This is a genomic window from uncultured Tateyamaria sp., assembly GCF_947503705.1.
Lineage (GTDB): Bacteria > Pseudomonadota > Alphaproteobacteria > Rhodobacterales > Rhodobacteraceae > Tateyamaria.
This window is the reverse complement of the sequence record NZ_CANNES010000003.1, coordinates 57,241-111,970: the sequence shown is the minus strand read 5'-3', so window position 1 is coordinate 111,970 and position 54,730 is coordinate 57,241. Positions and strand designations below refer to the sequence as shown.

Annotated in this window: 62 protein-coding genes and 1 other RNA gene (1 of these 63 cut by a window edge); 21 read left to right on the top strand and 42 right to left on the bottom strand. The window is 60.9% G+C overall.

The window, feature by feature from the left end; all coding sequences use genetic code 11:
• From Q1A44_RS09150 to Q1A44_RS09110, 9 genes are all read right to left on the bottom strand, one after another.
• On the bottom strand, positions 1-631 hold the start of the coding sequence (locus Q1A44_RS09150) for an acetyl/propionyl/methylcrotonyl-CoA carboxylase subunit alpha (protein WP_299623299.1). The gene continues 1,415 nt to the left of window position 1, outside the view; the window shows 631 of its 2,046 coding nt (coding positions 1-631); its start codon is at positions 629-631; its stop codon lies off the left edge, out of view.
• Positions 632-735: 104 nt separating this feature from the next.
• Entirely contained in the window at positions 736-942 is a 207-nt protein-coding gene (locus Q1A44_RS09145) for a hypothetical protein (protein ID WP_299623296.1), read from the bottom strand.
• 358 nt (positions 943-1,300) lie between these two features.
• Positions 1,301-1,657 carry a hypothetical protein gene (locus tag Q1A44_RS09140; RefSeq protein ID WP_299623293.1) on the bottom strand — a complete coding sequence of 119 codons (357 nt, stop codon included), beginning with the start codon at positions 1,655-1,657 and terminating at the stop codon, positions 1,301-1,303.
• Between the two features lie 60 nt (positions 1,658-1,717).
• Positions 1,718-1,861 carry a hypothetical protein gene (locus Q1A44_RS09135; protein WP_299623289.1) on the bottom strand — a complete coding sequence of 48 codons (144 nt, stop codon included), beginning with the start codon at positions 1,859-1,861 and terminating at the stop codon, positions 1,718-1,720.
• Positions 1,862-2,051: 190 nt separating this feature from the next.
• Complete coding sequence (locus Q1A44_RS09130) at positions 2,052-2,543, bottom strand: DUF6497 family protein (protein ID WP_299623287.1); 492 nt, start codon at positions 2,541-2,543, stop codon at positions 2,052-2,054.
• Positions 2,540-2,935, bottom strand: a complete 396-nt coding sequence (locus Q1A44_RS09125) for a cupin domain-containing protein (RefSeq protein WP_299623283.1) — start codon at positions 2,933-2,935, stop codon at positions 2,540-2,542. Before Q1A44_RS09125 ends, Q1A44_RS09130 begins: the two co-directional genes overlap by 4 nt.
• Positions 2,932-3,270, bottom strand: coding sequence for a hypothetical protein (locus tag Q1A44_RS09120; protein ID WP_299623280.1), 339 nt, complete (start codon positions 3,268-3,270; stop codon positions 2,932-2,934). The genes Q1A44_RS09125 and Q1A44_RS09120 overlap by 4 nt, the downstream gene beginning before the upstream one ends.
• Positions 3,267-3,659, bottom strand: a complete 393-nt coding sequence (locus Q1A44_RS09115; RefSeq protein ID WP_299623276.1) for a RidA family protein — start codon at positions 3,657-3,659, stop codon at positions 3,267-3,269. Before Q1A44_RS09115 ends, Q1A44_RS09120 begins: the two co-directional genes overlap by 4 nt.
• 583 nt (positions 3,660-4,242) lie before the next feature.
• A complete protein-coding gene (locus Q1A44_RS09110; RefSeq protein ID WP_299623273.1) occupies positions 4,243-5,775 on the bottom strand; it encodes an acyl-CoA carboxylase subunit beta in 1,533 nt (510 codons plus the stop codon).
• A gap of 178 nt (positions 5,776-5,953) precedes the next feature.
• Between Q1A44_RS09110 and Q1A44_RS09105 the strand changes: the two genes are divergently transcribed.
• Together Q1A44_RS09105 and Q1A44_RS09100 are read left to right on the top strand one after the other, a co-directional pair.
• The gene (locus Q1A44_RS09105; protein WP_299623269.1) at positions 5,954-7,171 is read left to right on the top strand and encodes a multidrug effflux MFS transporter; all 1,218 of its coding nucleotides are present in this window, start codon (positions 5,954-5,956) and stop codon (positions 7,169-7,171) included.
• 65 nt (positions 7,172-7,236) lie between these two features.
• Entirely contained in the window at positions 7,237-8,637 is a 1,401-nt protein-coding gene (locus Q1A44_RS09100) for a short-chain fatty acyl-CoA regulator family protein (protein WP_299623265.1), read from the top strand.
• A gap of 68 nt (positions 8,638-8,705) precedes the next feature.
• On the opposite strand, the gene Q1A44_RS09095 is transcribed toward Q1A44_RS09100, so the two are convergent.
• From Q1A44_RS09095 to Q1A44_RS09070, 6 genes are all read right to left on the bottom strand, one after another.
• Complete coding sequence (locus Q1A44_RS09095) at positions 8,706-9,356, bottom strand: thermonuclease family protein (RefSeq protein ID WP_299623261.1); 651 nt, start codon at positions 9,354-9,356, stop codon at positions 8,706-8,708.
• Between the two features lie 54 nt (positions 9,357-9,410).
• Complete coding sequence (betA, locus tag Q1A44_RS09090) at positions 9,411-11,060, bottom strand: choline dehydrogenase (RefSeq protein WP_299623258.1); 1,650 nt, start codon at positions 11,058-11,060, stop codon at positions 9,411-9,413.
• 152 nt (positions 11,061-11,212) lie between these two features.
• Entirely contained in the window at positions 11,213-12,670 is a 1,458-nt protein-coding gene (gene betB / locus Q1A44_RS09085; RefSeq protein ID WP_299623255.1) for a betaine-aldehyde dehydrogenase, read from the bottom strand.
• A gap of 40 nt (positions 12,671-12,710) precedes the next feature.
• Positions 12,711-14,219 (bottom strand): choline-sulfatase, encoded by a 1,509-nt coding sequence (gene betC, locus Q1A44_RS09080; RefSeq protein WP_299623252.1) that lies wholly within the window; start codon positions 14,217-14,219, stop codon positions 12,711-12,713.
• Positions 14,216-14,791 carry a transcriptional regulator BetI gene (gene betI / locus Q1A44_RS09075; protein WP_299623249.1) on the bottom strand — a complete coding sequence of 192 codons (576 nt, stop codon included), beginning with the start codon at positions 14,789-14,791 and terminating at the stop codon, positions 14,216-14,218. Before betI ends, betC begins: the two co-directional genes overlap by 4 nt.
• Before the next feature lie 81 nt (positions 14,792-14,872).
• Complete coding sequence (locus Q1A44_RS09070) at positions 14,873-15,775, bottom strand: DMT family transporter (RefSeq protein ID WP_299623245.1); 903 nt, start codon at positions 15,773-15,775, stop codon at positions 14,873-14,875.
• Positions 15,776-16,103: 328 nt separating this feature from the next.
• Between Q1A44_RS09070 and Q1A44_RS09065 the strand changes: the two genes are divergently transcribed.
• Positions 16,104-16,340, top strand: coding sequence for a hypothetical protein (locus Q1A44_RS09065; protein ID WP_299623242.1), 237 nt, complete (start codon positions 16,104-16,106; stop codon positions 16,338-16,340).
• Positions 16,341-16,411: 71 nt separating this feature from the next.
• Here Q1A44_RS09065 and Q1A44_RS09060 read toward each other — a convergent pair whose 3' ends face one another.
• Positions 16,412-17,158, bottom strand: coding sequence for a YebC/PmpR family DNA-binding transcriptional regulator (locus Q1A44_RS09060; RefSeq protein WP_299623238.1), 747 nt, complete (start codon positions 17,156-17,158; stop codon positions 16,412-16,414).
• A gap of 182 nt (positions 17,159-17,340) precedes the next feature.
• Here Q1A44_RS09060 and Q1A44_RS09055 point away from each other — a divergent pair, with 182 nt between their 5' ends.
• The 4 genes from Q1A44_RS09055 (at position 17,341) to Q1A44_RS09040 (ending at position 22,559) form a co-directional block, all read left to right on the top strand.
• Positions 17,341-18,288: a glutathione S-transferase C-terminal domain-containing protein gene (locus tag Q1A44_RS09055; protein WP_299623235.1), complete on the top strand. Its 948-nt coding sequence runs from the start codon at positions 17,341-17,343 to the stop codon at positions 18,286-18,288.
• Between the two features lie 127 nt (positions 18,289-18,415).
• On the top strand, positions 18,416-20,188 hold the full coding sequence (locus Q1A44_RS09050) for an SLC13 family permease (RefSeq protein ID WP_299623232.1): 1,773 nt from the start codon (positions 18,416-18,418) through the stop codon (positions 20,186-20,188).
• Positions 20,189-20,334: 146 nt separating this feature from the next.
• Positions 20,335-21,993 (top strand): FAD-binding dehydrogenase, encoded by a 1,659-nt coding sequence (locus Q1A44_RS09045; RefSeq protein WP_299623228.1) that lies wholly within the window; start codon positions 20,335-20,337, stop codon positions 21,991-21,993.
• Positions 21,994-22,055: 62 nt separating this feature from the next.
• Complete coding sequence (locus tag Q1A44_RS09040) at positions 22,056-22,559, top strand: hypothetical protein (RefSeq protein WP_299623225.1); 504 nt, start codon at positions 22,056-22,058, stop codon at positions 22,557-22,559.
• A 16-nt stretch (positions 22,560-22,575) separates the two neighbouring features.
• Here the strand turns inward: Q1A44_RS09040 and Q1A44_RS09035 are convergent, their stop codons facing one another.
• From Q1A44_RS09035 to mgtE, 5 genes are all read right to left on the bottom strand, one after another.
• Entirely contained in the window at positions 22,576-24,378 is a 1,803-nt protein-coding gene (locus Q1A44_RS09035) for an SLC13 family permease (RefSeq protein ID WP_299624223.1), read from the bottom strand.
• Positions 24,378-25,304, bottom strand: a complete 927-nt coding sequence (locus tag Q1A44_RS09030; protein WP_299623222.1) for a DMT family transporter — start codon at positions 25,302-25,304, stop codon at positions 24,378-24,380. The genes Q1A44_RS09035 and Q1A44_RS09030 overlap by 1 nt, the downstream gene beginning before the upstream one ends.
• Positions 25,301-26,110, bottom strand: coding sequence for a TIGR00282 family metallophosphoesterase (locus Q1A44_RS09025; protein WP_299623219.1), 810 nt, complete (start codon positions 26,108-26,110; stop codon positions 25,301-25,303). Before Q1A44_RS09025 ends, Q1A44_RS09030 begins: the two co-directional genes overlap by 4 nt.
• A gap of 83 nt (positions 26,111-26,193) precedes the next feature.
• A complete protein-coding gene (locus Q1A44_RS09020) occupies positions 26,194-26,772 on the bottom strand; it encodes a 5-formyltetrahydrofolate cyclo-ligase (protein WP_299623216.1) in 579 nt (192 codons plus the stop codon).
• A gap of 70 nt (positions 26,773-26,842) precedes the next feature.
• Complete coding sequence (gene mgtE / locus Q1A44_RS09015; RefSeq protein WP_299623212.1) at positions 26,843-28,237, bottom strand: magnesium transporter; 1,395 nt, start codon at positions 28,235-28,237, stop codon at positions 26,843-26,845.
• 128 nt (positions 28,238-28,365) lie between these two features.
• Here mgtE and guaD point away from each other — a divergent pair, with 128 nt between their 5' ends.
• Entirely contained in the window at positions 28,366-29,661 is a 1,296-nt protein-coding gene (gene guaD, locus Q1A44_RS09010; RefSeq protein ID WP_299623209.1) for a guanine deaminase, read from the top strand.
• 43 nt (positions 29,662-29,704) lie between these two features.
• Here the strand turns inward: guaD and Q1A44_RS09005 are convergent, their stop codons facing one another.
• From Q1A44_RS09005 to Q1A44_RS08985, 5 genes are all read right to left on the bottom strand, one after another.
• Positions 29,705-30,127 (bottom strand): CAP domain-containing protein, encoded by a 423-nt coding sequence (locus Q1A44_RS09005; protein WP_299623206.1) that lies wholly within the window; start codon positions 30,125-30,127, stop codon positions 29,705-29,707.
• On the bottom strand, positions 30,128-31,468 hold the full coding sequence (locus tag Q1A44_RS09000; RefSeq protein WP_299623203.1) for an 8-oxoguanine deaminase: 1,341 nt from the start codon (positions 31,466-31,468) through the stop codon (positions 30,128-30,130).
• The gene (hisN, locus tag Q1A44_RS08995) at positions 31,465-32,259 is read right to left on the bottom strand and encodes a histidinol-phosphatase (protein ID WP_299623199.1); all 795 of its coding nucleotides are present in this window, start codon (positions 32,257-32,259) and stop codon (positions 31,465-31,467) included. The genes Q1A44_RS09000 and hisN overlap by 4 nt, the downstream gene beginning before the upstream one ends.
• A gap of 53 nt (positions 32,260-32,312) precedes the next feature.
• A complete protein-coding gene (locus tag Q1A44_RS08990) occupies positions 32,313-32,690 on the bottom strand; it encodes a helix-turn-helix transcriptional regulator (RefSeq protein ID WP_299623196.1) in 378 nt (125 codons plus the stop codon).
• A gap of 465 nt (positions 32,691-33,155) precedes the next feature.
• The gene (locus Q1A44_RS08985) at positions 33,156-34,031 is read right to left on the bottom strand and encodes a LysR family transcriptional regulator (RefSeq protein ID WP_299623192.1); all 876 of its coding nucleotides are present in this window, start codon (positions 34,029-34,031) and stop codon (positions 33,156-33,158) included.
• Between the two features lie 124 nt (positions 34,032-34,155).
• Between Q1A44_RS08985 and Q1A44_RS08980 the strand changes: the two genes are divergently transcribed.
• From Q1A44_RS08980 to Q1A44_RS08970, 3 genes are all read left to right on the top strand, one after another.
• Positions 34,156-34,371, top strand: coding sequence for a DUF1127 domain-containing protein (locus Q1A44_RS08980; protein WP_299623188.1), 216 nt, complete (start codon positions 34,156-34,158; stop codon positions 34,369-34,371).
• Between the two features lie 199 nt (positions 34,372-34,570).
• Positions 34,571-35,350 carry a Bax inhibitor-1/YccA family protein gene (locus tag Q1A44_RS08975; RefSeq protein WP_299623185.1) on the top strand — a complete coding sequence of 260 codons (780 nt, stop codon included), beginning with the start codon at positions 34,571-34,573 and terminating at the stop codon, positions 35,348-35,350.
• 78 nt (positions 35,351-35,428) lie between these two features.
• Positions 35,429-35,887, top strand: coding sequence for a cupin domain-containing protein (locus tag Q1A44_RS08970; RefSeq protein ID WP_299623182.1), 459 nt, complete (start codon positions 35,429-35,431; stop codon positions 35,885-35,887).
• A 52-nt stretch (positions 35,888-35,939) separates the two neighbouring features.
• Here the strand turns inward: Q1A44_RS08970 and Q1A44_RS08965 are convergent, their stop codons facing one another.
• The 6 genes from Q1A44_RS08965 to Q1A44_RS08940 all read right to left on the bottom strand — a co-directional run bounded on the left by Q1A44_RS08965 (position 35,940) and on the right by Q1A44_RS08940 (position 38,226).
• Positions 35,940-36,419 carry a GNAT family N-acetyltransferase gene (locus tag Q1A44_RS08965; RefSeq protein ID WP_299623177.1) on the bottom strand — a complete coding sequence of 160 codons (480 nt, stop codon included), beginning with the start codon at positions 36,417-36,419 and terminating at the stop codon, positions 35,940-35,942.
• A complete protein-coding gene (locus Q1A44_RS08960) occupies positions 36,410-36,934 on the bottom strand; it encodes an AAA family ATPase (protein WP_299623174.1) in 525 nt (174 codons plus the stop codon). Before Q1A44_RS08960 ends, Q1A44_RS08965 begins: the two co-directional genes overlap by 10 nt.
• Positions 36,931-37,227: a hypothetical protein gene (locus Q1A44_RS08955; RefSeq protein ID WP_299623170.1), complete on the bottom strand. Its 297-nt coding sequence runs from the start codon at positions 37,225-37,227 to the stop codon at positions 36,931-36,933. The genes Q1A44_RS08960 and Q1A44_RS08955 overlap by 4 nt, the downstream gene beginning before the upstream one ends.
• A gap of 73 nt (positions 37,228-37,300) precedes the next feature.
• On the bottom strand, positions 37,301-37,468 hold the full coding sequence (gene rpmG / locus Q1A44_RS08950; RefSeq protein WP_114512614.1) for a 50S ribosomal protein L33: 168 nt from the start codon (positions 37,466-37,468) through the stop codon (positions 37,301-37,303).
• Positions 37,469-37,619: 151 nt separating this feature from the next.
• Positions 37,620-38,018, bottom strand: a complete 399-nt coding sequence (locus tag Q1A44_RS08945; protein ID WP_299623161.1) for an MAPEG family protein — start codon at positions 38,016-38,018, stop codon at positions 37,620-37,622.
• Positions 38,019-38,028: 10 nt separating this feature from the next.
• Entirely contained in the window at positions 38,029-38,226 is a 198-nt protein-coding gene (locus Q1A44_RS08940) for a tautomerase family protein (protein ID WP_299623158.1), read from the bottom strand.
• A 92-nt stretch (positions 38,227-38,318) separates the two neighbouring features.
• On the opposite strand from Q1A44_RS08940, the gene Q1A44_RS08935 reads away from it, so the two are divergent.
• Positions 38,319-38,882: a TetR/AcrR family transcriptional regulator gene (locus Q1A44_RS08935; RefSeq protein ID WP_299623154.1), complete on the top strand. Its 564-nt coding sequence runs from the start codon at positions 38,319-38,321 to the stop codon at positions 38,880-38,882.
• Here the strand turns inward: Q1A44_RS08935 and rnpB are convergent.
• The 5 genes from rnpB to gatC form a co-directional block, all read right to left on the bottom strand.
• Positions 38,883-39,268: RNase P RNA component class A (gene rnpB / locus Q1A44_RS08930), an RNA gene on the bottom strand.
• Positions 39,269-39,427: 159 nt separating this feature from the next.
• Positions 39,428-40,153: an N-acetylmuramoyl-L-alanine amidase gene (locus Q1A44_RS08925; RefSeq protein WP_299623151.1), complete on the bottom strand. Its 726-nt coding sequence runs from the start codon at positions 40,151-40,153 to the stop codon at positions 39,428-39,430.
• Positions 40,104-40,922 (bottom strand): hypothetical protein, encoded by an 819-nt coding sequence (locus Q1A44_RS08920; RefSeq protein ID WP_299623148.1) that lies wholly within the window; start codon positions 40,920-40,922, stop codon positions 40,104-40,106. The genes Q1A44_RS08925 and Q1A44_RS08920 overlap by 50 nt, the downstream gene beginning before the upstream one ends.
• Before the next feature lie 38 nt (positions 40,923-40,960).
• On the bottom strand, positions 40,961-42,445 hold the full coding sequence (gatA, locus tag Q1A44_RS08915) for an Asp-tRNA(Asn)/Glu-tRNA(Gln) amidotransferase subunit GatA (RefSeq protein WP_299623145.1): 1,485 nt from the start codon (positions 42,443-42,445) through the stop codon (positions 40,961-40,963).
• The gene (gatC, locus tag Q1A44_RS08910) at positions 42,445-42,732 is read right to left on the bottom strand and encodes an Asp-tRNA(Asn)/Glu-tRNA(Gln) amidotransferase subunit GatC (RefSeq protein WP_299623140.1); all 288 of its coding nucleotides are present in this window, start codon (positions 42,730-42,732) and stop codon (positions 42,445-42,447) included. The genes gatA and gatC overlap by 1 nt, the downstream gene beginning before the upstream one ends.
• Positions 42,733-42,856: 124 nt before the next feature.
• Between gatC and Q1A44_RS08905 the strand changes: the two genes are divergently transcribed.
• Complete coding sequence (locus tag Q1A44_RS08905; RefSeq protein ID WP_299623137.1) at positions 42,857-43,270, top strand: VOC family protein; 414 nt, start codon at positions 42,857-42,859, stop codon at positions 43,268-43,270.
• On the opposite strand, the gene Q1A44_RS08900 is transcribed toward Q1A44_RS08905, so the two are convergent.
• Positions 43,249-43,923, bottom strand: a complete 675-nt coding sequence (locus Q1A44_RS08900) for a ceramidase domain-containing protein (protein ID WP_299623134.1) — start codon at positions 43,921-43,923, stop codon at positions 43,249-43,251. The two genes, Q1A44_RS08905 and Q1A44_RS08900, sit on opposite strands and share 22 nt — an antisense overlap.
• Before the next feature lie 269 nt (positions 43,924-44,192).
• Here Q1A44_RS08900 and Q1A44_RS08895 point away from each other — a divergent pair, with 269 nt between their 5' ends.
• Both Q1A44_RS08895 and Q1A44_RS08890 read left to right on the top strand, forming a co-directional pair.
• Positions 44,193-44,885: a metal-dependent hydrolase gene (locus Q1A44_RS08895; protein WP_299623130.1), complete on the top strand. Its 693-nt coding sequence runs from the start codon at positions 44,193-44,195 to the stop codon at positions 44,883-44,885.
• A 31-nt stretch (positions 44,886-44,916) separates the two neighbouring features.
• Positions 44,917-45,900 carry an adenylate/guanylate cyclase domain-containing protein gene (locus tag Q1A44_RS08890; RefSeq protein ID WP_299623127.1) on the top strand — a complete coding sequence of 328 codons (984 nt, stop codon included), beginning with the start codon at positions 44,917-44,919 and terminating at the stop codon, positions 45,898-45,900.
• Between the two features lie 84 nt (positions 45,901-45,984).
• On the opposite strand, the gene Q1A44_RS08885 is transcribed toward Q1A44_RS08890, so the two are convergent.
• Genes Q1A44_RS08885 through Q1A44_RS08875 form a run of 3 tightly spaced genes read right to left on the bottom strand, consistent with a single transcriptional unit; the run spans position 45,985 to position 47,471 of the window.
• Positions 45,985-46,392, bottom strand: coding sequence for a hypothetical protein (locus Q1A44_RS08885; protein WP_299623123.1), 408 nt, complete (start codon positions 46,390-46,392; stop codon positions 45,985-45,987).
• On the bottom strand, positions 46,389-47,006 hold the full coding sequence (locus Q1A44_RS08880; RefSeq protein WP_299623118.1) for a DUF5671 domain-containing protein: 618 nt from the start codon (positions 47,004-47,006) through the stop codon (positions 46,389-46,391). Before Q1A44_RS08880 ends, Q1A44_RS08885 begins: the two co-directional genes overlap by 4 nt.
• A 12-nt stretch (positions 47,007-47,018) precedes the next feature.
• Positions 47,019-47,471, bottom strand: coding sequence for a nucleoside deaminase (locus Q1A44_RS08875; RefSeq protein ID WP_299624193.1), 453 nt, complete (start codon positions 47,469-47,471; stop codon positions 47,019-47,021).
• 64 nt (positions 47,472-47,535) lie between these two features.
• Here Q1A44_RS08875 and Q1A44_RS08870 point away from each other — a divergent pair, with 64 nt between their 5' ends.
• Positions 47,536-48,429: a pseudouridine synthase gene (locus Q1A44_RS08870; RefSeq protein WP_299623115.1), complete on the top strand. Its 894-nt coding sequence runs from the start codon at positions 47,536-47,538 to the stop codon at positions 48,427-48,429.
• A gap of 87 nt (positions 48,430-48,516) precedes the next feature.
• Here Q1A44_RS08870 and Q1A44_RS08865 read toward each other — a convergent pair whose 3' ends face one another.
• Positions 48,517-49,785 (bottom strand): Hint domain-containing protein, encoded by a 1,269-nt coding sequence (locus Q1A44_RS08865; protein ID WP_299623112.1) that lies wholly within the window; start codon positions 49,783-49,785, stop codon positions 48,517-48,519.
• A 505-nt stretch (positions 49,786-50,290) separates the two neighbouring features.
• Here Q1A44_RS08865 and Q1A44_RS08860 point away from each other — a divergent pair.
• The 5 genes from Q1A44_RS08860 (at position 50,291) to Q1A44_RS08840 (ending at position 54,719) form a co-directional block, all read left to right on the top strand.
• Positions 50,291-50,440, top strand: coding sequence for a hypothetical protein (locus Q1A44_RS08860; protein ID WP_299623109.1), 150 nt, complete (start codon positions 50,291-50,293; stop codon positions 50,438-50,440).
• Between the two features lie 3 nt (positions 50,441-50,443).
• Positions 50,444-51,346 (top strand): 5-bromo-4-chloroindolyl phosphate hydrolysis family protein, encoded by a 903-nt coding sequence (locus Q1A44_RS08855; protein ID WP_299623105.1) that lies wholly within the window; start codon positions 50,444-50,446, stop codon positions 51,344-51,346.
• Between the two features lie 19 nt (positions 51,347-51,365).
• Positions 51,366-52,562, top strand: a complete 1,197-nt coding sequence (locus tag Q1A44_RS08850) for a toxic anion resistance protein (protein WP_299623102.1) — start codon at positions 51,366-51,368, stop codon at positions 52,560-52,562.
• A gap of 10 nt (positions 52,563-52,572) precedes the next feature.
• A complete protein-coding gene (locus tag Q1A44_RS08845; protein WP_299623099.1) occupies positions 52,573-53,538 on the top strand; it encodes a DUF2927 domain-containing protein in 966 nt (321 codons plus the stop codon).
• Positions 53,539-53,609: 71 nt separating this feature from the next.
• Positions 53,610-54,719 carry an SPFH domain-containing protein gene (locus Q1A44_RS08840; RefSeq protein WP_299623095.1) on the top strand — a complete coding sequence of 370 codons (1,110 nt, stop codon included), beginning with the start codon at positions 53,610-53,612 and terminating at the stop codon, positions 54,717-54,719.
• Positions 54,720-54,730: the final 11 nt, after the last annotated feature.

The following is a 54,730-nucleotide window of genomic DNA, read 5'->3' as shown; positions in this document are numbered from 1 at the left end:
TTTCAATGTGGCGGGGCTGGGTCACGAATTTTTCGATGAAAATTCGGTCATCCCCAAAGCTGTTGGCCGCCTCGTTCTTTGAGCTTTGAAACCCCTCGCGGGCCTCGTCATCCGTCCAGGCGATCCGCATGCCCTTGCCGCCACCGCCGGCAGAGGCCTTGAGCATCACCGGATAGCCAATCTCATTCGAGATTTTGACGGCTTCGTCCGCGTCCTCGATCAGGCCCATATAGCCGGGCACGGTGCTCACGCCCGCCTCTTGAGCGATCTTCTTCGAGGTGATCTTGTCACCCATCTTTTCAATCGCCCCCACGGGTGGGCCGACAAAGGCGACGCCCTGCGCCTCAAGAGCCTCGGCGAATTTGCTGTTTTCACTCAGAAAACCATAACCGGGATGCACGGCCTGCGCGCCAGAGGCCTTGATCGCGTCCATCACCTTGTCAATGACGATATAAGACTGGTTGGCAGGGGGTGGGCCGATATGGATCGCCTCATCCGCCATCTGCACATGCAACGCCTTGGCATCCGCATCGGAATAGATCGCGACAGTGGAAATCCCCATCTTGCGCGCAGTCTTGATAACCCGGCAGGCGATTTCGCCCCGGTTGGCGATTAGCAGTTTTTCAAACATGGGGCCTCTCTTTGAGTGTCGTCAGAACGCAAAAACTCCGCCCGGCCACCTGCCGAACGGAGTCTATCAAGTGTGGATGGAAGCGCGTCAGACGCGCTTGTGTGTCAGCATTTGCCGGGGTTGAGCTCGCAGTAGAGCAGATTGCCAGCCGCGCCGACGGCCGCACCTGTGACGACGCTACCGCTTGTGACGGCTGCGGCACCGGCACCAACCGCGCCGCCAATGACAGCTTGTTCGCCCACTGTGTCCCCACAAGCCGCAAGGCCTGCCAGAGCGATGGTGGCCGCAAGGGTTGTTGATTTGATGCGCATGGGACTGCTCCTTGTTTTGATCCGTGGTCTGCGTCGCTAACGCTTGCCACGTCCAAGGGTTCCTGCAAATCGCAATCGAACGACATGCGATTTCGCGCAATAATCCGCCAAGCCATTGTTTTTGTACGAAAAGAGACGGGCAGCAGGGCACCGACAGGTGTCTGCTGCCCGCCAGGGGAAGGGGTACGGAAATGGTACTCAGCACCGGCAGGACTTGGGGAAGCCGATGCTGTGTCATCACGTTGGCACGCGCAGGTCAGCCACGCAAAGCCCCGTTTCAAAGCGCCCGAGAAATGAGCCGGGTTTCGCCACATCCGGGAACTCTCTGGCAAAAACGTGCCGATGGCGGGGGCAGCCGTCATGTCCAGTCCTCCTCGAACGCGTCAGGAAAGCTGGCGCGGGCCAAAGGCTCGTTTATGACCAGAAGGGCCTCGTAATCAGCCGGGTCAAAGGGGTCGGTGGCCGCAATAACCTCGCGACCAAAAAGCCACGACAAACGGCCGGCATCCAGGTTGCCGCGCTCAAACGGTTCATCCCCGAACTGCGCCCAAAGCGCCGCGAAAAAGGCGGCATCGGCGCGTTTGTCCGCCGGGCGACGGTCGGAAAAGCGCTCGCGCCGCGTGATCGCGGTGACCCCCTTGGGGTTCGGACGTCGGATGGTGAATTGGAAATCTGTTCCGGCCAATCGGCCCGGAAATCCGCGGTGTTTTAGCATGGGCTGGCCTCCGCGAAGAGGCGGTGTGTCAGGGCGGGCTCTGGCGCCCGCCCTGTGGTATTACTTGAACTTGCCGGTGTGGACGGGCTCAACGCTGATGGGCTCGGGATCGACAACCACAAATTCTTCTTGATTGTTGCGGCCGCATGCGGCGACCAGAACCATGAGGCTAACGAGGCCCAACACTTTGATGCTCTTCGACATCTGTCTCTCCTGTAGTCAACTTTGAGGCGCGCGCGGCGGCCCGCCCGATGCGAGGTAACGGAGCCTTGGGAGCTCCTTGCGCCATCCATACGGGATTTTCGGGCGAAAAGATATGGGTCCGCAAAGGCTTGCGCGGTTTGTGGCCGCAAAGCCGCATATGGTTCCCGAGAGGCTGTTTGCCTTAACACCATCAGAATTCATCCCAGATACAGGCGTTATCCACAATTCGGAACGCTTCGATAAACTGTGTGGCCTCGGGATCGGGCGAACCAAAGGCGACAGGGCGATCCATCAGGGTGATGACAATCACATCCGCAGACAGGGCAAATTCCGCCATATAGGGGCGCGCCACGCTGTCACACAGATGCACGAAATCGCCTTCGGCTTGTGCATAGGTTATTGCAGCCGCGTCCCGTGCGATCTGCGGTGCCACAAAGCGGAAACGGAGCCAAGCCTCGTTGCCAACACTGTCTTGCAGAACCTCGGTCAAGGTCAGGGGTTGCCCGGACGGCACCGTCTGGGCTGTTGCCATCAGGGGAGCCGTTAGGATCGCGGTAATAAAAGCGCAGCCCCGGAACCCGCGCCATTGCTGGCGTCCGGCTCCTCCCTCCGGGGCTGCGGCGCGCGCGGAAAACCGGCGCACTGTCTGCAGTTGCAAGCGGTTAACATGATTGGTCATCATGGTGCAACGGTTTCGGTTGTTTCAAATACGGCAGGCGACGTGATTTCAAGCAGTTCCATGTCATCGGAATGGCGCACTTCGCGATGTTTGATCCCCGGTGGCTGCAACACGCAGGACCCAGACCGCAGCGTATGTTCACCCTGCCCTTCATATTCGAAAGCGACCCAACCTTGGGTGACATAGACCATCTGGAACTCCAGATCGTGGGTGTGCCAGGTGCCGGGGCTTTCCATTCCCGGCACGGCTCGGATCACGTGCGCACCATAAGTACCCTTCGTGGCCTCGGCGATGCCGAGCTGGCGGTATTCGAAAAACGGGCGCAGCCCAGCCCCCTCAAATTTCCCATCATCGGCATGGGCGATTGTGAAAGACTGGTTTTTCCAAAGGCTCATGGCGTGATCCTTGCATGGCGCAGCCACCGGGCACGGTTGCCTGGGTGTTCAAGGACTGCATTGGCCTTGGCCTGGATTGCGGCCGCGATCTTGCCCGAGGCGCGTCCACCAGCCGTTACGGTCCAGCCCCCGGGCGTCTGATCCAGTTGCACCACTGGCGAGAACCCTCGGACGTCTTGCAGCGCCCGCCAAAGATCTTGGCGGATTTGATGGGCCAGACGGCGTGGATTGCCCTGAGGAAGCTCAGTCTGCACGGCAAAATCAAAGCGCGGCGGCAGGCGGCGCGACAGGGTCAGGCTGCCCTCGCTTTGGATGATATGCCAACCGTTGCTCATGTCGGGCGCTTTGCGATGCAGTCGATTTCAACCAGCGCGCCGACCGCGAGGGCGGTCACGCCGATGGTGGTGCGGGCGGGGCGGCGATCTTCGGGAAAGTAGGTCTGATAGGTCTCATTAAAGGCCGCATAGTCCCGCTCGAACTCCGTCAAATACGCACGGCATTGCAAGACATGGCTCAGGTCGAGGCCAAGGCCGTTCAGGATAAGCTCCAGATTGTCCATAACGCGGCGCGTCTGCGCCGCGACGCCCTCGGGAAGCGGCGCATCGGGGGCTTCCGGATCGGTCGGCATCTGCCCGGTCAGGATCACCCAGCCGTCCGTTTCCACGGCATGGGAGAATGGCGCGACAGGGCGAGGGCCGTTTGAGAGGAGGTGGAAGTCAGGCATTTGCAACAGTCTTTCTTTGCCGGTGCATCCACATGCCGATGGAACCGGTCCACATGGATGCTGGTCTGGCTCAATCCTTATCCGAAGTGTCTCACGCCACGACATCTTGCGCTGCTATAGGCCGCTTGGACGTCTACTTTGGACTGCTCCACAGGCACGAATGTGCCGGTGTTGGCGACACGCGGCCAAATCATTACCACGACAACTTGGTGAAAACTCGCGCCCACAAGTTCTGTCTGCAATGTCGGTAAGAACGCATTGCACACTGCCGTGATCCGCCTGTTTATGACACGCCTGGAGCTGTCGTGGGCACCAAACATCAGGACTCGGATCTGTCCCGCGACGTTATCGCGTGTCGAAGAACTCGCGCCGTCATCACGGGTACGCGTAGTACTGATCTCGTTTGTCCCGACATCCAGCAAACACCCTGATACCCCGTCCCCAAGGTCAAATGGTTGTTTGCCGCGACATTCCCGCTCTTGTTGGGCAACCGCAGGCAACGCACAGATCATAAATAGAATAACGGCTAAAACTCTCACGATACTCTCCCAGATGACGGTCTTTTCAGGGCGCTGAACGGACATCACAACGGAATATTGTCATGCTTTTTCCATGGCATCTTCGCCGATTTTTTCCGCAGCGATGCAAAGGCCCGACTGACCCGTTTACGCGTGGATCGCGGCTGGATCACCTCGTCGATGAACCCGCGTTCAGCAGCCACAAAGGGGTTCGCGAACCGGTCCTCGTAATCCGCCGTGTGCTGTGCGATTTTTTCGGCATCACCAAGGTCGGCGCGGTGGATGATTTCGGTCGCACCTTTGGCACCCATCACCGCAATCTCGGCCGTGGGCCAGGCATAATTGAAATCGGCGCGCAGATGCTTGGAGGCCATCACAACATAGGCACCGCCATAGGCTTTGCGGGTGATCACCGTCACTTTGGGCACCGTCGCCTCGGCATAGGCAAAGAGCAGCTTGGCCCCGTGCTTGATCACGCCGCCATATTCCTGCGTGGTGCCGGGCAGAAACCCGGGCACGTCGATCAGTGTCAGGATCGGGATGTCAAAACAGTCGCAGAAGCGGACAAAACGGGCGGCCTTGCGCGCGCTGTCGATGTCCAGAACGCCCGCCAGGACCATGGGCTGGTTCGCCACGACACCCACGGTCTGTCCCTCTAGACGGATGAACCCTGTGATGATGTTCTTGGCAAACTCTTCCTGCAGTTCGTAGAAATCGCCCTCATCCGCCAGCTTGGTAATCAGCTCTTTCATGTCGTAAGGGCTGTTGGGGTTGTCGGGGATCAGGGTGTCGAGGCTGGTTTCCACGCGGTTCGGCTCGTCAAAGAATGGACGAACAGGCGGATTTTCGCGATTGTTCGCGGGTAGGAAGTCAACGAGGCGGCGGACCTCAGCCAGCGCCTCAACATCGTTTTCAAACGCGGCGTCGGCCACGGAGGATTTGCGGGTATGGGTCGTGGCCCCGCCCAACTCTTCAGCGGTGACCTGTTCGTTGGTCACTGTCTTGACCACGTCGGGGCCGGTCACGAACATGTAAGAGCTGTCTTTGACCATAAAGATGAAGTCGGTCATCGCTGGGCTGTAGACGGCACCACCCGCACAGGGGCCCATGATAACGCTGATCTGTGGCACGACGCCCGAGGCAATCACGTTGCGCTGGAACACCTCGCCATAGCCCGCCAAGCTGTCGACACCTTCCTGAATACGCGCGCCACCGGAGTCGTTGATACCAATAACCGGCGCGCCGTTCTCGACCGCCATATCCATGATCTTGCAGATCTTGGAGGCGTGTGTGGCCGACACCGACCCGCCAAGCACGGTAAAGTCCTGGCTGAACACATAGACCATACGCCCATTGATGGTGCCCCATCCTGTAACCACACCGTCGCCTGCGGGTTTTTGCTCCTCCATCCCGAAATCAGTGCAGCGGTGGGTGACAAACATATCGAATTCTTCGAACGAGTCCTCGTCCAGCAGCAGTTCGATACGCTCGCGCGCGGTCAGCTTGCCGCGACCATGCTGTGCGTCGATCCGTTTTTGCCCGCCGCCCAGACGTGCGCCGGCGCGTCGCGCCTCAAGTTCGGTCAAGATATCTTTCATGGTCGCCCCGCTGATGGTTTGGGCCAGCATATAGACGGAATGCGCTTGCGGGAATGGCCATTGAGCATATTTGCAAACCCTATGCAGATACGCTTTTGCAAACTGCAAATATGCAAAGCACGACCCCCTGTGCATGCATGCACTGGACAGCGCACAACCTGAGGCATACGCCATGTGCATGAGCGCTGACATCAAGGTCCGGTTTCTGGACCGCACAACACCACCACATATCATTACGCTGATCCTGCTCGCAGGTATCTCGGCGATGGTCATGAACATGTTCCTGCCCAGCTTGCCGAACATGACCGAGTATTTCGACACGCAATATCAGCTGATGCAGCTATCTGTGGCGCTTTATCTTGCGGTTTCAGCCATCATGCAGACCGTGATTGGGCCGGTCTCTGACAATCTTGGGCGACGCAAGGTTTTGATGTGGGGCATCGGCCTCTTCATGCTGGCCACTTTGGGTTGCATCTTTGCGCCTACTGCTGAGATATTCCTGTTCTTCCGGATGTGCCAGGCGATCATCGCCGTGGCCATGGTGCTGAGCCGGGCCATCATTCGGGATCTCTATGACCAGGAACAGTCGGCCTCCATGATTGGCTACGTGACCATGGGGATGGCGGTTGTGCCCATGATCTCGCCCGGATTGGGCGGTCTGTTGGACGAGGCACTGGGTTGGAAATCGGTCTTTTGGTTCTTTTTCCTCTGTGGCGGCTTGCTGCTGTGGCTCGTTTACTCGGACGTGGGCGAAACGGCGCGTCCGTCATCCAAATCGCTGATTGGGCAGTTCCGCGAATACCCCGAGTTGCTACGCTCACCGCGTTTTTGGGGGTACTCGCTCGCAGCAGCGTTCTGCTCAGGCTCGTTCTTTGCCTATCTCGGTGGCGCGCCCTTTGTCGGCACCGAAGTGTTTGGCATGTCGCCCGCTGTGCTTGGCTTCTACTTTGGTGCACCTGCGGTGGGATATTTTGTCGGCAACTTCCTCAGCGGGCGGTACGCCACTCGGTTTGGCGTGAACCGTATGGTCTTGTGGGGATCGCTGGCAAACGGGATTGGCACGTTCTCGTCCTTGATGATCTTCGTCGCGGGGCTTGGCACGCCACTCAGCTTTTTCGGGATGATGACATTTGTGGGACTGGGCAACGGCATGGTGATCCCCAACGCGACCGCGGGCATGTTGTCGGTGCGCCCGCATCTGGCGGGCACTGCATCCGGCCTCGGCGGGGCGATCATGATCGGCGGCGGCGCGGCACTTTCGGCCTTGGCCGGGTTCCTCTTGACCCCTGAGACGGGGGCCTTCCCCTTGCTCTTGATCATGTGCGTTACAGGGATTTGTGCCCTCTTGGCCATTGCGGCCGTCTATCGGCGTGAACGGCGCCTGCGGCTCGCCTGAGGGTTGCGCGCCCGGCTTTGCAAACCTACCCTGCCCGAACTGCAAACTTGCAAAATAGGATTCGGATGGCGGCACCTAAACTCTATGCCGGGGCGAAACTGCGCGAGGTCCGCACACGCATTGGCCTGACCCAAAAGGACTTTGCCGCAAAGCTGGGCGTGTCCCTGCCCTATCTCAACCAGATGGAAAACAACAATCGGCCGGTGAGTACCTCGGTGGTGTTGAGCCTGGCACAGGAATTCGGGCTGGACGTGACCGAATTGAGTTCCGGCGATGGCGAGCGTCTGGTGTCGGACATGCGCGAAGCGCTTGCCGATCCCGTGTTTTCGGGGGATATGCCCCCCATGGCCGACCTTCGATTGGCCGCCTCGAACGCGCCGGCATTGGCGCATGCCTTTCTGGAATTGCACCGCAGCTACCGCCAGACCCACGAACGCCTGGCCTCTCTTGATGAGGCTCTGGGTCGCGAGGACGCGCGCGCGCGGCCCAGCCCCTGGGAAGAGGTGCGGGACTTCTTTCATTACTGCGACAACTACATCGACGCAGTAGATCGCGCCGCCGAACACTTTGCCACCGCCGAGGGGCGTCATGGCAACATTCGTGTTGGAGCGGTATCGGCGCTGTCAAACGCAGGCGTGAAGGTTGCTTTTGACGACATCGACACGCTGCGCCGCTATGATAGCGCAGCGAAAGTCCTCCATATTTCCACCCGCGCCGCTCATGAAAGCCAGACCTTTCAGATGCTTTTGCAAGTGGCCCTGATCCGCCAGAACGCTCTGCTCGAAGCAACGCTCGACCTCGCCCGATTTCAAACAAACGAGGCCCGCGCCATCGCCAAGATCGGTCTTGCCAACTATTTCGCAGGCGCGACCCTCATGCCCTATGGCCCGTTCCTGCAAGCAGCCCAAGATACACGGCACGATCTGGAAAGGCTCGCCACCAGCTTTGGCGCATCCATCGAACAGGTGTGCCACAGGCTGTCGACATTGCAACGTCCCGGGGCGAAAGGCATCCCGTTCTTCTTTGTCCGGGTTGATCAGGCAGGCACAATCACCAAGCGGCACTCGGCCACGCGGCTGCAATTTGCGCGGTTCGGCGGGGCCTGTCCGCTCTGGAATGTGCATCGGGCCTTTGAACAACCCGGACAATTCTTACGTCAGCTGGCCGAAACGCCGGACGGTGTTCGATATGTCAGTCTGGCGCGGGACGTATCCAAGGCGGCAGGCCGCTTTGGCGCGCCCACGCGTCGCTATGCGATCGCATTGGGTTGCGAGGTAAAGCACGCGCCAAATCTGGTTTATGCCGACGGGATGGACGTGGGTCGAGCCGAAGCCTTTGAGCCCATCGGGATATCTTGCCGGATTTGCGAGCGGAAGACCTGCCACCAACGCTCTGTCCCGCCGCTGGAGCGTCAATTGTCGGTTGATCCAGACACCCGCGATGTACTGCCCTATGCGGTGAATTGAGGCGGGACCGATCAAGATGTGCCTGACGCGTCCAATCACCCTCTAAGGCGCAGGTGTCCTGCGCCATGCTACCGTCTGGCCGCGCGCCACCCTGCGTTTTGCGCCTCTGCGGTTGAACAAAACCAACGCTCCCCCCGCCTCTCGTTGATCCCCGTGCGGTCATAGAACTCCTGACCGGGCACGTGAAAAATCCGACCGTTGTTCGAGATATTGCCCTTGATCACGCAATCTGGATCAACCGGTACGCGGCCCTTGACCCGCATCGCCCGAAACGCGGCGGGCGATTGTACCCGGAGCCCATGCAGGCCCTGCCCATTCACGAAGGCGGCCTTTTCGGTCAGATCATAATCCATGCCATAGCGCCGAAACGCAAAGGCCCAGCCCTGAGCTACGATCGCCTCACCCATATCTGCACCAGACACTTCGCAGGTCGCGACGATGCGGTCATACCGGTCGACGTCACGCGCTGTGCAGGTGGCATGCGCGCCCTCAAACCGCTCGCGGATCTGCGCGGCCACCCATGCGCCGCAACCAAAGGCGATCCCGAGCTCGGTTTCGCAGGTCTGGTCCATTTCGGGCGCGTCGATGGCGTGCAAACGTATCCGTAAGTCCCCGACATCGATGGTATCCCCATCAATCACGCGGACGTGGCCAGATATCTGGGCTGTGGCAAAACCGGGCCACAGGACCAGAACGAAAACGCAACAAACTCTTAACATTTCCTTAATGTGGGGAAGCGTCGTTAAGATTTCAAACGATTTCGCGCGCCATGATTAACGTTGCGCAGTTTCCCAGTCAGGATGAATCCAAGGCTGATCATTGCTGCGCGCCAGAGGATCGCGACCCAGAATATGATCGCTCATCTTTTCGCCCATCATGATCGAAGGGGCGTTCAGGTTGCCATTGGTAATCCGCGGAAACACCGAACTGTCCACAACGCGCAAGGCGTCCACACCGATCACACGGCCCTGCGGGTCCACAACCGCCTGAGGGTCATCGGCCCGCCCCATGCGGCAGGTGCCGCAGGGGTGGTAAGCGCTCTCGGCATGTTCGCGGATCACATCATCCAATTCCGCATCGGATTGCGCCGCAGCGCCCGGCTGGATCTCGTGTTTCACAAAAGGCTCAAACGCCTCTTGGGCAAAGATTTCGCGGGTCAGCCGAATGCAGCGTCGGAAGTCTTCCCAATCCTGCTCAGTGCTCATGTAATTGAAGCGGATCAACGGATCATCCTTGGGATCGCCCGACCGCAGGGTCACCGACCCGCGCGACGGCGAACGCATTGGCCCGGTATGGGCCTGAAACCCGTGCCCCTCAGCCGAGGCCTTGCCGTCATAGCGCACGGCAATGGGCAGGAAATGGTATTGTATGTCAGGATACGGCACGCCTGCCTGACTGCGGATAAAACCGCAGCTTTCGAACTGGTTCGAGGCCCCAAGCCCCTTGCCGGTAAAGAGCCACTGCGCCCCGATCACCGCCTTGGACAGCAGGTTCCAGTGCTTGTAGAGCGTAATGGGCTGTTTGGAAGCCATTTGGATATACATCTCAAGGTGGTCTTGCAGGTTTGCACCCACGCCGGGCCGGTCTGCCACAACGTCGATCCCGTGCTGGGCCAGATGGTCCGCCGGGCCAATGCCGGACAGCATCAGGATTTTGGGCGAGTTGATCGAAGAGGCCGCCAGGATGACCTCGCGCCGCGCGCGCACGGTCTTTCCCCCGGCCAGAGCCACACCAACGGCACGACCCTCCTTAATAATAACGCGCTCGACAAGCCCACGGATCAGGCCGCAATTCTCGCGCTTCAAAGCGGGTTTCAGATAGGCGTTGGCCGCCGACCACCGCACGCCCTTGTGCACGGTCTGCTCGAACGGGCCAAACCCTTCCTGCTTTTGTCCGTTGTAGTCATCGGTGACTTCATAACCCGCTTGCCGACCCGCCTCGACAAAGGCGGAGAACAGGGGATTGTCGCGCGGCCCACGAGTCACATGCAGCGGGCCGTTGGTGCCGCGCCAGGCCGGGTCGCCCCCGTGCCCGCCATCATCCCAGCTTTCCATCCGCTTGTAATAGGGCAATACATCCGCATAGGACCATCCATCGGCCCCTGCCTCGGCCCAATGGTCGAAATCCATGGCGTGGCCGCGCACATATACCATCCCGTTGATGGAGGATGATCCGCCAATGACCTTACCGCGGGGACAGGCCAGACGCCGATTGCCCAGATGGGGCTCAGGCTCGGATGTGTAGCCCCAATCATATTGCTTCATGTTCATGGGATAGCTCAGGGCCGCGGGCATCTGGATGAAGGGGCCTGCATCTGTGCCCCCATGCTCAATCACCAACACCGATTCCCCCGCCTCGGCCAAGCGGTAGGCCACGGCGCAGCCCGCGCTGCCTGCGCCGACAATCACAAAATCTGCTTCCATATCTCACCTGTCACGGATGCCGCGCGGCGCGGGGTGTTGCGCCGCAGCCATCCTCAGTCGAAAATCAAAACCGCTGCTGCGCGGGTCACAACGCCCTTTTTGGAGCGTGGGGTGGGTGGGCGGGAACGCTTCAAAAAGGGCGTTCCGACCTCTCAGAATGGGGCCTCGACATCGCCCATGCGCACATAAACCGACTTCAATTGACTATAATGATGGATCGCCGCCTTGGAGTTTTCGCGGCCCACACCCGACTGTTTGGACCCGCCAAAGGGCGCCTCGACCGGGGCATCGTTATAGGTGTTGATATAACAGGTGCCCGCTTCAAACCCGGCGGCCACACGATGGGCGCGGCTCAGATCGCGGGTGAACACACCCGCAGCCAAGCCAAATTCCGTGTCATTGGCACGCGCCATCACATCTGCCTCGTCCTCGAAATCCAGCACGGCCATGACGGGGCCAAAAATCTCTTCGCGCGCTATGGTCATGTCGTCGGTCACATCGGCAAAAACGGTGGGCTCAAGGTAGTAGCCGTCCCGATCCAGACGTTTGCCGCCATAGACAAGCCGTGCCCCTTCGGCCACGCCCTTGGCGATATAGCTTTGCACGATCTCCATCTGCCGGGCACTGACCATGGGCCCAAAGCTGGTCTCGGGATCTTGGGGGTCTCCAATTACGGCGGTGGCCAGACGTTCGGACAGCCGGGTCAGAAACGCCTCTTTGATGTCGGTATGGACAAAAACGCGGGTGCCGTTGGAACAGACCTGACCCGAGGAGTAGAAGTTGCCCAGAATCGCGCCCGAAACTGCGTTTTCAATCTCCGCATCCTCGAACACAATCATGGGAGATTTGCCCCCCAGTTCCATGGTCACGTGCTTGATGCCCGCCGCAGCGGCGGCATAGACTTTGCGCCCGGTGGGCACCGATCCGGTCAACGACACCTTGTCCACGTCTGGGTGGCTGACCAACGCAGCCCCCACGTCGCCCAGGCCCTGAATGACGTTGTAAACGCCTGCAGGTGCGCCCGCCTCATGCAGGATTTCCGCCACCTTCAACGCGCAAAGCGGCGTTGTTTCGGACGGCTTGAACACCATCGTGTTGCCGCAGGCCAGCGCAGGCGCGCCCTTCCAGGACGCGATCTGGGTGGGGTAATTCCAGGCCCCGATGCCGACGCACACGCCCAGCGCCTCGCGGCGGGTATAGATCCAGTCTTCGCCAAGTTGGATATGCTCACCCGTCAGGGTTGCGGCCATACCGCCGAAATACTCCAGCGCATCCGCCCCGCTTGTGGCATCCACAACGCTGGTTTCCTGGTAAGGTTTGCCGGTGTCGTAGGTTTCCAGCACGGACAGCTCATGATTGCGTTCGCGCATGATGTCGGCCGCGCGGCGCAGGATACGACCCCGTTCGGTACCGGTCATCGCCGCCCATGCCGCTTGCGCGCCCCGGGCGGAGGCCAGCGCCTGTTCGATGATTGCAGGCGTGGCGGAATGTACTTTGCCGATCACCGCGCCCGTGGCGGGGTAGATCACGTCGATGGGTGTTCCATCCGTATCTTCGACATATCGGCCACCGATGAAATGGCTGGCCGTGGGTTGGGTTGGATAGGTCATGATCGCCTCCGGCGGGAGTATTTTTGGAACAATGAAAGGGTTATTCGCCTCGGGGGAAGCGTTGGTTTTCCTCAAGCACGTTGAGGTCCATGTGGTTGCGCATGTAGCGTTCGGACGCTTTTTGCAGGGGCTGATAGTCCCAGGGATAGTATCCCCCCTCGCGCAGCGCCTCGTAGACGACCCAGCGCCTTGCCTGACTGATCCGGACATCCGCGTCGAACTGATCAAGATTCCACCGCGCCTCGGATTTTGCCCGTAACTGGTCAAGGGTGCCCTGATGTGCAGGTACGTCCGCAAGGTTCGTCAGCTCGTGTGGATCAGCGTCGAGGTCGAAAAGCTGATCGGGGTCCAACGCACAACGATTGTATTTCCACTTGCCGTACCGCAGCGATACCATCGGCGCGTAGGACGCCTCTGCCGCGTATTCCATGGCAACGGGTTCGGTGCGTTCCACGCCCTGCCCTTGCGGCACAACGCTTTGGCCAGTCGTCCACGGGGCGATCTCTGAAATGTCGACGCCTGCGAGGTCACAAAGCGTTGGGCAAATGTCGATATTGCTGACCGGATCGGTGACCAAGCCCGGTTCCATCTGGGGCGCGCTGATCATCATCGGTACGCGCGCTGACCCTTCAAAAAAGGACATCTTGAACCACAACCCACGCTCGCCCAGCATATCGCCGTGGTCCGAGACAAAGAGGATGATCGCCTCTTGGCGCGTCGCCTCAAGCGCCTGCATGACCTCACCGATCTTGTCGTCGATGTAGGAGATATTGGCGAAATAGGCACGGCGCGAGCGGCGGATATCCTCATCCAAAATCGTGAAGTTATCGCGGTCATTCGCATCGAGAATGCGTTGCGAATGGGCGTCCTGTTCTTCGTACGGGATTGGCTCCACCTGTGGCATCAGATGATCGCAACCCTCGTAAAGGTCCCAGTACTTCTTGCGCGCCACATAGGGATCATGCGGATGCGTGAAACTGACTGTCAGACACCAGGGCCGTGTGTCGTGACCCCGCCCAAGATCATAGACCTTGCGCGTGGCGTGATAGGCCACCTCGTCATCATATTCGAGTTGGTTGGTGATCTCGGCCACACCCGACCCGGTGACAGACCCCATGTTGTGATACCACCAGTCGATCCTCTCACCCGGTTTACGGTAATCGGGCGTCCAGCCGAAGTCAGGGGGATAGACGTCGGTGGTCAGCCGTTCTTCAAACCCGTGCAGCTGATCGGGGCCGACAAAGTGCATCTTTCCCGCGAGGCAGGTTTGATAGCCGGCCCGGCGCAGGTGGTGGGCGTAAGTGGGGATCGAAGAGGCAAATTCAGCCGCATTGTCATAGACGCCCGTGGCACTTGGCAACTGCCCCGACATGAAGGCCGCCCGCCCCGGCGCGCAAAGCGGCGAGGCAGTGTAGGCATTGGAAAACCGGGTGGAGCGTGCGGCCAGCTTTTTCAGGTTGGGCGCGTGCAACCAGTCGGCAGGCCCGTCGGGAAAGAGGGTACCGTTTAGCTGATCCACCATGAATATCAGGATATTGGGCCGGATCATGCGCGTGCTCCAATCAGCGTATCAAGGGTGCGCAGTGCAGTTTTTTCCGCCGTACCTGCATCAATGTCCACGGCCAGGGCTGCGCGCAGATAGAGCCCGTCAATCAGGGCCGCTAACAGTTCCGCATCCGCCCGGGGCGTGGCACTCAGTGGTCGCAGGGCATGGGTCAGGTTTGCATGCAAACGCCGCTGGTAGAGCCGCAAGAGGCGGTGGGTTTCAGCCTGTGTCGTGGCCTGGGCATAGAGCGTCATCCAGGCGCTGACGGTGGCCGGATCAAAGCAGGAGGGCGCAAAGCTGGCCGCGATCAGCGCTTCGGCCCTCTTACGGGGCGTGCGGGCAGCGCGCAGGCCGATGACCACCTCGGCCCCGAACTGGCGCAGAATCTGGCGCATGGCAGCCAGGAAAATCTGATCCTTGCCGCCAAAATAGTGGTGCGCAAGAGCCGTGGACATACCCGCTCTCTTGGCGATCTGCCCGACGGTCACATCCAATGATCCTGCGGCACCGATTTCGGCAATCGTCGCCTCGACCAATGCAGCGCGGCGTATCGGTTCCATTCCCAGCTTTGGCACGGGAGCCCTCCGTTTCAAGACGTCGGGCAACCTGATTGTTTTTTATTGATCAGTCAATCAAGAAAAATTGGAGGCGGTGCATCACATCTTTGTCGCGGGGGTCGGCGGCGTGATTGGTGCGCGTTTCAGCACCGCCTCGCGCCAGGTGATGAAGGTGACAGAGGCCAGAATCAGCCCCCCACCCAAGATCACCCAGATGTCCACAGGCTCGGCAAATACCAAAGCGCCCAAAAGCACCGCCCAAACCAACTGCAAGAACGTGATCGGTTGGGTCACGGTCACAGGGGCGGCGGCAAAGGCCATCGTCATCGTGTAGTGCCCCGCCGTGGCAAAGCAGGCAACGGCAAACAAAAGCCCCAGATCGCCCCAGCTTGGCGTCACCCAATCGGCCAGCGCAAAAGGCGCCAAGCCAATGGTCACAAAGATCGACAGCATCGCCACGACGACTGCTGGTTTGGCCTCGTCCGCCATGATCTTGGCCAGCAAATAAGAGCCCGCAAAGGTCACCGCGCAGAACAGCATCGCGATGTGGCCGGTTTCAACCTCGCGAAAACCGGGCCGCAAGATCACAGCGGTCCCGATCAGCGCCACGGCAATTGCCGCAATCCGACGCATGGCCAGTTTTTCGCCCAGAAAGAGGGCCGCACCGACACTGACATAGACGGGCGCGAGGTAGTTCATCGCAGTGACTTCGGCGATCGGGATGCGCGTCATTGCGTAGAACCACAAGATCACTCCGCCCGAATGAAACACACCCCGCAAGGTAAAGAGCTTCCATTGCCGCGCTGTCAGATGCGCCTCCCGCACTGCGGGCAACATGGGGAGCAGGAACACCAGACCCAGCAAATAGCGCAGAAAGGCCGCCTCAGCCGGGGGCACGCGTGGCCCCATATATTTGACCAGGGCGGTCACGGCCACAAAACACAGGCCCGTGACCAACATCCAGAAGATGCCCACGAGGGGTTTGGAGGGGGAAGCCGTCATAGGCACATCAAGGCCCATGTGGCGTTCAGGTGCAAGCGGGATCGCGCCGAAATCCGGGATCCGGGGGAATGGCAATTAAGGCGGGCAAGGATTAGGGCGGACAATTGTGGCCAACCTGCTCAGAGCTATACGTTTTTTGCACATCAGCCTTGCACAGATGCAGGGCGCAATCCGGTTGAGCCGTACATAGGTTTTTGACATACCGGCGCTCCGGCTGCTGCCAGGTATTGGCAACTGTTCAAATTATCACGGTGATCTGAACCGAGATGATTGGCGTATCAGTTATCAATACCCATATGCTGGTCAAGAAGAACAAGGATGCACTCCGATGCGCGACGAGACACACAGCGTTGATTTGACCCAACAGGACCTCGACCTGATTGAAACAGCCCTGCAGACGCAGGAAAAGATTTTGTCGGTACAAAGCCGAGCAGGTGGCAGTGCCGCGCGCACGCGTCTGAACAACCTCAAGGGGTTGATGCGGCGTCTGCGGCGGCAAACGCCGATGGCGGGTGCCCCGGTGGCCTCCAGCTGGAGCCAGGCGGCACGGCAGCTGTTCTTCTAGGCTCTGGTCCCAAAGGCCCAATTTGAGCGCCGCCCTCGGCGAAGGGGCGGCGTTTTGCTTTTCAGACGGCGTTACCCGTCAAGCTGCGCCATGACCTCGTCGCTGGCTTCAAAGTTGGTCGTGACCTGCTGAACGTCGTCATCATCCTCAAGGGCATCCACCAGCTTCATCAGCTTTTCCATCCCCTCGAGGTCCATCTCGGTTGTGGTTGTGGGGCGCCAGACCAGCTTGGTCGACTCGGATTCACCCAATTCGGCCTCCAGCGCGTTGGACACGTCATTGAGATCGGTATCGGCACACCAGATCACATGACCGTCCTCGGTGCTTTCCACGTCTTCAGCCCCGGCCTCGATGGCTGCCATCATGACGGTATCTGCGTCGCCGACTTCGACGGGATAGCTCACCGCCCCCTTGCGGTCGAACATGAAGCCTACACTGCCCGTCTCGCCCAGATTTCCGCCGTTTTTGGTGAAGGTCGAGCGCACGGTTGAGGCCGTCCGGTTGCGATTGTCCGTCATCGCCTCGACGATGACAGCCACGCCATTGGGGCCGTAGCCCTCATAGCGGATTTCCTCGTAATCATCCCCGTCGCCCGCCTGGGATTTTTTGATCGCGCGGTCGATCACGTCCTTGGGCACAGAATTTGACTTGGCCTCCTTCACGGCCAGACGCAGACGCGGGTTCTTGTCGGGATCAGGGTCGCCCATCTTTGCGGCCACCGTGATCTCCTTTGACATTTTGGAGAAAAGCTTGGCGCGGATCTTGTCCTGGCGTCCCTTGCGGTGCTGGATGTTCGCCCATTTTGAATGGCCTGCCATGGGAGGTCTCCTGTCGTGCTGAATGCATATGCGATTGCGCACGGCTATAGGCCAAGGGCGCCACCGGGGGCAAGCCCGCCCCGCACCTGTGCACCGGCGCAGAGGGCACGCGCGCAGACGACAGATGAAGGTCGGTCATACGCGCGCTAGGATTGCGCGGACGCATACCGAAGGACAAGAAAATGGGCGTGATGATCAACGGCCACTACCAGCACGACGACCCCGGCCCCGACACCACGGCGCACGGGGCATACGAGCGGGCCAAATCGACGCTGCGCCACTGGATCACAGCGGATGGGCCGTTCACTCCCGATTCAGGGCGCTACCACCTCTTTGTGGCGTGGAATTGCCCCTGGGCGCATCGCACGCTTTTGGTGCGCGCGGTCCTAGGGCTGGAGGACGCCATATCTGTCAGCATCGCCAAGCCGCGACGTACGGCAGAGGGCTGGGTGTTTGACGCGAGCGGCCCCTATGGCGATGGGTTGCTCAGGGCCAATGCCGTGCATCAAGTCTATGCGCGCCAAAGGCCTGCCTATACCGGGCGGATCACGGTGCCCGTTCTGTGGGACAAAAACTCGCAACAGATCGTGTCCAACGAAAGCGCCGATATCGTGCGGATGCTTGCCCAAGAGTTTGATCCCGCAGGACGGCTGGTGCCGCAGGCCCATTTGGCGGACATCGATCACTGGAACACAATGATCCACACGCAGATCAACAATGGCGTCTACCGCGCCGGTTTCGCACGCACGCAAGAGGCCTATGACAGTGCTGTCACTGACCTTTTTGCTGCAATGGAAAAGGTCGAGAACCATCTGGAGCAACACAAAACGCTTGTGGGTGAACAGCTGACCGAGGCCGACCTGCGGCTCTTTCCCACGCTGGCACGTTTTGACGTGGCCTATCACTACGCGTTCAAGTGTAACCTCGCCAAGCTCAGCGACTGTCCAAACCTTTGGGATTACGCCCGCGCGCTGCACAACATCCCCGGCATCGCCGAAACGGTCAAACCCGAGATTTACAAGGCTGGCTATTTCTCGCCCTCCGAATTGCGCAACCCGCTGGGCATTGTGCCCAAGGGCCCTCACGTGGATTGGAGCACCCCGACCAAACGCCAGATCACGCTGAGCTGACGGGTCCGCATCCGCGTTCCGACAAGTTCCGGCGGCAGCCACAGGCCGGGGGCAGAGCCGCAAATGGAAAAGCCTCACTGGCCAAAATCCCGCTGGCCCCGGCACACGCACGTGCCTAGGGTGACGCATGACTATTGACCAGATCATCCTCTTTTCGCTCTTTGCGCTTGTGTTTGGCTTCTTGCTCTGGGGCAAGTTTCGCTATGACATCGTTGCCTTTTCCGCCCTCATGATTGGTGTGGTGCTGGGGGTGGTTCCAACCAAAGATGCCTTTTCCGGATTTGGGCATCCCGCTACGCTGGTGGTGGCGCTTGTTCTTGTTGTTTCCGCCGGTTTGGTACGCTCGGGGGCCGTGTTTTTGATCACGCGGACGCTGGTGGATGCCAGCCGGGGCTTGGGCAGCCATATCGCCTTGATGGGGGCTGTGGGTGGTGTCCTGTCCGCATTCATGAACAATGTGGCGGCCCTTGCGCTGCTGATGCCCGTTGATGTGCAAACGGCACGCAAAGCCGGGCGCAGCCCGGGCCTCAGCCTCATGCCGCTCAGCTTTGCCACGATCCTTGGCGGCATGGTCACGTTGATCGGCACGCCACCCAATATCATCATTGCCACAATCCGGCAGGACAGCCTGGGCGAGCCGTTCAAGATGTTCGACTTTGCCCCCGTGGGCGGGATCGCGGCCATCGCCGGACTGACCTTCGTCGCTTTGATCGGGTGGCGTTTGATCCCCGCGCGGGGTGACGCCACGACCGAACTTGAGGACATGTCGGAATACATCGCCGAGTTGACAGTGGCCGAAGGCTCAAAACTGATCGGTACACGGCTGGGCGCGTTGCAGGACGAAGCGGACCGCGCTGACGTGGCCCTGATCGGCCTGATCCGCGACGGCAAAAGGCGCTATGGGCGCAGCCAGAACACGCTTCTGAAAGTGGACGATGCTCTGGTGCTAGAGGCGACGCCTGACGCGCTGGACGAGTTTCGCGCCGCAACCGGTCTGGCAGTGGCCGACGCCAAACGCGAAGAACAACTCAAAGCGGGCGGTGACGGTGTCGAGATCATCGAAGTGGTGGTCACGGAGAACTCCCGCCTGGTGGACCGAACCGCGCAAAGCGTGGGCCTGTCCTGGCGGCAATCCACGGTGCTCATGGGCATCTCGCGGCAGGGGCGCAAGATCACCCACCAGATCCGCAAGACACCGATCCGCACCGGCGACATCCTGCTATTGCTGGTGCCACGCGACACAGGGCCCGAAGTAACAGGGTGGCTGGGCTGTTTGCCATTGGCCGAACGGGGCCTAGCCGTAACGGCGGATGACAAGGTCTGGCTGGCCATTGGTCTCTTTGCGGCGGCCGTGCTGGCGGCCAGCGTCGGGCTGCTCTATCTGCCGGTGGCGCTGGGGCTGGTTGTGGTGGCCTATGTGCTGTCCAAAATCGTTCCGCTCGCGGAACTCTACACTCACATCGAATGGCCCGTGGTGGTGCTCCTGGGCTCGATGATCCCGCTGGGCGCGGCATTGGAAAGCTCGGGCGGAACCGAGCTGATCTCGGGTTGGCTGGTCGCTTTGACGGCGGGCCTGCCTGCATGGGCCGTCCTGACGGTGCTAATGGTGGTGACGATGAGCTTGTCAGACGTGTTGAACAACACCGCCACCACGATTGTGGCGGCCCCTGTGGGCATTCAGATGGCCCAAGCGCTGGACGTGTCGCCCGACCCCTTCCTCATGGCAGTGGCGGTGGCTGCCTCTTCTGCCTTTCTCACCCCCATTGGACACAAGAACAACACGCTGATCCTTGGCCCGGGTGGCTACCGGTTCGGCGACTATTGGCGCATCGGCTTGCCGCTTGAGGTGATCGTCATCGCTGTTTCGATCCCCGCTATCCTTGTGTTTTGGCCGCTCTGAGCCGGGCGCGGCGGAAACCGACACGGTTTCCGGGCCGTTTTCCGTGACGGAAAACGCCTGCGCCCGGAGATGAGGGTGTGCGTGGCCTTGTTCCTGCACACCTATCGGATAACGATGAACGTGCTTAGCCCATGAAGGAGGCTCACATGGATCAGGCCGATGCAATTGTTGTTGGGTCGGGGCTTGCTGGCCTCGCTGCAGCCGCCGAATTGGGTGACCGCGGCAAGACTGTGATCATTCTCGACCAGGAACCCCGCAGCTTTCTGGGTGGACAGGCGTTCTGGTCGCTGGGCGGGCTCTTGATGGTCGATACGCCGGAACAGCGGCGCATGGGTGTGCGCGACAGCCGCACACTGGCGCTGCGCGACTGGATGGGCAGCGCCCAGTTTGACCGCCCCGAAGATGCAATGCCCCGCAAATGGGCCGAGGCCTATATCAACTTTGCCGCTGGTGAGATGCGCCCCTGGCTTCATGCTATGGGCCTGCGCTGGTTTCCGGTGGTGGGCTGGGCCGAACGCGGGGGCGGCTTTGCCGATGGGCACGGCAATTCCGTGCCCCGCTTTCACATCACTTGGGGGACGGGCCCAGGGATCATCGAACATTTCGTCCGGCGCTGTGAAGAGCATGAAGCGGCAGGCTTGATTCACTTCAAATTTCGTCACCAGGTCGACCGGATCGACATGGAAAACGGCGCCGCGAAAGGCGTCAGCGGTACCGTCCTCGCCGATGACAACGCAGCGCGCGGTCAAAAGACCAACCGAGACGTGGTTGGCGATTTCGCCCTGCGCGCCCCTTCGGTCGTCGTCACATCCGGTGGCATCGGCGGCAACTTCGAAATGGTTCGCAAGGTCTGGCCCACCGATCGCCTTGGCCCTGCCCCCAAGGACATGGTCGCAGGGGTACCCGCGCACGTGGATGGCCGCATGATCGGGATCAGCGAGGCCGCAGGCGGCCATGTTATCAACGGCGACCGGATGTGGCACTACACCGAAGGGGTCAAGAACTGGGATCCGATCTGGCCCGCCCACGGCATCCGCATACTGCCGGGGCCTTCGTCGATGTGGTTTGACGCGGAAGGCAACCGCTTTGCGCCCCCTGCCCTGCCCGGCTTTGACAGCATGGGCACGCTGCGCGAGATTCTGAAAACCGGCTATGATTACAGTTGGTTCGTGCTGACCCAAAAGGTCATCAAAAAGGAATTCGCCCTTTCCGGTTCCGAACAGAACCCGGATCTGACGTCCAAGAAATGGGCCGAGGTGATCCGCCAGAGGATCTTGTCCGGTGCCAACGCCACCGGGCCTGTCGAAGCCTTCAAGGAAAAGGGTGAGGATTTCGTGGTTGCCAACGACCTCGACACACTGGTCAACGGCATGAACCAGGTGGCAGGCGGCAACCTGATCGACGTAGCAAAGCTGCGCGCCCAGATCGAGGCACGCGATGCGCAGATCGACAATCCGTTTTCCAAGGACGCGCAGATGATGGCAATCCATGCCGCGCGCAACTATCGGGGCGACCGGCTTTTGCGCACAGCAAAACCGCATAAATTCCTGGACCCGGCCAACGGCCCGCTGATTGCGGTCAAGCTGCATATCCTGACGCGCAAAACGCTGGGCGGGCTGCACACCAACCTCGACAGCCAGATGATCGGGGCCGACGGCCAAACCGTGCCGGGCCTCTTTGCAGCGGGCGAAGTGGCGGGTTTTGGCGGTGGCGGATACCACGGCTACAACGCCCTGGAAGGAACGTTTCTGGGCGGCTGCATTTTCTCGGGACGCGCAGCCGGGCGCAGTGGCGCGATCGCCTGACAGGCGCAAAGCAGGCCCAACCGGCATGGACGCCTTTCACCTTTAGAAAAAGACCTTATCACATGACCGACCTGCAATTTGACCTCTTCCCAGACTATTTTCAGTTTCATGCTTTCGACGCGCAATCAAATGGCGTTGACGGCGCTGCCTGGTCAGAGACAGCCGTATATGCACGGGTTGCCCTAAATGCGCATGGTTTTGCTGTGAGCACCGCTCGAAACATGGACGTTCCGGTCAGGCTCGTCGTTTCTGATACGCCCCCCACCTTGGACTTGGCTTTGTGGGATCATGTCGTTGAATTTTCCATTGAGGTCCCTTCTGGTCAGTTGATTGTCGCGGGCTGCACGGATGACTTGGCGGACGCGGAACAGATTTCTTTGGAACGCGGCTGCTATGCAGTGCGCGTACTCCAAGCCAATCTGGCGACCCTGTCAGAAGACGGCCTTGACGGCGAAGACCACTACCGCGTCGAGCTTTGGAAAGGGCATAACACCTTGCTCAAGGTGCTCAAACAGTACTCTGAGCCAGGTGGATCGGACGCATCTGCACCATACGGCTCGCAATAATTCGCAGGTCTGTCCTTCACAACGGCCAGATGAACGGGATCACCACCGATGCCAGCAGCCCCACGCTCAGGTTCAGAGGAATACCCACGCGCATGAAATCAGTGAACTTGTACCCGCCGGGGCCGTAAACGAGCATGTTTGTCTGATACCCGATGGGCGTCGCGAAAGAGGCGGATGCCGCCACCATCACGGCGACCACCAACGGGCGCGGGTCGATGCCCAGCGCGGTGCCGAGGCCGATGGCTATCGGTGTCACAACTACGGCCACAGCGTTGTTGCTGACCAGTTCGGTTAAAACCGAGGTCAGCAAATAGACCGCCCAAACGATCAGGAACGGGGGCAACAGGCGCAGCGCAGGCGCTACTGCGTTCACGATCAGGGCTACAGCGCCCGAGGCCTCCAAAGCGGCCCCAATGGCCAGCATGGAAAAGATCAGCGCCAGCAAACGCCCATCGACAAAGGAAAACGCCTCATCCGCGTCGATGCAGCGTGTGACCAGAACCACCGCAACAGCCAGAACCGACAACAAAAAGATGGGCGCGACGCCCATTGCCGCGAGCCCCACAATGGCCAGCAAGGTGAGCAGGGCCACCGGCGCATGGCCCCGGCGAAAGGCGCGTTGCGAGGGTTTGGCCACGTCCACCATGTCCATGTCTGCCGCCAGGCGCTGAATGTCCTCGGGGGCGCCCTCCAACAAAAGCGTATCACCGACGCGGACCACCAGTTCATCCAACTGCACGCCGATATTCTGGTTTCGCCGGTGCACCGCCAGCGGATAAACCCCATAGCGGCGGCGCAAGCGCATCGCACCCAGTGACCGGCCGATCATCCGGCACCCCGGGGTGATCAAAACCTCGACCGTAGTCGTCTCAACCGCGCCCACCTGGTCCAGACGTTTGAGTTCCTTGTTGCGTTGCAAGCTCAGGAGTTCCGTCATCTGCGTGCGCAAGATCACCCGGTCTCCTACCTGCAACTCAACCCCCGCCATGTTCCGGCGCAGCGACAGGTCCCCCCGGATCACGTCAATCAGACGCACGCCTTCCCGCTTGAAAAGCTGCACACCAGACACTTCGCGCCCGATCAGGTTGCTTTCGGGGGGGATCACGGCTTCAGTAAAAAATTTCATGCGGCTGCGGTCGCTGAGAAGCCCGGCCATACTGTCCCGATCGGGCAGCAAAATGGGGCCGAAAAAGCGCAAATAGATCATACCCCAGACCACCAGAATAATGCCCAGCGGCGTGACCTCAAAGATGGTGAAGGGTGCCATGCCCTGGGCACGGGCAACCCCGTCAACCAACAGGTTGGTCGAGGTACCGATCAGGGTCAGAGTACCGCCCAGAATGGCCGCATAGCTCAGCGGTATCAACAGCTTGGAGGGCGACACCCCCAGCGTCTTGGCCAACTGGACAAAGACCGGGATCATAACAACCACCACCGGCGTGTTGGACACGATGGCCGAGGCAAAGATCACAAAGCCCATCAGCATCACGATCGCCAGCACCGGATTGGTCCGGGCCTGTCGGTCGGCCAGCCCGGTGAACGCCTCCAACGCGCCTGTGCGCACCAGCGCACCCATGATGATAAACATCGCCGCAATGGTCCACGGCGCCGGGTTCGACAGCACCGTCAGCGCATCGTCATAAGGCAGCACACCCAGTGCCAGCAAAACGCCGACCCCGGCGATGGCAACCACTTCGGTGGGAAAGCTTTCGCGCAGAAATAGGACGAACATGACGAAAACCACCGTCAACGTCACCACCGCGTCGCCCGTTTGCGAAAGCTCAAAAAATCCCATGGCTCGTGCCTGTTTTGCCGCGATCAGCGGCCACTGTCCCTGATCATGCCGCCCGCTTCAAGCGATGCTTTGCGTGGCTGCACCATATACATGCCGATCATCATCAAACCCAAAGCCCCCCAGAAGGTGGCGGGATAGGCCTCGCTCAGGACCAGCCAGGCCCAGAATATGCCAAAAAGCGTGACAAGGTAACTGATCTGTACCGCAAAGACAGGCCCGGCCCGGCCCACAATCCAGACATAGCCGGTATAGGCAATCACATGCAGCGTGGCGCTGATGACCTGGGCGATATCAGCAGCCCCATAAGGCGGGCCAGGGTCGATCCACTGGCCAGAGCCAAGGGCAAGCGGGAGGGCGACAAGGGTTCCCACGATGGAAGCACCCCAGAGCACCTGGATTGCATCCAACCCTGCGGTGCCCCACCGCGCCACATAATTGCCCTCAAACGCGTAGAACAGACCGGAAATCAGCCCGATGCACACCCAGAATACTGGAATGCCCCCCGACATATCCGCCCCGGGCAGCACGATCATCAGCACCGCTGCCAATCCCATGGCCAACCCGCAGAAGCGGCGCCATTCAAAGCGGTCCAGAGCAAGGAAAAGCGCAATGGGAAAGGCCCAGATCGGGATCATCGACAACAGGATCGACATCACGCCTGACGGCAAGTGCACCGCCGCCTGATAGCTGGCCGTATTGGGCAGGACAGAGCCGATAAAGGCAATTAGGACATAGACCCGGATCTGCGCCCGGCCCAACAGCAGACGCTTGCCCAGCAACAGCCCCACACCGGTCATCACCACGGTGCCAATCGCCATTTGCCAAAAAAGCAGGCCAAAATGCTTATATCCTGTGCTGACGGCAATCTTGGTCAGTGGCATCGTCATGCCCCAGGCCGCCCCCAGCAAGATCAGGATGCCGGTGTAAAACAGCAATGCGCTTCGGGTCATGGGCCCGTCTGGCTCAACAATCCGCCCTGGCGCACCATCTCGATCCGGGTGGCGCGGCCATCAGGGCCGGTTTCCACGTAAACGCCAGACAGGGTCGCGGGGCCAAGGGCCGGCTGAAACCGCTCTTTCGGCATGCCGGTGATAAAACGGCGCAGGGGTTCGTCCCGTTGCATCCCGATCACCGAGTTGTAATCACCGCACATCCCCGCATCGGTCAGGTACGCACAGCCCTTTGCCAATATCATTGCATCAGCCGTGGGCACATGGGTGTGGGTGCCGACCATCAGGCTTGCGCGGCCATCACACCAGTGGCCCATGGCCATCTTTTCCGACGTCGCCTCGCAATGGAAATCCACGATGATCGCATCTGCCTGGCCGCCCAGAGGGTGGGCGCGAAACACCGTCTCAAGGGCAGAGAAAGGATCATCGAAGGGTCGCTTCATAAAAACCTGCCCCAAAGCTTGGGTCACCAAGACGGTCCTGCCTCCGCGTGCGGTGAACAGACGCGCGCCCTTGCCCGGCGAGGCTTTTGAAAAATTCAGCGGGCGGATGATACGCGGCTCGTGCTCTATGAACTGTAGCATGTCTTTCTGGTCAAAGGCGTGATCGCCGAGCGTCACACAGTCGGCCCCCGCCTCCAGGATGGCTTTGGCATGGGCCCCGGACAAGCCCATGCCAGAGGTTGCGTTCTCGCCGTTGACGACCACGAAATCGAGGTCCCATTGGTCGCGCAGCCGGGGCAAGTGATCGGTGATCGCCTGACGGCCTGCACGGCCCATCACATCACCCAAAAAGAGAAGTTTCATGGCATAGGCCTAGTGCGCCCTCACGGCCACGGCAAGTCAGAACCCATCATTCTGCTAGCGAAAACGTCTCGGGCGACGGCGCGTCAGCGCCAAGGGGCAGAGCGGCCAGCACCCTCGATCACTTCCCGTTCGGTCACGATCAGGTCGAGGGGTTGGTCGGTCGGCTCCAGCGGCAATGCTTCGGCTTCTTGCGCACCATAGGCAAATCCGATGGCCAAGGTCGCGCGCCGCGCGCGCAGCCTCTCCAACGTGCGGTCATAGAAGCCGCCACCATAGCCCAACCGCCCCCCCGCCCGGGTGAAGGCCACCAAAGGAACAATGACGATCTCTGGGTCGAGGAAATCATCCGTCTCCGGCACACGCGCCCCAAAGGGGCCGTCGCGCAGCGGCCCATCCGGCGCCCAGCGCGAAAAGCGCAAAGGCGCGCCCGCTGCCATGATGACAGGCACACATACCGGCCCATGGGCGGCCGCTTCGGCCATAGCAGGCAAGGGTGAAATCTCTGACCGGATCGGCATGTAGCCGGCCAAAGCTACGCCGCGATAGCCCGCCAGAACCGAAGATAACAAGCCACACGCCCCGCCCGCATCAAGGTCAAACGCCGCCTTACGCGCGGCAAAGGCGGCCTTGCGCGCTGCCGCCTTTGCCACGGTCAGGTCCATTGTGCCACGCCCATGGGACGGTGGGTGGGGCGCATTGCGGCGCAGCCCGCAACAGCGTCAGTCCACCGGCTCACAGCAGAACCAGAGCCGCGAGGCCCAAAAAGGCAAAGAAGCCAACCACATCGGTTACAGTGGTCACAAAAGCGCCCGAGGCCAACGCGGGATCAATGCCAACGCGATCCAGGATCACGGGAATGACGGTACCCGCCAAGCCCGCCACCACCATGTTGACGACCATGGCCGCGGCAATCACATAGCCAAGCGCGGGCGAGCCGAACCAGATCACGCCAACGATGCCCATGACAACCGCAAAAATCATGCCATTGATCAGGCCCACGATCACCTCGCGCCGGATGACGCGCCACACGTTGGCGCCGGTCAAATCCTTGGTGGCCAGCGCGCGAACCGCTACAGTGAGCGACTGCGTACCCGCATTCCCCCCCATGGAGGCCACGATGGGCATCAGCACGGCCAGAGCCACGATCTGGGCCAACGCCATCTCGAATTGCGCAATCACAAGCGAGGCCAGGATCGAGGTCACAAGGTTCACCGCCAACCATGGAATGCGCCGCTTGGTCGTTTCGCGGACACTGTCCGACAAGGCCGATTCCTCGCCCACACCGGCCAGGCGCAGGATGTCTTCCTCATGCTCTTCGTCCAGAACGGCCATCGCGTCATCAATGGTGATCGCCCCGATCAAACGCCCCTCGTCATCGACGACGGGGGCCGAGATGAGGTGGTATTGGTTGAACGCATAGGCAACGTCGCTTTCGTCCTGGCTGGCTGGAATGACCTGAAAGGTTTCTTCCATAAGATCGGCCAGCGGCACCTCGCGACGCGAACGCATCAGCTTGCCCAAAGTCACATTGCCCACCGGATGCAAGCGTGGGTCAACCAGCACCAGATGATAGAACTGGTTGGGCAGATCGTCTTCTTCCGCGCTGCGCAACCGGTCGATGGCTTCGCCGACGGTCCAATGCTCGGGCGCCATGACGACTTCGCGCTGCATAAGGCGGCCGGCGGAGTATTCCGGGAAGGCCAGCGATTGCTCGACCAACGCCCGGTCGGCATCCTCCAGCGCGTCCAGAATGACCTCTTGCTGGGCGTCGTCCAGGTCCTCGATCAGGTCGACCACATCGTCACTGTCCAGATCGCGGACCGCGTCGGCCAGAACGGCGGGTTTCAGGACGGCAATGACCTCTTCGCGGATCGATTCGTCGAGTTCCGACAAAATGTCGCCGTCAAACTCGCGGTCATAAAGGCGGATCAGGCGTGACCTGTCAAAGGCGTTGATCTGCTCCAAAAGGTCTGCAATATCAGCAGCATGGAGTGGCTCCATCAGCTTGGTCAGCTGCGCGCGGTCCTCAATATCCACGGCATACAGGATCGCCGAGACGTCTTTGCGGCCCAGTTGATAGGCGTTGTCGTCCGCGCTCTCGGCGCTTTGCTCGATCTCTTCCGACATAGGGGCCCCTTGCTGCAGCCTTGACCATAGGGCGGCGCATTTGCGGATACAACCGTCGCCAAAGCCGTGAGGCGAGGGCCACGCCTTCCAATTGCGCCATGCCGCGCGCAGGCTTATAGGCTGATCATATGACCCAGCAAACACTCCTGACCGGCCACGTGCTATTGACCCATGGCGACCCGTTCTTGGACCCCGACGCCGTGCAGATTGCGCCCAGCCATGGGGTGTTGATCGAGGCAGGGCATATAACGGCCCTCGGGCCTGCCGACGACCTGCGCGCCGCAGCACCTGACGCCACAGAACACGCCCATGGTGACAATCTGATCATGCCCGGATTTGTTGATGCGCATGCCCACTACCCCCAAACTGCAATGATTGCTTCCTGGGGCAAGCAGTTGATCGACTGGCTGAACACTTACACCTTCCCCGAAGAGGCGCGTTTTGGTGACCCTGCCTATGCGACCGATGTTGCAGGTCGTTACCTGGATCTGCTGCTGGACAACGGAACAACGACAGTGGCCTCCTTCACCACGATCCATCCGTCCTCGGTAGATGCGTTTTTCGAAGCGGCGCAAGCGCGCGCAATGCGTGTTGCTGCAGGCAAGACCTGTATGGACCGTAACGCGCCGGATGATCTGCGGGACACGGCGCAATTGGCCTATGACGACAGCAAGGCGTTGCTGGAGAAATGGCATGGCGTCGGGCGCGCGGAATATGCGATCACACCGCGCTTTTCACCGACCTCCACGCCTGCCCAGATGTCAGCGTTGGGCGCGCTTTGGGCGGAGCATCCTGAGTGCCTGATGCAAACGCATCTGTCTGAACAGGTGGACGAAATCGCCTGGGTGTCAGAGCTTTACCCGGAGGCGCGGGATTATCTGGACACATACGAGGCGCATGGCCTTTTGGGTGCGCGCGGAGTGTACGGGCACGCCATCCATTTGACGCCACGCGAAGTGGACCGGTTGGCCGAAGTTGGGGCCGGATTGGCCCATTGCCCGACCTCAAATACGTTTATCGGGTCAGGGTTGATGGATGTGGCGGGTCTCGCTGCGCGGCGGATTTCGCTGGGATTGGCCACCGATACCGGCGGCGGGTCGTCCTTTTCGATGCTGCGGACGATGGCGGCCGCCTATGAGATCGCCCAATTGCGCGGGACCGCCCTGCACGCCCGGCAGTTGCTGTGGCTGGCAACAGCCGGATCGGCACAGGTTCTGCATATGCAAGAAAAGGTCGGCGCGATTTCTGTGGGCAAGGAGGCGGACATATGCGTATTAAATCTCGCCTCCACCCCCGCCATTGCGCAGCGCAGCGCCCAGGCGCGGGACATCTGGGACGCCGTCTTTGCCACGATCATGATGGGCGACGACCGCGCCATCGCCCAAGTCTGGGTGTCCGGTCAACGCCAGCGCAACGGAATTTGACACAAATTCCGGCCGTTTTCCGATCATCGGAAAACGCCAGCGCCTAGCAGGACGCGCCCAACACCATGACCCAGCGATCACCGGTGGCGCGGGCCACCCCCACCGATTTTGCCTTGCGGCTCAGGATATTCTTGCGGTGCCCACTGGAATTCATCCACGCGGTCATCACCGCAGGCAGGGACTGCTGGCCAAAGGCCACGTTTTCCGCGCCAAAGCAGTAGTTGTAGCCGACCCGCTTCAGCCGCTTTGCCAAATCAGACCCGTCCGAACCAGTGTGGCTCATGAATCCGTGCCGCGCCATATCCTTGGCGTGGGCCTGTGCTGCGGCCTCAAGCCGTGAGTCATATGACAGTGCCGCACGCCCGTTTGCCTTGCGCTCTGCGTTCACCGCCGCCAGCACGCCCGAATTGGCCGCTGCCATACCTGCCATCAGCATCATGATGATGCTCAGAATTCCAATCTTCATCTACTGCCCTTCGCTCAATTGCCGCACCAATGCGGACTGGCGCTTGAGTACCGCGCCGAGGTTAATGTTTACCAAATGCCCGTCGCGGACCACCTGTCGTCCTTCAACAAACACATCACGTGCAGTCGTTGGGCCTGCCAGCAACAACGCCGCCGGGTCCCAGCTTCCGGCGGCGACTATGCCCGAGACGTCCCATATTGCAATATCTGCGCGACATCCCGGTGAAATCCTGCCGCAATCGGGCCGCCCGAGCATATTTGCGCCACCCCGTGTCGCAATTTCAAGCGCTTCACGCGCGCTCATAGCGTCCGCCCCATTGGCCACGCGTTGTAACAGCATCGATTGGCGCGCCTCCGCCACCAGATTGCTGGCATCATTGCTGGCCGATCCATCCACGCCCAAGCCCACAGACACGCCCGCATCCCGCATGGCTCGCACCGGCGCAATGCCCGACCCCAACCTGCAATTTGAGCACGGGCAATGCGCCACGCCCGTGCCCGTTTCAGCAAAAAGGGCGATCTCGGAGGCATCCAATTTCACGCAATGGGCATGCCACACATCCGGACCGGTCCAGCCCAGGTCCTGGGCATATTGCCCAGGCCGACAGCCGAATTTTTCCAGCGAATAGGCGACATCCTCGTCGTTTTCCGCCAGATGAGTGTGCAGCATCACCCCCTTGTCCCGCGCCAATAGGGCTGCGTCGCGCATCAACTCCCGACTGACCGAAAAGGGCGAACAGGGGGCCACGCCCACCCGGCACATCGCCCCCGGCGCGGGGTCATGAAAAGCGTCGATAACGCGAATGCAATCTTCAAGAATGGCAGCTTCATCCTCGACCAGCGCGTCGGGGGGCAGGCCACCATCGCTTTCGCCAATGCTCATTGACCCACGCGTGGGGTGAAAGCGCAGGCCAACGGCCGCCGCCGCCTCGATCGTATCCTCCAACCGGCTGCCATTTGGATAGAGGTACAAATGATCCGTGCTCAGCGTGCAACCTGACAGCGCCAATTCAGCGAGCCCAACCTGAGCCGAGATATTCATATGCTCAGGCGTGAACCCCGCCCAGATCGGATAGAGCGTTTGCAGCCACCCAAAAAGCAGCGCATCCTGAGCCGCTGGCACCGCCCGCGTCAACGTTTGGTACAGGTGGTGGTGCGTATTCACGAGGCCCGGCGTCACGACACAGCCTTGGGCCAGCACGACCTCGCCCTCGCTGTGCAAGTCCTGGCCAACTTCGACAATCACGCCATCGCGGATCAGGATATCCGCGCCTGTCAACTCGCGCCGGTCATCGTCCATCGTCACGATGTGGGACGCGTCGCGGATCAACCATTCGTTCATGCGCTGCCCTGCAAGATCACCAGAGCTGCGGCATGAATATCGGCATTTGCCGCCGCAAGGGCACGCCCGCCTTGATGAACCGGGCCACCCGCCCAGTCGGTCACGATGCCGCCCGCCGCCTCTATCAAGGCAATTGGCGCTTGAATATCATAGCTGTTCAAACCGGCCTCAATCACCAAATCAATCTGGCCCGCCGCCAACAACGCATAGGCATAGCAGTCCATACCATAGCGCACCAGTTTGGCGTGCCGGGCCACGGCTTCAAAACTTGCCCGATCCTGCGGCGTGCCCACTTCGGGAAAGGTGGTGAATAAAACGGACGAGGACAGATCGGTCGTTGTCCGCGTGCGGATCAGGCCGCGGCCATGGGGTCCGATCATCTGGGCCGCCCCGGCAGCCCCGATGAAACGCTCTCCGATATATGGCTGATCAATGATGCCCAGAACCGGGCCGCTGTCGGGGCCCACAGCGATCAAAACGCCCCAGGTCGGGGTGCCCGCAACAAACCCGCGCGTCCCGTCAATCGGGTCCAAAACCCATGTCAGACCACTGGTGCCGACAGCATTCCCAAACTCTTCGCCCACAATCGCATCATCTGGCCGACGGTCGGCCAAGACGGCGCGCATTGCCTCTTCGGCGGCGCGATCAGCGACGGTCACAGGGTCATAGCCGTCATCCAGCTTGTTGTCGGTGCGCAGATCAGCAGTGCGAAAATGTGGAAGGATCGCCGCGCGTGCGGCATCCGCCAACGCATTGGCCACGCTCTTGAGTTCATCGATATCGTAAGTCATGCTCCGGGCGTGCCAGAGGTCAGGCCCCCGCGCAAGTCCTGCAATGCGTTAATTCAGGCGACGTCGCTCAGGACGCGGGCCAGTTCGAACAACCGGCGACGCTGGTTTTCGGGGATCGCGTAGTAGGTGCGCACAAGATCCATCGCTTCTTTGTCGCCCAACATGTCTGCTGGCGCATCACTGGCGCGTTCACTTGCATTGGTTCCGGTTGTGCCCGCAAGCCCTTCGAAAAAGAACGCCGCAGGCACGCCCATTGCCTCACCAATATCCCAAAGGCGCGATGCGCTGACGCGGTTGGCGCCGGTTTCGTATTTCTGGATTTGCTGGAACTTGATGCCCACCTCGTCCGCCAGTTTCTGCTGGGTCATCCCAATCAGCCACCGCCGTTGGCGGATACGTTTGCCGACATGAATATCTACGATATGAGGCATCTGAATACTCTAGGCTCCACCAGGTCGCCGTCAATTTGACGGTCATTTCGAGACTTTTTGTCTTGGTTCGGGAGAGAGCCGAGCAAGGCGCCGCACCCCTGTTGTGGCGGAACCATAGGCCGAAAGCGGTGAAAATACAACGGAATCTACCCAAGGTAGATCAGGCGCGGTCAAATTGACGTTCACGTCAAGTCGACCGGCGCAGCATAATTTGCGCGAATTTCGTTAACGGTTTGAGCGGCTTGGCACTGTAAGGGCATGGAAACGGCCCCAACCGTCGCGGCAATGTCCATGTTCTATCAACACGTTAGGAGCATTGACGGCGGGCACAACCGACAGCAGAGTGTCACGCCGACTTGCAAGACCCCACACCGTGCCGCAGAGCAGCGTCACAAAACAGTTAGCGCGACGCGAGAATCCGCCGATTTGCCCGTGTTTCTCGCTGAAACGCGATTCGCTCTGCGATCAAACTGCACGTAATTGCGCCGTCTCTGTTGCCCCAAAGGCGCGGCGCAGCAGGTTGACCATCGCGTCATGCACCTCGTTTTGCGACGACCCTGCCCCGTAAAGGTTAATCCGCTGCGCTGGCAGGTCCGGCAGCACGCCGCCATGGTCGATCCGGTCCAGGTGCGGCGGCTCGGTCCCTTCGATCATCGTATGGACCGCAAGATCGGCGCTGACAGTCGCCTCAATCGTGCGGTCGCTTTCGGTCTCGACCACCACATCCCAGGGAATGTCCGCCTCATCCAGACGCTCCACCACCCGCGGGCGGAACGTGCATTGCCGCCCAAAGGCCAGCTTGAGGGGGCGCTGACGCCAGGCCGAGCCGCCGGGCGCGCCAATCCAGCACAGCGGCTTTATACAAAGCTCTTCCCCGCCCGCGTCCATGCCAGTTTCGGTGGTCAGGATGATGTCGCACGCACCTTTGGCGAATTCCGATTTGAGGCGGCGGGTATAAGAGCTGTCGAGCTGGACCTTGACCCTAGGAAAGGCCGCATGGAATTGCTTCAACACGCGCGGGATCGCAGGATAAACGATGTCATGTGGCACGCCCAGGGTGATCTCTCCCTCATAGGCCTGATCCGTAAGCCGCGAGATCACCTCGTCATTGAGGGCCACCATGCGGCGGGCATAGACCAACAACTGCTCGCCCGAGGCGGTCAGAGCAATCGAGCGCCCGGACCGATCAAAGAGATCCAGGCCCAAAACCTCCTCCAACCGCTTGAGCTGCATCGAAACAGCCGACTGGGTCAGGTGGAGAAAGCCCGCGGCGCGCGTGACGCCCCCGCTTTCGGCCACGGCCACAAAAGAGCGCAGAGTGGTCACGTCCAAATTCCGCATATCACATTCCTTGATGTTTTGGGTCACAAACATTCGTTTTTAAAATGTGCCACAGTCCGCCATATACATCAACAAGATTGATGATAACCGACCAAACCATCACGCGAACCCAAGGAGACCTCTCATGGCCATGACCGATTGCACCGCACACAGCACCCAGTTTTCCCGCCCCGCCGCACGTGGCTTTTCCATCGTGAAAATGATCGACGTCTGGCGGTCGCGCCGGGCTCTCGCTCAGCTGGACAGCACACGGCTCGATGATATCGGTCTGAGCGTGAAACGGGCCGCCGCCGAAGAGGCAAAACCGATCTGGGACGTGCCCGCGACCTGGCGCGACTGAGCTTTCGAAGCAGCACAACACGCCGTTTGTGCAATTTATGACAAAAAAGGTCAGAATGCCGCCCCGGATTCGGCATTCCGGGGCGGAAAACCCTTGAAAGGGGGCCGCCTTGACCCGATATTTGGGCATGACGCGGGCGGAAATCCGCGAACCGGCGGGATGACCCCGTCGGGCACATGTATCAATTTGGAGGTCTTTTATGGCTGAGTTGAATACGATCCGGTCGGCGGCCGGAACACGCGCCGCCCAGATCGACGTCGGGCTGCGCGCCCACATGAACAAGGTTTATGGCAGCATGTCGATCGGCATGTTGATCACAGCGGCGGCCGCGTGGGCCATCGCGGGTCTTGCCATCACAGCCGACCCGTCGGCCGCAACATATGCGCTGCGCGATGGCGTTTACCTGACCGGACTTGGCGAAGTGCTCTACACAACGCCGCTCCGCTGGGTTGTGATGTTTGCACCGCTGGCTTTTGTCCTCTTTGGCTGGGGTGCGCTGATGCGTCGAGCATCGGCGGCAGGCGTCCAACTGGGCTTCTTCATCTTCGCGGCAGTCATGGGCGTGTCGATGAGCTCGATCTTTCTGGTCTATACCCCCTACTCGATCACCCAAACCTTTCTGGTGACGGCGATTGCCTTTGCGGGTCTGAGCCTTTGGGGATACACAACCAAGAAAGACCTGAGCGGGATGGGCACCTTCTTGATGATGGGCGTGATCGGTCTGATCGTTGCCATGATCATCAACCTGTTCCTGCAGTCTGGCCCGATGATGCTGGCCATCTCGGCAATTGGTATCCTGATCTTTGCGGGCCTCACAGCCTTCTACACGCAGGACATCAAGAACACATATGTGGCCCACGCCGCACATGGGGATCAGGAATGGCTGGACAAGGCCGCGATTGACGGCGCGCTGAGCCTCTACATCTCGTTCCTGAACATGTTCCAGTTCCTGCTGATGTTCATGGGTCAACAAGAGTAAAGCGTATCTTGATACGCTACTGCGATTGGGCCGGTCCTTGCGACCGGCCCTTTTTCGTTTCCGGATAAGGGCGACACAATGACCGTGATCAAACAGGGCAGCGCACAGATCGACAGCGTGGGTGAGGGAAGCGTTCTTGGCCCCTACCGCGCCGAACTGATCAGCGACAGCGCCGGGCTTACCCAATTCGGAGCTTTCATAGAAGAGTTGCCACCCGGCTCCCGCTCCTCTCACACCCATTGGCACAAGACCGAAGACGAAATGGTGCTGATCCTGACGGGCAGAATCGTTCTGACCGAGGACGGCGTTGAAACCACGCTGGGCCCCGGCGACGCGGCCTGCTGGAAAGCAGGCACGCCCACCGGCCACCACATGGAAAACCGCAGCGACGCGCCCGTGCGCTACGTTGTGATCGGCACGCGCAGCCCAGCGGACGAGGTCACTTACCCCACCCTCGACCGGGTGCTGCACCACGACCGGACCCACAAGACACGGCGCTACACCACACTGGCCGGAGACCCTGCCGACGCCCCCTGACGCACACCTTCGCCGTAGCCCCGTCGGGGGCGCCTGTTGGTGTGCCACGCGCTCACAAAGCGCGTATCATCCGAATGGCAGGAAAACGCACGCCACCGGGCAAAGGCACCTCCATCGGGCCGAGCGTAACAAAGCCAACCGCCTGATAGAAGCGCTCGGCCGTCCAGGTGGCTGAACAAGCCATCCGCGCCATACCTGCCGCGCGCGCATCGGCAAAGCTGCGCTCCATCAACGCGCGGCCCACACCGCGGCGCACCGCACGGTCATCGGTCACCAGATGCCGAATATGGCCCAGCGTCTTATCCTCACGATCCGGCGTCCAACCCCCTGCGCCCAGAATGGCACCCGCGTCATCCTCAGCCACATAATAGGTGCCACAGGACAGCAATTGGGGCTGTGCACGGCTGATCAACGGCAGGGCAGTGACAAGGACAGAAGGCGGATAGTCGGCTTTGAGCAGCTTGGGATAGCTACGGGCCAAAAGGGTATCGACGGCGGCCAGATCATCCAGCGTTGACGGTCTCACATACATTCCATCTCCTCCTTGAACTGGCGCACCGCGCGCGGGTCGATCAAATGATAGGTGGCAAGGCCGCGCGCACGCGCCTGAGCCAGAAGAGCCAAGTGGCGTGTGCGGCCGCTGTGGCGTGTGTTCCATATCCAGCGATAGAAAGCCCAGGTCTCGCCGTGAATGCCCTCGACACAGCCCTCCGCCATATCCGGGCGACGTTGGCCCCAGTGCACAATCAAACGCTTTGTCACGCGCCACAGACGCAGCGCAACGGGCAGGTCCAGCCAGATGAAAGTGTCTGCCCGGGACAAGCGATGGTCATAGGTGGTCGAAAACCCGCCCTCAAAGATCCAAGCGTCAGCGCGTTCCACCTCCAGCGCCATGGCCTCGCGGGCGGCGCGGGGACGCATCTGCCAGCCGGGCATCCAATGGATACGGTCCATGTGGTGCACAGGCAGACCCGTGCAATCGCCCAAGGCGCGCGCCAGACTACTCTTGCCCGAACCCGACCCGCCCACGATCATCACACGGTTCATGAAAGCACCTGTGGCGCACCAGGGCGCAGATCATAGACATAGCTCTTGGGGCCCTTGGCCGTCACCCACATCGCGGGTGGCGGAGGGCGCGGCTGATCGGTCGGCGCGATGTCCCAGACACGACCTGTCAGCGCACCGCTGACAGGATCGCGCATGACCCAGCCGCACGCCTCCTCCCACGCAATCGTTAGATCGGACCGGTCCGCGCGGCGATACAGACCCGGATGCACCGGATCAGCATCAAAGCAATAGACCAGACCGTCCATGCGGCGGATCAGATGAAAACTGGTCATCAAAATGCTCCCTAAAACGACAAAGGCCGCGTCCTTGCGGCGCGGCCTCTGAAATACGTTTTGTCAGGCGATCTTACTTGATCTTGCCTTCCTTGTATTCCACGTGTTTGCGCACCACGGGGTCGTATTTCTTGACCGACATCTTCTCAGTCATGGTGCGTGCGTTTTTCTTGGTCACGTAAAAGTGGCCAGTGCCTGCGGTCGAGTTCAGGCGGATCTTGATCGTGGTTGGCTTGGCCATGGTGCGTCTCCTGCATCGCCAGATAAGCCTGAGAGGCCCGCCAGCGGGAAATTCGTTTGAGCGCCGCTTGTACCCGCCGCCGCCCCCGAGTCAACCCCGCTTGAACCGCAATCAGGCCGGGGCGGCAGAATTTCCGCCCCGGCCCTGTGGTTCAGGTGAAAAGCGCGCGGATCAACGGCCACCCGGTGACCACTGTGGCCACCACACCGCCGATCCAGAACCCGCTGCGGATGTGAGTAACGCCCAGCGCATAGGTCAGCGCATGGCCCGCGCGACAGGCGAGAAAGGCCAACGCCGCGATGCCCGTGACAGAGGTATTCAGGCCCGCAACCACCAAAACCGTGGCCAAAGGCGCAAACATCACCACGTTTTCCACATGGTTCGCGGCGGCCCGGGCCAGGCGTCGTGACGTCGGCGACATGTCCTGATCATCGCGATTGGAAAGCGCCCAGGCTGCGCCCTTGGCCTTGTCGTTATACAGCTGCTTACCAAAGACCAGCAGTAGCCAAATCGCCGTCAAGCCTGCCACAGCCCAGAGCTCCAGGGTCATACCTGCGCCCTCAGCCAACGACATTGCCCCCGATGGCATAGCCGCCCGTCGCGGCTTCCATGATCTGGACATTGATATATTGGCGAATCTCGCCCTTGCCCGCCTCCGTGGCCACGGCGGCCAAGCTGGTGGTCAACCCGTCCGCGATCTGCGCTTTTTCTTCTGTGCTCCAGGCGCCTGCGGGCACTGTGACTTTGATTGTCGGCATGTCATAAATCCTCTACTGTTGATTATGCATCATGCGATGCAAAACAAGAGATAAAGGCGCGCGATTGATTTTGCAACGCGTGATGCAAAATAATGGCCAGACCCCGGGCATTTGATGATGACAAAGTACTCGACGCCGTGATGATCGCGTTTTGGCGACACGGGTTCGAAGCCACGACCACGCGCATGCTTGAAGAGGCGACGGGGGTCGGCATCCGGGGCCTCTTCAATGCCTTTGGCAGCAAGGAACAGCTGTTTGAAACCGTACTCAAACGGTATCTGAGGAATATCAGCGCGACGCTGGAACAGGTGTTTGCCACGCCCACACGCGGCTCAATCGACATGGTCTTTGCAGGCTTTTCGCAGCCTGAACCACCCGACGCGATTGCCCATGCGGGCTGTTTGATGGTCAACACAGTGAACGAGCTTGAGCGGACCAACGACGCCATCCGCGCGCAAGTGAATGCCTACCGCGCGCTTTGGAAGACGCAGTTTCTGGCGGCCCTGACCGCAGACGGGATCGCGGATGCGGACAATCGGGCCGAGTTTCTGGTGGGTGCCCTCTGGGGCGCGCTGAACCAGGTCAAGCTGGCTGGCAACAAGGCCGCCGCCATCCCGCTGGCCGAAGTGGTCCGGGACACGGTCAAAAGCTGGTAGATGCGCGGAGAGGCTATAAGCCGGATTCTGTCATAGACGGGTTGCCCCGCCCGAGATGACCATTCCTCTTGGGGTGCTGTTACCAACACCCCTCTAGCTGCCAACCCGGACCTGCTGGGGCAAAAGCAGCCCCGCCGGTTGCCCGGCGCGCGGTCCCTATTTGGCATTGCTCCCGGTGGGGCTTGCCATGCGAGCGCTGTTGCCAGCCCCCCGGTGGGCTCTTACCCCACCTTTTCACCTTTGCTCTGCATGCAGAGCAGTCTGTTTTCTGTGGCGCTTTCCGTCGGGTTGCCCCGCCCGGGCGTTACCCGGCACCGTTGCTTTTTGGAGTCCGGACTTTCCTCCCCGGCAGGTTGCCCCGCCAAAGCGGCCATCCACCTCTCCGCGCCTGGCCGCCTTACGGGTTGGACCGGGGACGCGTCAATGCAAATGACCCAACGATGGCGTATTTCGGGAGCCTTCGGTTGCGACTTTTAAGAACAGAGAAGGAGGACCGTCTCGCAAAGCCCCCCATGCAGGGTTTGATTCCCGATGTGTCCGCGTGCCTAAGTCCACAAAGCGGCATGGCCGATGGGCGTGAAATCCTGCGATGTTACAGGCCCTATCGCCTCAGGCCGATAGCGCAGCCGAACCGCCGCAAGCCGCGTTTCGTGATCAAGCGCCGCATCATAGCCTGCGGCCACTGCGATCCGGTCAAAAAGCTGTGGATCAGGGTCCCTTGGTCCGGCATCCGTGCCGCGCTGGCCCGCCAACCCCTGCGCCTCAAGCCGCGCCCAATCAAAATGGGGCCCCGGATCAATCTTGCGCCCTGGCGCCATGTCCGAATGGCCAATCACATTGCCGGCCGGAATATCCCAAGCCGTCAGGATTCGGCTCAGCAATGTTTCAAGGCTTTCCATCAGCGGCGGTGCGAAGGGGCCTTGCCCGTCATTGTCCAACTCGATCCCGATGGAACGGGAGTTCATATCGTCCAAATCCTGCCATTTGCCCACGCCCGCATGCCAGGCCCGCGCGCCCTCGGCCACCAATTGGGTGATGCGTCCCGTCTTGCAGATGACGTAATGGGCCGACACCTCGGCCACAGGATCGCACAACCGTTCAATCGCGGCCTCGGCCGTCGCCATAGCGGTATAATGCAGCACCACAAAACGGGGGATCAAAGCGTCACGACGCCGGCCGCAATTGGGTGAGGGATGTTGGTGGATCACCACGTCAGCGGCATCAGCCGCCAGAAGCACGCCGGAACGGCGTTGGATCCCAATTGCAGGCATAGCCGTCGCCATCGGGGTCCAGATTGCGCCGGTCCCGATCCGGGCCGCCCCGGGCGAGAAAGTCGATCTGGGCCTCATCGCGCGAGTTGTATTCCGCGCAATTACGCTGGTGTTTCGCGTTGGAGGCAAGGCCCAGACGGCGATGGACCTTGGTTCCGACCGGGTGGCTGGTCTGCAAGGCGTATTGCACCACGTTGGGCTGGGTGTTCCCGCTGCGCGACGGTAAGGCGGTAGGTTGGACAACCGTATATTGCTGCCGATTTGTCTCGATCCGCGCCGCGTCGCTTTCAATGGACTGTCGCGAGGACACGGCCCCAAAGTCATTCTCGTCCGAAATGCCGGGGTTATTCAGCAAAACGGGGGCCGCATTCGACGGGCTTGCGTTCAACACATCCTCGCCCGAATTCTGGCGGGCCGCTTCGGCGTCACCTTGACGCGCGGCAGCGGCCAGTTCTGCGTCCAACCCTTGCGGATCAGACACCGCACGGGCTGTGGATGTGGGCTGTGGACGAGGCTGTTGCACGGGCGTGCGCGTCGCGGGTTGCGCCGCGCTCTGCGCCAAGGGCTCGGAACTGATCACCGGCGCTGCGGGCACCGCAGAGGTGGCCAATTGCGCATCGCGCGCCTCACGGGCCGCCAATGTAGAGGGATCGCCAAACCCAACGCCACGGCCCGGGTCCACGACACCTGCCCCGCTGTCTGGAATGGCAGGTTGGCACGCGGCCAATGCGGCTACTGCGCCCAACGTGAAAATCGTCCGCATGATCATGTCTGCTCTGCCCTTCCCGGGTCCTGATTACGCGTGGTTTACCACCATTTTTGCGGCTTGGCCACAAAGCCCGCGCGCGCCTCAAGCGCATAAGCGGTGTTCAGCAAATCACCCTCTTCCCAAGGCCGACCAATCAGTTGCAGGCCCAGCGGCAGCCCATTTGCATCTGTCCCCGCGGGGACAGAGATGCCTGGCAGGCCCGCCATGTTCACCGTCACCGTAAACACGTCGTTGAGATACATCTGTACAGGATCATCCCACGCCTCACCCAGACCAAAGGCGGCCGAGGGCGTGGCAGGCGTCAGGATCGCGTCGATGCCTTGGGCAAACACATCTTCAAAGTCCTTCTTGATCAGCGTACGGACCTTGCGGGCGCGGTTGTAATAGGCGTCGTAGAAGCCCGCCGACAACACATATGTGCCGATCATTACCCGGCGCTGCACCTCGGCCCCGAACCCTTCGGCGCGGGTCTTTTCATACATCTCGGTGATGCCATCGCCTTGGTCCAGCGTCGCACGGTGGCCATAACGAACCCCGTCATAGCGGGCCAGGTTCGACGACGCTTCCGCCGGTGCAATCACGTAATAGGCGGGCAGCGCGTATTTCGTGTGCGGCAGGCTGATATCGACAATCTCGGCCCCCGCATCGCGCAACATCGCCGTGCCTTCGGACCACAGCGTTTCGATCTCTGCGGGCATCCCGTCCATGCGGTATTCCTTTGGAATCCCGATCTTCTTACCCTTGATGTCACCCGTCAGCATCGCCTCGAAATTCGGCACAGGCAGGTCGGCGCTGGTCGAATCCTTGGGGTCATGGCCACACATCGCCTCAAGCATGATCGCGGCATCCCGCACCGACTTGGTCATCGGGCCGGCCTGATCCAGGGACGAGGCAAAAGCCACGATGCCCCAACGCGAACAGCGGCCATAGGTCGGTTTGATGCCCGTGATGCCGGTAAAGGCCGCAGGCTGGCGGATCGAACCGCCGGTGTCGGTGCCAGTCGCGGCCAGACACAGATCAGCGGCGACAGCCGAAGCAGACCCGCCAGAAGAGCCGCCGGGCGTCAGTTCTGCCGTATCATTGCCGCGACGCCACGGGTTCACCGCATTGCCGTATACGGACGTTTCGTTGGACGAACCCATGGCAAATTCGTCCATGTTCAGCTTGCCCAGCATGACAGCACCCGCGCCCAGCAGATTGCCGCTGACTGTGCTCTCATATTCGGGCAGGAACCCTTCGAGGATGCGCGAACCCGCTTGAGACGGCACACCCTTGGTGCAAAACAGATCCTTGATGCCGATAGGCAGACCGCACATGGCAGGGGCATCGCCCGCCTTGATGCGCGTGTCTGCGGCGGCGGCTTGATCGCGCGCAATCTCGGGCGTGTCGTGCACAAAGGCGTTCAGCGCCCCGGCCCCTTCAATGGCCCCAAGGCAGGCCTCTGTCAGCTCAACAGATGTCACGTCTCCCGCGCGCAACGCATCGCGCGCCTCGGCAAGGCCCAATTTGTTCAGATCAGCCATTATTCCACCACCTTCGGCACGGCAAAAAAGCCCTCACGGGCATCAGGCGCATTGCGCATCACAGCCTCTTGCTGGCCACCATCATTAACCACATCTGCCCGGCGCTTCAGGCGCTGCGGGGTCACCGATGTCATCGGCTCCACACCTTCGACGTCGACCTCTTCGAGTTGCTCGATAAAGCCCAGGATCGTGTTGAATTCAGCGGCCAGCACAGGCAGCGCTTCGGGCTCGACCTTGATCCGGGCCAATTTGGCCACGCGGGCGGCGGTGGTTTCATCGATGGACATGACGGACCCTCAATTTGCATCTCTCACGCGGCTTTAGCGCGGGCCATGACGACCTTCAAGCCTCCGCCCTTGCGAGGGGGCGCTCATTACGACAGATTTGACCAAACGCTGGGGACATCCGCTTATGAAACTGACACTGCACCACGTGAACCTTGTGACCGATGATGTGGGCCGGATGGATGCGTTTTACCGCGATGTCCTGGGGCTGCGCACCGAAACCGACGGCCTGCCCACGCTGGAGAAAAAGCAGGGTTATGCAGGCGACGTGGCCTTTGTCACCGATGGCAAAATCCAGACCCATCTGGCGCAAAAGGACCCGCTTGCGGGGTTCAATGCCGGGCAAATGGTCAACCCGGTCAGCCACGGGCACATCGCTTACCGCACCGATGATCTGGCCGGGTTCAAGGCACACCTTGATGCCAACGGCATCCCGTATGCCGACTGGGGCAACAGGGCCGTCGCAGGCTGGGACCAGATCTTTTTCTACGACCCGGACGGCAACGTGATCGAGGTGCATCAGGTCTCTGACACTGCCTGAACAGGCCTTTGGGAGGTCACCACATAGCGCCGATAGACCTCGATCATCCACCCCAACATGATGGCATTCAGGATGTGCCACAGGAAATGGGTGCCGATGGCCCATTGGGCACACAGGGTCTCGTCCAGCCCCCGCGCGCTGAGAGAGGCAAAGAGGATGCCCGCCCCGGTCATAAACCCACGCGCCAGATTGGGCGCCCGCCGCCAAAGGAACAGCGCATAGAGTATGATCAGCACAGGCACTGGCACATAGCCCGCCGAAACACCTAAGATCGGCAGGTTTTCCCAGAGAGGCACGGTCACAATCGTATAGGGAATAAACAGCACCGTGCCGACCAAAGCGGCCCACAGGGGCATCCCCCAAACATCCCGGTTCACCGCAAAAAGGTAAAGCAGGATAAAGGCCGCAATCGGCATCACATCGGCAATCGCCGCCCAGACCTGCGCATGGGTGTGAAACAGGTAGCTGCCCAAACCGATCAGGCCCAAGATGACAGCCAAAGCTCGCGCCAATGGCACGCCCGCGGACCGTTGCCACATGAAAAAGGCAATCAACACAAAGCCCAGATTCGTCACCGCATTGACAGGCTCCGCCCAATACTGCGGCCCGACCCGCTCGCAATACCCGTCAATCTCGCGCCATAACCCGTCCAAGGCCCTGCCCCTTCATTGTTCCGAAAAATATGCCTGCACAGCACCCGCGTTCGGCGCGCCGCCCAAACACAGATAACGCCAGCCTGGGCCACGACAATCCGCAGATCTGCATTATGCGAAACCACATCCTGAACAACAGCCATTCGGATCTGAAACCCTCCCCCAGATGTTTTCCAAGATGATCCTCATTCTCTGTTCAAAAAAATCCCCGCCGGAGGCTCCCTCGCTTCGCATCAGGCGCTACACTCGCAGCAAAGGGAGAACAGACCATGCACATCATCTGGCTCGGCCACGGCAGCTTTCGGATCGAAATTGAGGACCAAGTCATATTGCTCGACCCATGGTTCTCCGGCAATCCGATGCTCAGCGACGACCAAGCGGCGCAAGCGGTGAGGGGTGCCACACACATCCTGCTGACCCACGGACATTTTGACCACACCACAGACGTGGCCGAGATCAGCAGGGAAAACGGCCTGCCCGTCTCTGCCATCTACGAACTGGCCGCGCATCTGACCTCCCAAGGGGCGGTTGAAGGTAACGGGTTCAATATGGGCGGCACCGTGTATGTCGGCGAAGTGGCCATCACGATGGTCCCCGCCAGCCATTCGTCATCCATGCAGGTGGACGGGCGCGGCGTCTATATGGGGCAAGAGGCGGGGTTCATCCTCAAGGGCGAGGGCAAAGTGATATATGCCTCTGGTGACACAGGGATCATGGCGGATATGGAGTGGATCGGACACTATCACAAACCGCAGATCGGGATTCTCTGCGCAGGCGGATATTTCACCATGGACATGGCAGGGGCCGCCTATGCGGCCAAACGGTACTTTGACTTCGACACGGTGATCCCCTGCCACTACCGGACCTTCCCGCTCCTGGAACAGTCAGCCGAGGTGCTGGCGGCCGGATTGCCCGGCGTGAACGTGATTGAACCACAGGTGATGGAGGCGATTGCGCTTTGATCCCAGGTTTTCGGAACACAGGTGCCCGCCCATGAGCGATCCCTTCTCGCCCTCTCCCGAATTGGCAGCCATCGCCAAGCGCTGGCTTGACATGCATGCACGTCGACAGACGAAATCGGCGGCCAATCTTTTCTCCAATTCTGCCGCAGTGACTTTTATCGGCTCGGATGCGGATGAGTTGATAACAGGGCCCAACTTTCGCGAGACGTTCGAGTCGTTTTACAACGACCACGTCAATCTCATCCCACGCGACATCATCGCGACCGCTTATGAGGCCGGTGATTTTGGCTGGGCCTATACCACGCTGACGGTAGAGGCGCCGGACGCGGGCAAGGTTGCGCGTTTTCGGATCAGCATGGTGTTTACCCTCGAAGAGGGCGTCTGGCGGATCGTGCATGTGCACAACTCCAATCCCACGCCCAATATGGATTCGATGGGCTATGAGGCGCGCAATCTTGAGGAATTGGCCGCTGCCGCACAATCCCCGTCGTTTGATCTGGGGCGCACGGGCATCGCCACGGTGATGTTCACCGATATCGTGGACAGTACGGCGCTGGCCGCCGCGATAGGCGACACCGCCTGGAGCGGGACCGTCACCACTCATCTCAACGATATCACATCCTGCGTGCAAGGTTCGGACGGCACGTTGGTCAAAACGCTGGGCGACGGTACGCTGTCGACGTTTTCCTCGGCCCAGGCGGCCATGATCGCGGCCAAAAGCATCATGGAACGGGCCTGCTCGACCCTCCAGGAGCCGTATTTGAGGGTCCGGATCGGGCTGCACACGGGCGATGTTGTCGAGGCCAAAGGCGACTATCTGGGATCGGTCGTGAACAAGGCCGCCCGGGTCGCGGCCATGGCCGCCCCGGACGAAATCCGCGTCTCTGACGCCACGCGCGCCATGATCGGGGGCAGCACGGGTTTTGAGTTCACCGACCCGGTCAGTGTCCCGCTCAAGGGGCTGGAGGGCGAACACGTGATCTACCGGCTGTCCTGGCGCCCGCCCGATGCATAAACGACCCAGCGGGGCACCACAGGACCAACGGGGCGCGCGGAATTCGACACGAATTCCGGCCGTTTTCCGATCATCGGAAAACGCCTAGCTCACCTGTTTTTGCCCAGACAGGCAGCCGGTTTGCCCATCAAAGACGATGAGCAGCCACCGCCCTGTTTGAAACCTCTTGCGCGGGGGCATCTCGAACACGGCACAGATGTCGAACCGCAGATCAGACACCCGTTGGTAGGTGTAGGCCGCACCTGTCACCGGGTCGTTAAACCGGACGCCCGCCCGCAATCCCGAACAATAGGTTTCATCCGCCAACGATTGCGGCAAAACCGCATCCTCACGCCTGCATTCGAGATAGCGGCGCAAACGCTGCAAGTCTTGCCCCCGCTCTGCATCCCGCTTTTCGGCCCGTCCTTGCGACGGACCTCCAACAATGCTCAACCCCCACGACAATGCCACCACAACCATTCCGACCGCCGCGACCAGAATGAACCGGTTCACGCGTCTTCATCCTTGCGAATGTCGCTCAGGTAATAGGCAAACACGCCCCCCGCGACTGCCGCCACAACCGCCGCCTTCAATAGAAATTGTCCCGTCAGGTCGCCCTGCAACAGCGCATAGATCACTGCGATCGCATCCCCCAGAAAGGCCACCGCCGCAATCAGCAGGGTCACATAGGTCAACCAACGGCGCATCAGCGACCGGCGCTGACCGGCGTCCCGGTCCACCGCGCGGCGGTCGCGCACCGCCAGCCAGAAATAGAGCGGGGCTGCCACGATCAGGGCCGCAATCGCCCAGCGCATTCCGCTGGACCGATAGCCGCGCGCGCTGTCCTCAAACAGAAAATCAATAATGTGAAAGCCCAGGATCACCAGGTTGATTGCCCCAAAGATCAACACTCCAAAGGTGAGCGCATAGACAAAGAAATCGCGCGCCGACGCGGTGGCGTGGGGCCGGGTCACGGGCGGGCTAAAGTCGACCTCTGCCCATTCGCCCAGCGCATGCGTGACCTCGGATTTGGCCCAGCCCGAGGCAATCAGCACCTCCGCGATGTCGCTACGGCTTTTGCCCGCGCGCAGCGCGTCATAGACGAAAGTCGACAGTTCCTTACTCATGACAAACCCCTTTTACTCAGATCGGCGTGCCGCAAAGAACGCCACCAACAGCGCCTCGGCCTCAGCCGCAGCAATGCCGTCATACACCTCGGGCACATGATGCGACTGAGGGTGCGAAAATACCCGCGCACCCTGCGCCACTCCACCAGACTTGGGGTCGGAGGCCCCGTAATACACCCGGCCGATGCGCGCGGCGGCTATGGCGGCGGCACACATCGCACACGGCTCCAACGTCACATACAGGTCATGGCCCACCAGCCGCTCAGAGCCCAGTACGGCGCAGGCCGCGCGGATCGCGAGCACCTCGGCATGGGCCGTGGGGTCCGACAACTCGCGCGTCCGGTTGCCCGCCTGGGCCACCACGACGCCGTCCCGAACCACCGCAGCCCCTACAGGCACTTCGCCGCGCGCGCCCGCGGCACGCGCCTCGGCCAATGCCACGTCCATGAATGATCGAAACTCCATCCCTTCGACCTGACACAGGCACCCCCCCTTCCGCAAGGCCGCCCGATCCGCTAGAGCCTGCCCCATGACCAACGATCCCCCCAAAGGCGACCGCATCGCCAAAGTCCTCGCGCGCGCAGGCATCGCAAGCCGTCGCGGCGCCGAAGAGATCATCGCCGCAGGGCGCGTTGCCGTGAACGGCACACAGATCGACAGCCCCGCGCTCAATGTCAGCGCCAGTGACCGGATCACCGTTGATGGCAAACCGCTTGCCGCGCCCGAGCCGGAACGGCTTTGGCTTTATCACAAGCCCACGGGTCTCGTGACCACGGACCGCGACGAAAAAGACCGGACCACGATCTATGACACCCTGCCCGAGGACATGCCCCGCGTCATGTCTGTGGGTCGGCTCGACATCAACTCCGAGGGGCTTTTGCTGCTCACCAATGATGGCGGCGTGAAACGTAAACTGGAACTGCCCTCAACCGGCTGGATGCGCCGTTACCGTGTGCGGATCAATGGCCGCCCGACAGAGGCGACATTGGAGCCTTTGCGCAAGGGCGTGACGATCGAGGGCGAGCGCTTTCAACCGATGCAAGTGACGCTGGACCGCCAGCAAGGGGCCAACGCCTGGCTCACCGTGGGTCTGCGCGAGGGCAAGAACCGCGAGATCCGCCGTGCCATGGAAAGCATCGGCTTGGTGGTCAACCGGCTGATCCGCGTCAGTTATGGCCCCTTCCAGTTGGGCGACCTGAAACCGGGCGCTGTCGAAGAGGTCCGCCGCCGCATCCTGCGCGACCAATTGGGGCTGGAGCCCGAAGAAGAGATCACCGGCACCGCCCGCAAGTCCCCCAAGATCAGCCGCGGCCCCCGCAAACCGGCCGCCAAACCAAGCGCGCCTCGTCCCGGTCCGCAGGAACGGCGTCAGGCCAAAGCCCAGCCCAAGTCAAAAGGGCGCCCCACGCGCAAACCAAGGTAGCGGCGCATCTATAAACAGACGCGCAGCCCAGCCGCGCCCCGCAGGTCGCAAGGCCGGACGGCTCTTTTCAAGGCAGGTTTCGCAAGGTCAGGCCGCGTCAACGCCTTGCGGCACCGTATCAAATGCACCGTCAAGAAAATCGCCATAGGTCGGGATGCCAAGACGTTCGCGAATGTCTGCGGGCACCATACGCTGCGCCGCGATGCGGATGCGCGGCATTTCGGGGATCAACCGCTCGTAGCCGTAAAGCTCAATGTACTCACCATAATTTTCAAAGGCGGCACGGCCCGCACAATCAATAAAGGTCTCGCTGGGCGCGCCATTGGCCAAAATCACCTCGTGGCCTTCCGTCTCGATATGGTAGACCTTGAAACCGCCTTGCACCTGGGCCGTGGAAACCCAGTCAATGGTGCTTCCGTTGACCAAAGCGCTGGCGTTGATCACCATATCGTCGATGATCATGCCATGATCGCTGGTCACCACCAGATCTCGGTTGGGCATATCCGGGCCAAGGGCACCGGCAGCTATGCGCACAACCTCTGAGCCCAAACCCGGCGACGCAGAGCGGAGCGTCTGAACGCCCACCCACTTCACGGCCACGCCGCGACCATCTGCCGTGCGGATCATATCGTCAATGGCCAGCGCCTCAACTGTGACCTCACCTGCAGGCGTTGCAATTCGGGTACCTGCTGCAAAGCAAAAGATTGTCGCATCCTGCGTCGCATAAGTCGTGCCGGAAATGTTGGGATTACTCGGATCAACGTCATCTTCTTCGGCAACCCAATTCGCCGGGTTGTCGATCCCCGAAATATTGCCGCCGACAAACATGACGTTGTCATTGTCCTGGGTGTTGGGAAACAGACCGTCGATAAGGGGGTTGGGCGTATTTGGGTCCATGTCAGCGGCAAGAGCCTGCAACGCCGTATCATCAAGCGTGATCGCGCCACCGGTATTGGTTGAAATGCCTGCCAGCGTGGTCGCATAGCTGCCGTCGGTGGAGTTTACGATCGCGGCAAGCACGGTCGTGCCAGAGGTCGCGATCAGAGTGGACGAGCCGGACGTGCTGAAATTGCTGACGCCGCCAGCAGGCGTCCATGCTCCGAGTGTTCCATTTCCGGTCGGGATCGAAAACGTATTCGCCGTCGTCGCAGACTCGATGATCGTGACCCGCTCAAAGGCGCTCAGGCCGCCGGCTCCCACCGTGAAATTGACGCTGGCGGCACCATCATAAATCGTAATGACCTCTCCGGCCGGAATGTCCTTCGTTGCAATAAACGAAAACGAATCCGAACCGCCGCTTGCCAGCGGATCGGAAATATGTGCCGTAAAAAGAATATCGCCAGGGGTAAGCGCCATGTCAGAAAGCCTCTTGATTGAATTCGTGAGCCAAAGTCGCTCTGCACGGCGCGTCTTGACGCGCGCAAAATGACCGTAGTTGAAAGCAGTCCGTCCGGCATGACCGAACAGATTCAAGCTGCATAGTCACTTCCGCGTGATAACGGCGAAAAATCAAATATTTAGATATGCATGGCGCATCTGTGCCTTTTGGGAAGCACTTGACTGCAACCTGGGGTATACAAGCGGCGCATTTCGCGCCTTTTCACAGCTTCCAGCCCCACAAACCGCGCTGACACCGCTGTCGTTCTGAGGGTCCAAACCGTCCCGGAAGACGCGCAGGCAAAGCGTTGTCATCCGCCGCGATTCTGGCGCAATCCATCGGTTTTTCCCCCTTGTCCTTTGGCCCCGCCATACCGATCTTGGATCGCGCAGAGGCACCCAGCCACGCTGCGCGCATCGGGGGATGATCCATTGACGAGGTACAACCGGCCCCGGCCAAACAAGGCCGCCGCGCACAGCACTAGTGCTGCACCTGCAAACCGCCTATAAACGCGGTATCCAACGGCCCCAGATCGAGTACATGATGCAATCCACTGCCTTTCAAAAGATCGCCTTCGCGGTGCTGATCGCCCTGATGTTCGGTGTCACCACCGGCCTGCTGGGAGGGCTCTGAGAGATGGCAAAACGGTTCGGCGGCAAATACAGCAATCAGGCCGACGACCTGCCCGGCGATACGCCCGAGCGGGGTCATTACGACGGGGCCAAGGTGGACCCGGTCGGCGCACGCGCCAACCTCATGTTCCTGCCTGCCGTCCCAATGGTGTTTCTGGCTCTCAATGATGGGGCCATCGGTCTCATGCTGGGGTTGGTGTCGGCGGCGATCCTGACGCTTGGGGCATGGCTCTTGCGAGGCGGCCTACAGGCCGAGGCGGCCTATAACAGCCGCAAGGTGGCCCGCCGCCCTGCGATCCCCCGCAAACTGTTTTCCGCCGCCCTCATCGGCATCGGCATCGCACTGGCTGCCTACCGGTCCGAACCCGGTCTTGTCGCCCCGATCCTCTTTGGCATCGCCACCGCAGGGCTGCACATCGCGGCCTTTGGCATCGACCCGCTGAAATCCAAAGGGATGGAGGGCGTGGACACCTTCCAACAAGACCGCGTCGCCCGCGTCGTGGACAATGCCGAAGCGTATCTCAAGGATATGTCCGACGCGATGCTGCGCGCCTCTGACCGGAAAATGGAACTGCGCCTGGAAAAATTTCAGACAACCGCCCGTGACCTCATCCGCACGGTCGAGGAAGACCCCCGCGATCTGACGGCAGCGCGGAAATACCTGGGCGTCTATCTGATGGGGGCCCGCGACGCGACGGTCAAGTTTGCCGACATCTACAGCCGGACCCGCGACGCCCAGGCGCGCACGGACTATGCCACGCTGCTTGATGACCTGGATCAGAACTTTGCCGCCCGCACCCGGAAATTGCTGGTCGAGGACCGCAGCGACCTGAACATCGAAATTGACGTGCTGCGTGATCGCTTGCAGCGCGAAGGGGTGCGGCTTGCGCCCGACGACAACACGTAAAACAGTAAGGTGACCCAATATGTCTGAGACCATCCGCCAAAAGGCCGAATCCGCCCTCGCCCAGGTCGAGGAAGTGACCGCCGTCGTGCTGGCCGAACCGACCGACGCAAATGCCATCGTGCCGCTGGCCGAAGCCGACGCCCCCGTCGGCGCCGAAATTCGCGCCCGCATGGACGAGATCGACATGGGCGACACCCAGTCCATCGTCTCCTTCGGTTCCGCCGCCCAGGCCGAGTTGCAGGAAATCAGCCAGGCGATGCTCAATGACGTGCGCAACAAGGATGTGGGCCCTGCGGGCGACAGCCTGCGCGGCATCGTAACCACGATCCGGGGCTTCTCGATCTCGGAACTTGATGTGCGCCGCGACCGGTCGTGGTGGGAAAAGCTGCTGGGCCGCGCCGCACCCTTTGCCAAGTTCACAGCCAAGTTCGAAAAGGTCCAGGACCAGATCGACAAGATCACCGACAACCTGCTGAGCCACGAGCATACCCTGCTCAAGGACATCAAATCGCTCGACCTGCTTTATGAGAAAACGCTGCAATTCTATGACGAACTGGCGCTCTATATCGCGGCGGGCGAAGAGAAAATCGCCGAACTCGACGCCAACGACATTCCCGCAAAGGAAGCCGCCGTTGAGGCCGCCGCAGAGAATGACAAGGTCATGGTCGCCCAGGAATTGCGCGATCTGCGTGCGGCGCGCGACGATCTGGAACGCCGGGTTCACGATCTGAAACTGACCCGCCAGGTGACGATGCAATCGCTGCCCTCAATCCGCTTGGTGCAGGAGAACGACAAGTCGCTGGTCACCAAAATCAACTCCACACTGGTCAACACCGTGCCGCTTTGGGAAACCCAACTGGCCCAGGCCGTCACCATCCAGCGCTCTGCCGAAGCCGCCGCCGCCGTGCGCGACGCCAATGACCTGACCAACGAACTGCTCACAGCCAACGCCGCCAACCTGCGCGAAAGCAACAAGGCCATCCGCACCGAAATGGAGCGGGGCGTCTTCGACATCGAAGCGGTCAAGAAGGCCAATGCGGACCTCATCGGCACCATCGAGGACAGCTTGCGCATCGCCGACGAAGGCAAAGCCAAACGCGCCGCCGCCGAGGAAGACCTCAAGAAGATGGAGGCCGAACTGCGCGACACGCTGGCCTCGGCCAAGGCGCGCAAAGACGGGGTGGGCGACACTGCCGGCACCGCCGTGCCCAGCTAAGAGGCGACAGGTGAAGGGGACGCAGGTACTTCGCAAGGCAGGCCAATGGGGCGCAATCGCGACCCTCGGCCTTGTCGCGGCCTGCGACCTCTTTATGCCGGTGGAACCGGTGTTGACGCCGCGCGGCAGGCCCGCCGGGCTGGTCCCGCCGGAACCCAAACCACAGCCCACGTCTGAACGAAGTGCTGCGCTGCGCAGCTATCTGACCCAAGTCCAATCCAGCCAGTTGACCCAAGGGCTGTTGCGCCGCGATGGCGGCGGACCAGACACGCCCTTTACGGCCAACATGCTGGCGCGCAACTTTGAACAGATCGTCTTTTTCAACGAATACAACAGCAGCGGCGTGCGCACCGGCGTGCCGGGCGAGCTGCGGCGCTGGCAGACACCCGTGCGCATCGGCATCGTCTTTGGCGCGTCCGTGCCGCCCAGCCAACAGGCCCGCGACCGCGCCGACGTGGCGCGCTATGCCAACAGGCTGGCGCGCGCCACGGGGCATCCGATCAGCGTCTCCAGCAATCCCAACTTCCTGGTCTTTTTCGTGAACGAGGATGAACGCGCCGCCACCATCGCCAGCGCTGCCACCCGCCTGCCCGGTGTGAGTGCCGCCAATCTGGGCGCTGTGCGCAATCTGCCCGATGACGCCTATTGCGCCGTGGCCGCCTATGCCAGCGGCTCCAGCCGCAGTGTTTATACCGCCGCCGTGGCCGTGATCCGCGCCGAAAACCCCGACCTCTTGCGCCTGTCCTGCATCCACGAGGAACTGGCCCAGGGCCTGGGTCTGGCCAATGACAGCCCCAACGCGCGGCCTTCGATCTTTAACGATGATGACGAATTTGCCCTGCTGACCAACCATGACGAGGCGCTTTTGGGCATGCTCTATGACCCCAGCCTGCAACCGGGCCTGTCACTTGCCGAGGCGCGCAACACGGTCAACCAATTGGCGCTGAAGGCATTGGGGCAAGCCGGGCCGTCCTGAAGGTGCGACTTCGGTTTTGAAATTATGCGTGGGGGCACCGCCCCGACAGACTGCAAACAAGGAGACCCCAAATGGGTATTTTCGACTTCCTCTCCGGTGAATTCATCGATGTCATCCACTGGGTGGACGACAGCCGCGACACCATGGTCTGGCGGTTCGAACGTGAAGGCCACGAAATCAAATACGGGGCCAAGCTGACGGTTCGCGAGGGGCAGGCCGCCGTCTTTGTGCACGAGGGGCAGTTGGCCGACGTCTTTACCCCCGGTCTCTATATGCTCGAGACCAACAACATGCCGATCATGACGACATTGCAGCACTGGGATCACGGCTTCAAAAGCCCGTTCAAATCCGAGGTCTATTTCGTCAACACCACCCGGTTCAACGATCTGAAATGGGGCACCAAGAACCCGATCATCTGCCGCGACCCTGAATTCGGCCCCGTGCGCCTGCGCGCCTTTGGCACCTACAGCGTTCGGGTCGTGGACCCGGCCCGCTTCCTCGTGGAGATCGTGGGCACCGATGGTGAATTCACCATGGACGAGATCAGCTTTCAGATCCGCAACATCATCGTGCAGGAAATGTCGCGCTCCTTGGCCAAATCGGGCATTCCCGTCCTCGACATGGCCGCCAACACCCGCGAATTGGGCCAGCTTGTGGCCAAGGAAATCAGCGCGCAGATCGCTGAATACGGTCTGTCGATCCCCGAGCTTTACATCGAAAACATCTCCCTGCCCCCTGCGGTCGAGGCGGTGATGGACAAGCGGTCGTCGATGGGAGTGATTGGAAATCTGGGCGAATATATGCAGTTCCAGGCTGCCGAAGCTCTTGGCCGCGAAGGTGGCGGTGCAGGTGACGCGATGCAGGCGGGTCTTGGGGCCGCCATGGGTCTGCAAATCGGGCAACAGGCGGGCAATGCAGGCCCTTGGGGCGCGCAACCGGCCCGCGCGGCCGCAGCCCCGCCGCCCCCGCCCGTCGAACACGTCTGGCACGTGGCCAAAAACGGCGAAACCACTGGCCCGTTTTCCAAGGCGCAACTGGGCCGCATGGCCGCCACGGGCGAATTGAGCCGCGACAGCTATGTCTGGACCGCCGGGCAAGACGGCTGGAAAATGGCCGAAGACGTCACCGAACTGGCGCAACTTTTTACCATCCTGCCACCACCGCCACCCCCTGGGATCTGAGCGGGACACGA

Excerpts from the sequence above, each read along its gene's own strand:
- Q1A44_RS09040 (WP_299623225.1), top strand. The coding sequence starts at position 22,056 with ATGACCGACCTGCAATTTGACCTCTTCCCAGACTATTTTCAGTTTCAT.
- mgtE (WP_299623212.1), bottom strand. The coding sequence starts at position 28,237 with ATGTCGGAAGAGATCGAGCAAAGCGCCGAGAGCGCGGACGACAACGCC.
- Q1A44_RS08890 (WP_299623127.1), top strand. The coding sequence starts at position 44,917 with ATGAGCGATCCCTTCTCGCCCTCTCCCGAATTGGCAGCCATCGCCAAG.
- betC (WP_299623252.1), bottom strand. The coding sequence starts at position 14,219 with ATGATCCGGCCCAATATCCTGATATTCATGGTGGATCAGCTAAACGGT.
- Q1A44_RS09060 (WP_299623238.1), bottom strand. The coding sequence starts at position 17,158 with ATGGCAGGCCATTCAAAATGGGCGAACATCCAGCACCGCAAGGGACGC.
- Q1A44_RS09070 (WP_299623245.1), bottom strand. The coding sequence starts at position 15,775 with ATGACGGCTTCCCCCTCCAAACCCCTCGTGGGCATCTTCTGGATGTTG.
- Q1A44_RS09065 (WP_299623242.1), top strand. The coding sequence starts at position 16,104 with ATGCGCGACGAGACACACAGCGTTGATTTGACCCAACAGGACCTCGAC.
- Q1A44_RS08855 (WP_299623105.1), top strand. The coding sequence starts at position 50,444 with ATGGCAAAACGGTTCGGCGGCAAATACAGCAATCAGGCCGACGACCTG.
- Q1A44_RS08895 (WP_299623130.1), top strand. The coding sequence starts at position 44,193 with ATGCACATCATCTGGCTCGGCCACGGCAGCTTTCGGATCGAAATTGAG.
- Q1A44_RS09095 (WP_299623261.1), bottom strand. The coding sequence starts at position 9,356 with ATGTTAAGAGTTTGTTGCGTTTTCGTTCTGGTCCTGTGGCCCGGTTTT.
- Q1A44_RS08960 (WP_299623174.1), bottom strand. The coding sequence starts at position 36,934 with ATGAACCGTGTGATGATCGTGGGCGGGTCGGGTTCGGGCAAGAGTAGT.
- Q1A44_RS09020 (WP_299623216.1), bottom strand. The coding sequence starts at position 26,772 with ATGGACCTGACCGTGGCAAAGGCGGCAGCGCGCAAGGCCGCCTTTGCC.
- Q1A44_RS08875 (WP_299624193.1), bottom strand. The coding sequence starts at position 47,471 with ATGGAGTTTCGATCATTCATGGACGTGGCATTGGCCGAGGCGCGTGCC.
- Q1A44_RS08870 (WP_299623115.1), top strand. The coding sequence starts at position 47,536 with ATGACCAACGATCCCCCCAAAGGCGACCGCATCGCCAAAGTCCTCGCG.
- Q1A44_RS09120 (WP_299623280.1), bottom strand. The coding sequence starts at position 3,270 with ATGAGCAACGGTTGGCATATCATCCAAAGCGAGGGCAGCCTGACCCTG.
- gatC (WP_299623140.1), bottom strand. The coding sequence starts at position 42,732 with ATGTCCATCGATGAAACCACCGCCGCCCGCGTGGCCAAATTGGCCCGG.
- Q1A44_RS08975 (WP_299623185.1), top strand. The coding sequence starts at position 34,571 with ATGGCTGAGTTGAATACGATCCGGTCGGCGGCCGGAACACGCGCCGCC.
- Q1A44_RS08965 (WP_299623177.1), bottom strand. The coding sequence starts at position 36,419 with ATGTATGTGAGACCGTCAACGCTGGATGATCTGGCCGCCGTCGATACC.
- Q1A44_RS08940 (WP_299623158.1), bottom strand. The coding sequence starts at position 38,226 with ATGCCGACAATCAAAGTCACAGTGCCCGCAGGCGCCTGGAGCACAGAA.
- betB (WP_299623255.1), bottom strand. The coding sequence starts at position 12,670 with ATGACCTATCCAACCCAACCCACGGCCAGCCATTTCATCGGTGGCCGA.
- Q1A44_RS08955 (WP_299623170.1), bottom strand. The coding sequence starts at position 37,227 with ATGACCAGTTTTCATCTGATCCGCCGCATGGACGGTCTGGTCTATTGC.
- guaD (WP_299623209.1), top strand. The coding sequence starts at position 28,366 with ATGACCCAGCAAACACTCCTGACCGGCCACGTGCTATTGACCCATGGC.
- Q1A44_RS09135 (WP_299623289.1), bottom strand. The coding sequence starts at position 1,861 with ATGTCGAAGAGCATCAAAGTGTTGGGCCTCGTTAGCCTCATGGTTCTG.
- gatA (WP_299623145.1), bottom strand. The coding sequence starts at position 42,445 with ATGGCTGATCTGAACAAATTGGGCCTTGCCGAGGCGCGCGATGCGTTG.
- Q1A44_RS09145 (WP_299623296.1), bottom strand. The coding sequence starts at position 942 with ATGCGCATCAAATCAACAACCCTTGCGGCCACCATCGCTCTGGCAGGC.
- Q1A44_RS08840 (WP_299623095.1), top strand. The coding sequence starts at position 53,610 with ATGGGTATTTTCGACTTCCTCTCCGGTGAATTCATCGATGTCATCCAC.
- Q1A44_RS09130 (WP_299623287.1), bottom strand. The coding sequence starts at position 2,543 with ATGATGACCAATCATGTTAACCGCTTGCAACTGCAGACAGTGCGCCGG.
- Q1A44_RS08945 (WP_299623161.1), bottom strand. The coding sequence starts at position 38,018 with ATGACCCTGGAGCTCTGGGCTGTGGCAGGCTTGACGGCGATTTGGCTA.
- Q1A44_RS09125 (WP_299623283.1), bottom strand. The coding sequence starts at position 2,935 with ATGAGCCTTTGGAAAAACCAGTCTTTCACAATCGCCCATGCCGATGAT.
- betA (WP_299623258.1), bottom strand. The coding sequence starts at position 11,060 with ATGGAAGCAGATTTTGTGATTGTCGGCGCAGGCAGCGCGGGCTGCGCC.
- Q1A44_RS08980 (WP_299623188.1), top strand. The coding sequence starts at position 34,156 with ATGGCCATGACCGATTGCACCGCACACAGCACCCAGTTTTCCCGCCCC.
- Q1A44_RS09115 (WP_299623276.1), bottom strand. The coding sequence starts at position 3,659 with ATGCCTGACTTCCACCTCCTCTCAAACGGCCCTCGCCCTGTCGCGCCA.
- Q1A44_RS09140 (WP_299623293.1), bottom strand. The coding sequence starts at position 1,657 with ATGCTAAAACACCGCGGATTTCCGGGCCGATTGGCCGGAACAGATTTC.
- Q1A44_RS08920 (WP_299623148.1), bottom strand. The coding sequence starts at position 40,922 with ATGATCATGCGGACGATTTTCACGTTGGGCGCAGTAGCCGCATTGGCC.
- Q1A44_RS08905 (WP_299623137.1), top strand. The coding sequence starts at position 42,857 with ATGAAACTGACACTGCACCACGTGAACCTTGTGACCGATGATGTGGGC.
- Q1A44_RS08925 (WP_299623151.1), bottom strand. The coding sequence starts at position 40,153 with ATGCCTGCAATTGGGATCCAACGCCGTTCCGGCGTGCTTCTGGCGGCT.
- Q1A44_RS09055 (WP_299623235.1), top strand. The coding sequence starts at position 17,341 with ATGGGCGTGATGATCAACGGCCACTACCAGCACGACGACCCCGGCCCC.
- Q1A44_RS08935 (WP_299623154.1), top strand. The coding sequence starts at position 38,319 with ATGGCCAGACCCCGGGCATTTGATGATGACAAAGTACTCGACGCCGTG.
- Q1A44_RS08990 (WP_299623196.1), bottom strand. The coding sequence starts at position 32,690 with ATGCCTCATATCGTAGATATTCATGTCGGCAAACGTATCCGCCAACGG.
- Q1A44_RS09110 (WP_299623273.1), bottom strand. The coding sequence starts at position 5,775 with ATGAAAGATATCTTGACCGAACTTGAGGCGCGACGCGCCGGCGCACGT.
- Q1A44_RS09045 (WP_299623228.1), top strand. The coding sequence starts at position 20,335 with ATGGATCAGGCCGATGCAATTGTTGTTGGGTCGGGGCTTGCTGGCCTC.
- Q1A44_RS08850 (WP_299623102.1), top strand. The coding sequence starts at position 51,366 with ATGTCTGAGACCATCCGCCAAAAGGCCGAATCCGCCCTCGCCCAGGTC.
- Q1A44_RS09100 (WP_299623265.1), top strand. The coding sequence starts at position 7,237 with ATGGCGGCACCTAAACTCTATGCCGGGGCGAAACTGCGCGAGGTCCGC.
- Q1A44_RS09105 (WP_299623269.1), top strand. The coding sequence starts at position 5,954 with ATGAGCGCTGACATCAAGGTCCGGTTTCTGGACCGCACAACACCACCA.
- Q1A44_RS09050 (WP_299623232.1), top strand. The coding sequence starts at position 18,416 with ATGACTATTGACCAGATCATCCTCTTTTCGCTCTTTGCGCTTGTGTTT.
- Q1A44_RS08865 (WP_299623112.1), bottom strand. The coding sequence starts at position 49,785 with ATGGCGCTTACCCCTGGCGATATTCTTTTTACGGCACATATTTCCGAT.
- Q1A44_RS09000 (WP_299623203.1), bottom strand. The coding sequence starts at position 31,468 with ATGAACGAATGGTTGATCCGCGACGCGTCCCACATCGTGACGATGGAC.
- hisN (WP_299623199.1), bottom strand. The coding sequence starts at position 32,259 with ATGACTTACGATATCGATGAACTCAAGAGCGTGGCCAATGCGTTGGCG.
- Q1A44_RS09025 (WP_299623219.1), bottom strand. The coding sequence starts at position 26,110 with ATGAAACTTCTCTTTTTGGGTGATGTGATGGGCCGTGCAGGCCGTCAG.
- rpmG (WP_114512614.1), bottom strand. The coding sequence starts at position 37,468 with ATGGCCAAGCCAACCACGATCAAGATCCGCCTGAACTCGACCGCAGGC.
- Q1A44_RS08970 (WP_299623182.1), top strand. The coding sequence starts at position 35,429 with ATGACCGTGATCAAACAGGGCAGCGCACAGATCGACAGCGTGGGTGAG.
- Q1A44_RS09005 (WP_299623206.1), bottom strand. The coding sequence starts at position 30,127 with ATGAAGATTGGAATTCTGAGCATCATCATGATGCTGATGGCAGGTATG.
- Q1A44_RS09030 (WP_299623222.1), bottom strand. The coding sequence starts at position 25,304 with ATGACCCGAAGCGCATTGCTGTTTTACACCGGCATCCTGATCTTGCTG.
- Q1A44_RS08985 (WP_299623192.1), bottom strand. The coding sequence starts at position 34,031 with ATGCGGAATTTGGACGTGACCACTCTGCGCTCTTTTGTGGCCGTGGCC.
- Q1A44_RS08880 (WP_299623118.1), bottom strand. The coding sequence starts at position 47,006 with ATGAGTAAGGAACTGTCGACTTTCGTCTATGACGCGCTGCGCGCGGGC.